Origin of the sequence: Candidatus Thiodiazotropha endolucinida, from assembly GCF_001715975.1 — a bacterium.
GTDB classification, from domain to species: domain Bacteria; phylum Pseudomonadota; class Gammaproteobacteria; order Chromatiales; family Chromatiaceae; genus Thiodiazotropha; species Thiodiazotropha endolucinida.
Window position 1 is genome coordinate 1 of record NZ_MARB01000028.1, and the last position, 52063, is coordinate 52063.

The following is a 52063-nucleotide window of genomic DNA, read 5'->3' on the forward strand; positions in this document are numbered from 1 at the left end:
GTGTTGCCGTTGTCGTTGATCGTGACGTTGATCGTATCGGCGTCATTGCCTGCGGTATTGGTCGTACCGTGCAGATAGGTGATGTTGCTCGCGGTATTGAAGTAGTTGTTCAGATCGCTCAGCGTGCCGGTCAACGTTCTGGCTGTGCTCGTCCCGCCGATCGTGATACCGGTCCCCGCGGCCGCACTCAGGTCGCCACCGGTGCTGGTGGTCAGGGTGACCGTCAGTGTGCCTGAAGCGGCATCGACGTCAGCAAAGTCAATGGCCGACAGATCGATGTTGCTGGATACATCCTCGGTGACCGAGATATCGCTCGGCAACGAGCCGGCGTTGGTCGGGTTATCATTGACCGCACCGACACTGATCGTCGCCGTCTCACCGATATCGCTGCTGGTATCACTGCCGCCGCCGTTGTCGGTCACCGTGTTCAAGGTGATGGTACGGGCCGTGGTCGAGGGATTATCCGCAGCCGGATCGATGCCGTAGGTAATACTCTCCAGCACCAGTTCAGCAGCGGCGGCATTGGTGCCACCGGCAAAGGTGATCGTGACCACGCCGGTGGCCTGGGTGTAGCTGTAACTGTGCCCACCGCTGATGGCACCACTGCTGTCGCTGCCCAGGCCGCTGATCGCAGTCCCGTTGATGGTCAGGGTATCCGAGTTATCGATACCGCCGCCGAGGGCCAGCTGGGCCGAGGCGATGTCATCACCGGCCTCGATCGGATCGATTGTGACCGTGGCGAAGACCGCACCGGAGGTGGTGTCGGTATTCTCGGTCAGGGTGTCATTGGCGGCTGTGGCAGCCAAGGTCGGGGTATCGTTGACCGCGGTGATTGTCACCGTCGTGCTGCCCACGGCCTGCAATGCGCCGCCGGATCCCTGGGCACCGGCATTACCGTCGTTGAAGGTCCAATCGATTTGCACGCTGGCCGGCGGCACGTCGTTGCTGTTCGCGTAGGTGATCTGGCGCAGGATGTTGTTGACATCGGCCGAGGTGGGTGTCTGACCGTTGGCGTTGGTGAAGGTGATGACCAATTCGCCTGCCGTGGTCGTGGTGTCGAACGATGCAACGATCTGACTGCTCTTGATCAGATTGCTGCCCGATAGCGTGATGCCGTTGCCGTCGTTGAAACTGAAAACGTCTTCGCTGTTCGCGGCGCCGTTGCGCACTAAGGTCACACTCGCGCCGTCGTAGTCGCCGTTGCCGCCGTTCAAGGCATCGAGTTCCGGGTCGCTAATATCGACATCTGCATCCAATACGACGGCCGGTCCATCTTCGGTAAAGGCCGGAGTGCCGTCCAATGTCGTGGTCGACACATTCTCGTACCAGGCAATCTCATCGGCGGAGTTTGCCGCGGACAGCACATCGAGGTCGCCATCGCTGGTCACGTCCGCCACGGCAACCGATGTGGCAAAGCCGGCGGTATTGGAAATGATGTGCTCGGAAAAGTTCTCGCTGCCGTCGTTCTCATACCAGGCGATCGTGGCATCCGTCGACGACGCCGACAGTACGTCCAGATCGCCGTCCCCGTCCATGTCCCCCGCGGTTACCGATCGAGCACCGTTAGCCGATGTGGTGATTGTATGGGCGGTAAAGTTTTGGCTGCCGTCGTTTTCGTACCAGGCAATCTTGTCGTCGTTACCGGACGCCGACAGCACGTCCAGATCGCCGTCTCCATCGACATCGGCGGCGTCGACGGCGCGTGCACCGTCGGCGCTGGTGGTGACTGTCTGCTCAGTGAAGTTTCCGTTACCGTCATTCTCGTACCAGCCGATCGTATCCTCACCGAACGAGGCCGACAGGATGTCGAAGTCCCCATCGCCGTCGACGTCTGCCGTGGTTACAGAACGATTTGTCGATGTCGTGTTCGCAATCGCATGGCGGGTGAAGTTCTGACTGCCGTCGTTCTCATACCAGGCTATCGTATTGTCATTGCTAGACGACGACAGTACGTCGAGATCGCCATCGCCGTCCACGTCTGCCGTTGTTACATCATTCGCGAAAATGGCCGTATTAGTAATTACGTGCTTGGTAAAATTTCCACTGCCGTCATTCTCATGCCAGGCGACGGTGTTGTCAGCTGACGAAGTCGACAGCACATCGATATCGCCATCGCCATCCACATCGGCGGAATGCACCGTATTTGCGCCGTCCGCCGCGGCGTCGATGATCTGCTCGCCGAAGCTGGGAACACCGTCGAAACTCGGCGCCTCATTGACCGCGCTGATGTCCACATTCACAGTGCCAAGATCGATATCGGTGCCGCCACCGGCACCGGTGTTGCCGTTGTCGTTGATCGTGACGTAGATCGTGTCGGCGTCGTTGCCGGCTGTATGTGCCGTACCGTGCAGGTAGGTGATATTGCTGGCGGTATCAAAATAGTTGTTCAGATCCGTCAGCGTGCCGGTGAGGGTCAAGACCTTCGATGTGCCAGCGATCGTGATGCCGGTGCCGGCCGCCGCACTCAAGTTGCCGCCGATGCTGGTGGTCAGGGTGACCGTCAGCGTACCGCCGCCGGCGTCGACATCCGCGAAGTTGATGGCCGACAGATCGACGTTGCTCGAGACATCCTCGGTCACACTGATATCGCTCGGCAAGGAGCCGGCGTTGGTCGGATCGTCGTTGACCGTGCTCACAGTAACCGTGGTGTCGTAGTCGACACTGGTACCGCCATCGCCGTCAGTGAGTACAAAGCGTACGGTGCGTGCGCCCGTGGTCGGGTTTTCGGTGTCGGTGTTTTCGTAGGTGATGTTGCGAACGAGCGCGGTGACCGCAGTGGCATCGGCGTCGGCATCGAGCGTGATGACCAGATTGGTGCCGCCGCTGCCGCCGGTGAAGGTACCGATTTGGGTACCGCCGTAGCTGACGGCACTGCCCGATACCGTGATATTCGTTGGGCCGGCGCCCTGATCACGGATCGCGAGCACGTCTTCAGCATTGTCGCTGCCGGCCTGGAACGAAACGGTCAGCGTGCCGGTATCGAAATCGCTGCTGTCGACATCGGCCACGATCGATGCGGTGCCTTGATCGATGACCTGGGCGCCGTCGTCTTCGTTGTAGGCCAGGCTGTCACCACCCAGATTAGCGATGGTCGGGACTTCGTTGTCCGGCGTGATATCGACATTGACCGTGCCGAGGTTGATGTTCGTACCGCCACCGGTGCCGGTGTTGCCGTTGTCGTTGATCGTGATGTTGATCGTGTCGGCATCGTCACCGTTGGTGTCTGGTGTACCGTGCAGGTAGGTGATATTGCTCGCGGTATTGAAGTAGTTGTTCAGGTCGGTCAGCGTGCCGGTCAGGGTCCGGGCAGTGCTCGTTCCACCGATCGTAATGCCGGTGCCGGCGGCGGCGCTCAGGTTGCCGCCGGTGCTGGTGGTCAGGGTCACGGTCAGGGTGCCGACACCGGCATCGACATCACTGAAGTCAACCGCCGACAGATCGACATTGGAGGAAACATTCTCTGCGACGGTGATGTCGGTCGGCAAGGAGCCGGCGTTGGTCGGATCGTCGTTGACCGCGGTGATGGTGACGGTCGTGCTGCCCACTGCCTGTAACGCGCCACCGCTTCCTTGACTACCGGTATTGCCGTCATCAAAGGTCCAATCGATCTGCACACTGGCCGGCGGTGCGTCATTGCTGTTCGAATAGGTGATCTGGCGCAGGATATTGTCGACGTCGGCCGAGGTCGGTGTTTGACCGTTGGCATTGGTAAAGGTGATCACCAGTTCACCGGCCGTGCTAGTGGTGTCGAACGACGCGATGATCTGGCTGCTTTTGATCAGGTTGCTACCCGACAGCGTGATGCCGTTACCGTCGTTAAAACTGAAGACGTCGTCGCTGTTCGCGGCGCCATTACGTACCAGCGTTAGGCTTGCGCCGTTGTAGTCGCCCTGACCGCTGCTGAGCGCATCGAGCTCTGCGTCGCTCACATTGACATCGGCATCCAGCACCACCGCCGCGCCGTCTTCGACGAAGGTCGGCGCACCATCGAGCGTCGTTACGCTCATCACGTTCTCGTACCATGTGACAGTGTCGGCGGCATCGTCGGTCGCCAGCACATCCACATCCCCATCGCCGTCCATATCGGCGACTGCAACCGAAAACGCCTCACCGGTCACACTGGCGATGGTATTGGCGGTGAAGTTCTCACTGCCGTCATTCTCGAACCAAACGACGTTGTCATCGGTGTACGATGCCGATATCACATCCAGATCGCCATCGCCGTCGATATCTGCTGCCGCAACCGCGCTGACGGGACCGGCAGCGGCAGTGATGGTATGCAGGGTGAAGTTTTCAAAACCGTCGTTTTCGTACCAGGCGAGCTTATCGGAACTTCGCGATGCCGATAGCAGATCCAGATCGCCATCGCCATCCACGTCGACCGCGACGACCTGTCGAGCCTCGTTGGCCGAGGTTGTGACCGTGCGCGTGGTGAAGTTCTCATTACCGTCGTTCTCGTACCAGGCGACTCTGCCGTCGTATGCCGATGTCGAAAGTACGTCGAGGTCGCCGTCTTCATCCAGATCCACTGTGCCGACGAACGATGCGCCGGAGGCGCTGAACGTGATCGTACGGGTGGTGAAGTTCTCGTTGCCATCGTTCTCGTACCAGACGACGCGGTCGTCTCCCACCGACGCCGACAGCACGTCGATATCGCCGTCGCCGTCGACGTCGGCGGTCGTGACCGCGAATGCGGTGTTGGCCGACGTGGTGATGGTGTGGGCGGTGAAATTCTGGCTGCCGTCGTTTTCGTACCATGCGATCTTGTTGTCGTTTTGCGAAGCTGAGACAACATCGAGGTCGCCGTCACCGTCTATGTCCACCGTGGACACCCCCGCGGCGCCGTTGGCAGATGACGTAATCGTGTGGGCGGTGAACGACGGCGGCCCGGCGGCATCGAATGTCGGTGCGGTGTTACTCAGGAGTTCCGCAATATCCGACGTGGACAGCGCACGATCATAGACGCGCACATCGTCCTGTAACCCGTTGAAGAAGGCGATATAACCCCCCGCGTCACGTACATTCCCGATCGCCATCGAGTCCAAGGAAGTTACAGAAGAGAAGAAACTCGATGTCGAACTGTTGCCATCTCGATAAAAGAGCCCGGCCAAGGAAACTTCTACACCGTCGATATAGATGCTGTTGCCGGAGCCATCGACTGTTACTGCAACATGATGCCAACTGCCGTCGGCGTAGCTGGCGTTTGTTTCAACGGAAAGGCTATAGAAGCTGTTGTTGACGACGTCGAAGAAGATCCGGCCATTGTCCATTCCGAACACAACGACACTGCTGGAGTCCGCGGTATCGGTGATCGAGAACATCGCTTGGGCGCCGCTATAAGAAGTGTTGATCCAGGCAGCAATCGTTCCCTCTGACAGGCCGCTAAAGGCACTCACATGAGTGTTGAGCTGGACGAAGTCGTTAAAGCCGTCAAGATTCAGGTTACCGTCGCCGATCGGATTGGACGATCCAGGATTGTCAATAGAGGCACCGTTCGTGAGTGTTCCATCATGGGAATTTCCCGAGCTGTCGGTCGCATCTGAATCGAGCGTCCAGTGACCGAGCAGGCCCGTGGTGATATCCAACCGGTTCAGCCATGCTTGCTGGCCGTCAATGCCGACAGCGACGTCAGTTTCAATTGAACCTTCAACGACCTCAAGATCCCAGTCGCCATCGAGTGTTTCATGACCTGTCACATCGTTGGAAGCGGCGACATCGGCGCCGGTCAGGGCGGCGAATTGCTCAATAAAACGTTCGCCGGTAGCGGTGGAGGCGATATCGCAGCCATAGATCAACCAGTCACCCCCGGGATTCAGGGCCTCACCCCAGGCACTGATCTGTTCTGCCGACTGCTGTAGTCCATCCTGGTTAAGCGTGGCATTACCCAGCCGTATCTCACCCTCTCCGCCGTGGCTGATCAGGTGGATAGCGTTAAGCCCCTGGTATTGCGCGAGAGTTTCGTTAAGCTGTTCGATGCCGTTAGCGGAACTGTCGAGCAGTACGATCTCGAAGCTGCGCCCGTCTCCATCACGGCTGATCAAATCATCGACCAAGGACTGATAATCCGGTGTCGCGGGATCGATGATCACCAGTTCCCGGGTCGATATATCGGATTCGTCAGTCTGGTTTGACAGGACGGATTGTAACCCGGCTTCAATGGTCTGTAGCTCTGTTTCATCAACCTGCTGCTCGACATCGTTCGATGCCGGATCGACAGCAACTCCCACCAGGTCGGCGGAGAGCAGGATTCGGGGCTCCAGCTCTTCGCAGATCAGGGTATTGGACCGTTTTTTGGATCGCCTGCGTCTCATCGCTCGACGATCCTGGTCTCGATTCCCAAGTCCGTGAGCTGCTGCCGATAATTATCGACCACCCTGCGGTTTTTGAAATATCCCAGGGAGATATGCCCTTTCAACGATCCCTTGGCGATGACCCAGGTATCCTCCACACCCTTTTGCCTGAGAGTCTCCGCCTTGCGCTTAGCCTTCTTCAGCGGCAGCAGTGAATCCTGGGTTACCAGCAGGTAGTGCGGCTTTCGTGCAGTTTTTTGACCAGCGCCATCGGTGGTGCTCACCGCTTCGGTCTTCGATCCGACTGTTGCTTTCTCGACAGGTTCTTCAAACTCTTTTGTGGGTTGGGCATGTGCGACCGCATCAGCCTGGTTCAACTTCACAGGCTTAGGCTGCCTGTCAGCCATCTTATCGAGAAATCGCACCTGGCAACGCAACCCGCTGGTCAGGCGATAGTCGTCATTGGGGATCTCCAGACGGATGCGGAATGTGCCGCTGGCCGCGTCGAGTATCGGATCGACGATCTTCACCACTGCCCGATGATTGCCGCCCACCGGCAACTCCGGCCTGACCATCGCCAACTGCCCGGTCTTGACCTTACCCAACATCGAGACCGGTGCGACGACTTCGACGCGCAACGGATTGATCTGGGCGATTTTTACGATGGGACGCTCCTCCACGGACTCGCCCGGATTGAGGTAGCGCTCAACTACGATACCTCCGACAGGACTACGAATCGTATGGCGGTTATAGAGCGCTTCGGCCTGCTTCAGGTCGAGTTCCGCGAGAAACTTGTTCTCTTTCGCCTGGGCCAGTTTATAACGGGTCAGGCGGGTCTCGGTCTCGACCTTGTCGAAATCCTGAAAGGAGGAGAGGTTTTTTTCGTGCAGCTCCTTGACCCGGTTCAGCTGACGCCGACCGTAGGCGAGACTGACCTCCTGCAGACGCACGTCGCTGTTGATCGATGCCTTGGCGCGAGCATATTCCAGGGCTGCCTGTTCAACCTCGGATTCAAGCTTGGCGATGACCTGGTTCCGGTCAATGCTGTCCCCCACGTCCACGGAGACGGCCTCGAGAATACCATCGATACGGGAGCTGAGCTCCACGGTCATGAAGGGTTCAATTACACCGTCAAGTGATTCGGTTCCATCCGCAATAAGTGTTGATGAAAAGAGGCAGATCATGCCTCCTATCGTTAGATACCATTTGCTCATGTCGTTTATTTACTTTTTTCACACGCTTGCCAACACAGGTTACAAAGACCGAGGATCCGTTATTGCAAATGATTCTTATTCCCTTTCGATATCAAGGCTTTGCATTCAACTAATCGGCTGAAAAGTTGCTACCTTGACCAACAGAACGTGACTTTTTAAACAAAATTAACACTTTATGACCCGAATTCCCAAAGCACTCTACCTAATTATGGTTACTTCCCCATCGAAGCCTTTGGCGGTTCAAGCCCTAAACCGCTTGAGAAACATCTGCCTTATTGAACGGTACCATTGCCAGCCCAATGGCAGTGGACGGTGCTCGAAACGGACAATGATGCGCTCACCCAAACGGGTAATCCGCTGATCCAGCTGAAGTCGGATCTCAAACACGGCCTCCAGGGGCCGCGTGCCGTCCTCATCTTCGGGATGAAGCACGATCATACCGCCCCCCAGGCGACCCAACGCGGGGCTGGGAAGGCGCTGTCGTGATTCGGGGATATGTCGCTGCAGGCTTACCGGCAGGTCGTCGGCAGGTCTGTCGGCGTAGACCGCTTTTATCTTGCGGGAAAACTGCCGCACCAGGCCGATATCCTGCTGTGATACAACCACCCTGATCTCCGGCTGACGGTTATCCAGCACATAGCCGATCAACTCACCCTGGGTTAAAAACCGGCCGGGCAGATCACCGGGTTGCTGTACTAGGAATGTGCCTTCTAGGGGACTGCGGAGGGTAAGCCGCGATGCCTGTTCCCGCTTTTGTGACACCTCTGTTTCAATCAGGCGGATCTCTTCCAGCACGATTTCCGCTTTGACGGTTTCGTCTTCACTGACCAGGGTCTCATACTTCACTTGCAATGCGCTCAGCCGTCCGGCCAGGCGTTTCAACTCAGTCTGTAGAAAAGGGTCCTCCATCGCTACGAGGGGCTGGTTTCGCGTAACAGAGCTGTCAGATGTTGCCAACAGCTCGACAATCTCACCTTCGGCACCTGCACGCACTTCCGCACCGTCCGGCGGAAGAATCACGCCCTCGGCATGGGTTGCATGGGGAACGGGGATGACGAACAGGATCAACAGCAGTGACAGAGCGATCGAGGCAGTCACCAGCAGGGCGCGCCTGCGCCGGTTGACGAGCTGCCGGCTGGTGAAGAGATAGTTCAACTGCTTGGCGAGGGGCAGTATCACCATCCCGATCAGGGCCCAGACTGCGATTGCCTTACCCACCAGCGGATAGCTTTCAGCCACGAACAGCATGATCGTAATGAGGATAAAGAACCGGTAAAAGAATGCGGCGATCCCGTAGAAGATGAACCAGCCCCGTTCCCAGTCGGTCTGGGCGGGTGAGTCTGCATGCTCCACACCGAACAAATAATGTTGCAGCAGATAGCCGAGGTAGCGGTTGGCGCGAATGGATAGGTTGGGTATGTCGATCAAATCGGCAAAGACATAGTAACCATCGAATTTCAGCAGCGGATTGCCATTCACCAACAGGGTCGAGAGCCCACCGATCAACATCATGTTGTAGGCCGCGGCGTTGACCCACCCGGGTCCGGTGGCCAGCCACAGCCAAAGTCCCAGGCTGGCAAGCAGCAGTTCCGCCATGATGCCGGCCGCACCGACTACAATCCGCGCCCTCCGCTCGCTGAATCCGCTGGCGGCGGATGCATCCACGTAGGGCATGGGTATGAGGGCCAGCAGCAATACCCCGACCTGATGAATTTCACCCCCCCAATACTTGGTGGCGAATCCGTGTGCTGCCTCGTGGAATAGCTTCATCAGTAGGTAGACCGCACCTATCAGCAACAGATTATCCGCCGACAGAAGCTGGCTGGTGACGTTACCCGTGATCTCCTGCCAGTGCAGCGCCGCCTGCAGCAACCCGCTCAGCACGATCAGCAGCCACAATCCCATGCCGACTCGACCGAACAGCGGCTGTACCGCCGGCATCAATCTGTTCAGCACTCTATCCGGATCCCATAAAGGGAGGCGCAGTGAAAGTGGGTTGCGCAGCTGTCGCAGCCATTGAGGTGGCTGTTTGCGGCGCTCGAGAATCTTCAACACTTCGCTTTCCGGGCTATCCATGAGCGCCCCACCCCCTTTCAGCTGCATCAGCAGGCGTATAAAAGCCTCTTGATCCAGTGGATGACTCTGGGGTTGTTGCACCTCTTGCCAGATCATTTCAAGGGTGCGATTGCCGTCAAAACGGCTGATCAGCTTATAGGCCCCAGCTGAAAGGCGAAAATGACGTTCGCTGATCGGGTCCTGAAGCAGATACCAGGTCTCTCCCTGATAGCGCTGCCGGCGGATCACAACCTGCGGATTGAGGCGGGGACGGGCGTCGGCGATCTGCTGCCAAATAGCGTCCATCAACCCCACCAGCGCCAGAGCTGCAAACGCAGCCAGTCGATCAAACGGTGGCTGACGAGCCACAGCAGGCTGCGCTTGCCGGCATCGATCTTCGCCACGCCCTGCAACCCAGGTCTCAGATGTTCTTCCGCATCCTCCAGTTCCGCTTCCAGGGTAAACAGGTAGCTGCCTTCGCTGGCCGTGGACAGGGGTAGGATGCGCTTCACGCTGAAGCCATAGTCGAGATCGGGATACCCCGCCAGGCGCAAATGACCGAACTGTCCGATCTGCACATCGGCAATATCCAACTCATCCACCTGCAGCATGACACGGTAGCTATCGAGAGGGGCAATCTTGAACAGCTCTTCTCCCCGCTTCAGAGGGGCGCCAAGGGATTGAGTGAGATCCCCACTGACGATGACACCATCCAGGGGCGCCTTGATAAGACTCCTTACAAGTTTCATCTCCACCAGGTCGAGTTCCGCCTGCACCTGCCGGCGTTGCGCCTGCAGCACCGAGACCCGGCTGCGCTCATGGGTCGCCAGCGCCTCGCGCTGCTCCCGCTTCAACTTCGCCAGCTCGGTCCGCCATTTGGCCTGCTCGAGCTTCAGGTCCTTGTCATCCAGCTGACACAGCAAGACCCCCTCAGCCACGATATCGCCCGCTTTGGCGGACACCTCTTGCAGATAGCCATCAAACGGAGAGGTGATGACACGCTGGATTCGCCCCTCCAGATTGGCGCGGGCATCGATATGGTAGTCAACCTCGATCAACCCCGACACTACGAGGATCGAGATAAGAGCGAGCAGACTCAGCTTCACTCCCAAGCCTTGCGGACCCAGCCAGCTTTTAAATCGCTGTTGCAGGCGATCGTGGACCAAGCGATGGAGGGATTGCTCACTGCGCTGCCGGTGATGCAGCAACAGCCCGATCAAACCGGCCGCCTGCTGACACTCCGTCTGTTCTTGCGGCGTGAACGGCTGCAGTCGATGACGCTCCAACAGCAACGCCCCGACCGGTATGTCGCCCGTCTTCAACGGAATCGTACAGAGCGTCGCCTGCCCCACTACCCCGGCCAGGGCCTGTTGGCTGTTCAGCAGCAGATCGCTCTGTGATGTCGCGGGCGGATAGTGCAGCAATGCCTGTTGATCGATGGCCTCGAACATCGCTTCCTTGAAGGCGCGCACCAATCCGGTTTCCCGCTTGATCTCGACGGGGGGGTATGTGGCCGAGATCTCGAGACGGCGCGCATCCCCCAGCGCCAGGGTTACCCGGTCGCAATGGAACTGTTTGGCAAGGAGTTTGACAATCGCCGCCGACGAGAGCGGCCTCTCGGTCATGCGTTCTACCCAGTGGGCCCCTGTCGCTTGGCTTCTGTTCGCTTGTTTCAACAACAGCTTCAACCAGCGCAGGCTCCACTGCAGCGCCTGTATTGCCGCCTGCTGTTTCCGTACCGACCGGGGACTCATACGGAGTGCAACAACCCACTTCGGCTGACCGCGGGAAACCAGCGGCACTGCCATGAAATCTGAACCCTGAACAGATCGGGAGGCGGGAACGATCAACTGCCTGCGGGTCTCAAAAGCCTTGAGCGCAACCTTCAGCAAGGCCTTTTCCGGTTGCTCGTCCTCCGGCCAGCGTACAACGCTGATCTCCCCACTCTCCGTGGAGCCTTTTTCAACGACAATAGCCGACTGAATGCCGCTGACCAAACGGCACAGCTGTTCCAGCCATTGCTGTATCACTACCTGGGAGGATGAAGGCATGCTCCGCAAAACTCCTATGATTCCTAATCACTGTTTTCGGTAGTGAAAAGGATATCTTTACGTGCCGCCCTGTGAGTCAGTTTCGATCTGCTGCGCAGGTCAATTGATACTGCCTTGATAAATCTCACTAAAACCGGCTTCGGAAAAGCCGTTCAACCGGCGCTTGCCAATCAGAATGATCGGTACGCCCTTGCCCCCCATCCTTTTAAAATCGCGTTTGCCTTTCCGGCTGGTCTCGACATCGTACTCCACATAGGGAATCGCGTTGCGCTTAAAATATGCTCGTGCCTTTTTACAGTAACCGCACCTTTTGGTGCTGTACATGACCACCTTTTCACGTCTATACCCGGCACCGGCTTTTCCTTCGATCGGCGGCGCATGATAGACATTGGGTTTTACTGTGACAGGCGTTGACTCCCCTGACACAGGCGGTTTATCGCCAAAATGGATTTTTCCGTTCTCATCGCGCCACTTGTATATGGCATCTGCATTGACAATACCGCCGGCAATAGCCACTAACAGGCATCCAAAAGCCAATTGAATCAGTCTCATCGCCCTTCCGCTCTAAATTGACTACTCCGGTATTGAATCTAATTTGTTTCGCACTCAGCATAGTTGAAAAACAAAGACTGTTCAGTGTTGTAACTCACGAAGTTTCTCTGCTACCTGTCCCGACTCAAACAGCTCCATCGCCAATCGAATACCTTTTCCGATGTCATCAGTCTTGTTGCCGAGACAGATCCTGACTCCCGCATTGTAGAGAATGGCATCGAGATGTCTGTCGCTTTTTCCGGTCAGGGCCTCTTCTACGAGTCGCGCAGTCACATCCACGGATTCACAGGGGTGGTGGGTTTTGTGACTGAAACTGTAATCGGCGGGATCGAGGGTGTACTTCGATAGAGTGCCGTTATTGAAATCGGCAACGGCCACCGGTTCCAGCGGCAACTCGTCACAACCATCCAACCCCTGCACTGCGATCACCCGCCGCTGTCCCCGTTCACCCGCAGCGGTGGCAAAACGCTCCAGGAAACTCTTGTGCGCAGCTCCAATCAATGAATAAACTGCACCTGCAGGATTGAGCATAACCTCGCAGGCGTGCAGAAACGAACGATAGAAGAGCGTCTGACGTATCGGCTTCAACCGCTCCACTCCATGCAGGTAACTTGCAGCATGCAGATGACCGAATCCCTTTTCTTCAATATCCCTCGACACCCGATCCGGTTCCCGATAGGCCGGAATACCCAATGCTTCAAGCAGACGAGCGGTTGTAACACCGTCTTTGGGCGGAAGCCCGGTACTCGAGTGCATCACCACCGGTACACCCGCCGCGGCGGTGACTATGGCTGCCGCGAGGCTTAGATGAAGTGCGTTTTTGCGTCCATCATAGGGTCCGTTGCAATTAAGCAGACCGTCAACCTTCGGGGCCATCAAGGCGGCACTCCCTTCCATGGCATCGAGAAATCCCTTCATCTCCTCTACCCGCGCACCCTTGAAGCGCATTGCGGTGAGGAATGCCCCGACCTGGGCAGGTTGCGCCTCGGCGGACATCAGGAATGTCAACGCCTCGCAGGCCTCTTCGCGGGACATATCCTTGGCTCCGCGGGGGCCCTTGGCAGTGGCGATCAGGCGCTTGCGAAATACCTCAGCCGCCTGGCTCTTCTGTTGTTGCATTGCTTACTCCTGATCGACAGACGATACATAGTTACGCCGTAGGGTGCGGCTTGCCGCACCGAATTTTTTTAGGAAGCGCTATTACGTTCAATTACAACTGGGGCCGTTAACGAACACAAAGGGAACACGCTGACAAGCCTTGAAATCAGCCGCATCCACCACGGTAGTGTTGGCCACGTCCTGACGTGCCGCAATCAGCGCCTTCTCAATGCGCCGATCGCTGATATGGTAGCGGGGATCGAGCCCAATGCCGTCTATGTCTTTGCAGGGTTCATGGAACAACAGCCGATAGAGATCACTCATCATGTTATAGCGGCTCGACATCAGTATATTGGTTGCCTGTTTGATCTGTTGCAGGGACTCCTTTTCATGACCGAACAGGCTGGTCGCCAACATTACCGAGATGGCATGCAGCACATCGTATTGCACATGGGCGATGAAAACGATCAGATGGCGCTGAGTCAATACAACATTCTCACGCCAGGCCCATCGGATCATACCTCCCAGCAACAGGCTGAAAAATTCCGGGACACCCCATTCCATACCCAAACCCACCGATGCCAGGGATTCCACCAGACTGAACGTTGGATGACCGGCCAGCAGACGCTGGGTGAGGACATTGTCCGCCACCCCGTGAAGCATCGGTACATCCTGCTCTTCAAATGGAATACCGAGACCATCAAAGAGTTGGCGGTACATGACGATATGGGTGGTTGAATTAAGCAGGCCGGACAGATCCGGGTAACTGTCGATGCTATGTGTACCCACGCCATACTCGTCGGCCAACAGCTGCGCCAGAATGATCTGCGCCAGTTCAGACACCCGCTCGTTGAGACTGCCATAGGGGAGGTCGATGAAACCTGAAAAGCGTCCCTGCGCCAGGGCTACACACTGGCGGGTGTTTTTGACCTGATTGAAATAGTTGGTGGCAAATACACTCAGTTGCGCGGCATCGAATTCACCCTTGAAGATGCGTACGAAACAGGGGTGGCTCCAGACCGGGTGCGACATGACATGCTCATGGAGTTCGAGAAACATCTCCTGCAGTGCGCCGGGCCTGAACAGGTCCAGTTCACTGAACTTGTTGGCAGGATCTCGGTCAGCGATGATTCGCATATCCTCAAACAACCGGTGCAGTGGATTGTCTGCTGACGCCAGTTCGTCTATCACACGGGTAAAGTCTTCCAGCTGACTCTGCCTGAATTCAGCCAACACCTGTTCCGTATCCAGCGATAAAAGATTGGGGAGCGGATGCACGCCAGGCAGCAGTGTTGCGGTTCCATCACTATTCACCTGCAATAGATCAGAGAAACGCCATGGACTATCGCCGGGTATCGCGGTCGTCATATCAATCATACTCCTGGTGATACTACTCAGTCCTGACTGCTCTCAGAGTTTCCTGACTGTATTCGGTAACTGAGATCGGATAACGTCAGCCAAGACCTCGATCGCCTTTTTACGGGGAAAGGTCTTTCTGAAGACAAATTGCACCCGCCGATAGGCATCTTTAAGATGCAGTTTTCGAGCTATGATCCCGGAATCTGTAGTCCAGCTCCCCTGCACAGCCAAGGCGGGCACCAGTGTACAGCCAAATCCTGCACCCACCAGTTGCAGCAGGGTCTCCAGGCTAGCGGCCCGGAGATCGGCCATCTCATTATCGATGATACCCTCCTTGATCCGGCACACATCCATCACCTGATTGGTGAGGCAATGTCCATCCGCCAGCAACAGCAGATTGATACGACTCAGATCGCGACGGCTGATCTCGTCCTTGTTGTAAAGTTCATGATTTCTCGGATGGGCCAACCAGAAGGGCTCCTCAAACAGCGGCATCACCTCCAGCTCGGGCTCTTTCACTGCCGTAGCCAGGATCGCCACATCGATCTGGTGATCCAACAAACGCTGGGTCAGCATATCGGTGATCTCTTCAGAGAGTATCAGCCGCATCTGCGGATATTGCACCTTTAGCGGCATAAGAATCAGCGGTATCAGATAGGGGCTGACAGTTGGGATGGCGCCCACGCGTAACGCACCTGCCAAAGGATCACGCTGCGCTTGGGCCAGCTGCTTGATCACATCGGCCTGTTCCAGGATCAGTTTGGCATGTTTGACGATCTCCAACCCGATCGGTGTGGTGGAGACCGAACGATTGGTACGTTCGAAAATGGTAACGCCAAGCTCTTGTTCCAGTTTCTTGATTTGCCCACTGAGGGTGGGCTGACTGATATAGCACTGTGCAGCTGCATGGCCAAAATGCTCAGTCTCAGCAACGGCGGTAAGGTATTTCAAGTCTCGCAAATTCATGGGAGCAATCGGTTCTATCAATCACAATCCCGATATTAACCTATTCTGTTCTATCGATGCCAATGACAGATCTCAACCCATACCGGGTTGCAGAAAGAGGATCGGAAAAAGTGATTCTGACTTGGCTGAGATCGATACCAGGCAGCCTGAACAAAGCGCAAGGGTTTTTGACACTACCGAATAGTGAAAGCATACTCATACCCTTTTCAAGCCCCCAGTGGCGATGCCAGGCAGATGTCGATCCCCAATCAATATCAAACACCGCCCCTGAGCCATGAAGAAACCATTAATACTGCTACTCGACAACGGCTCCATACAACCCCAGGCCACACGTAACCTGAGGAAGCTGGCTGCCGAGCTTAGCCGCCTTAGCCAATACAGGGTATACCCCGTCTCCCTGCAGCAGGCCGACAGAATAGCGCCTGGTGAGCTCGACGGCATCCCGGCACAGCTGCTGGAATCTTTTCTCTCTGCTCAGCTTGAACGAGGTATCAGGGATTACCTGGCCATACCGCTTTTTTTCGGTGTCAGCAGAGCTCTTACCTCGTTCATCCCCAATCTTGTTGAATCCCTCCAATCAATACACGGCCCCTTTCGCTTGCACATTGCCGATGTGCTCTATCCCCTACCCAGAGGTGAACCCAGATTGATAAAGATCCTGAAAGATCAGATTGATCCACTCATTTCAGGATCCACTCAACCACGGGTCATTCTGGTTGACCATGGCTCGCCGCTACCGGAAGTGACAGAAGTACGGTTACGGATCGCAAGAGAGCTAAGCAGTCTCTTACCACCTGATGCTCAATTAAGTGAGGCCGTAATGGAACGCCGTAAAGGGAGTGAATATGATTTCAATGGTGAACGGCTTGATCAAGTGTTGCAGAGGGAGGCACAGAGAACTCTCCAAACACCGATTGCACTCTCCCTTTTGTTTCTTTCCCCTGGCAGGCACGCCGGAGAGGGTGGTGATATTGCAACCATATGCGGTGATATTGAACGGCTGCACCCGGGGCTGGACATCCGCATTAGCCCCCTGGTTGGCGAACACCCTCACCTGATCGAGGTCCTGCTGGACAGATTACGATCAGGGCTGAGGGCATTGGATTGAGTTTAAACCTATACTCGGACTATGCACAAAGTGATAACGTATCAAATCCAGGGAAATTCCACATGACAACCCAGGCCTGTCAACACTAATCCAATACAACTTTCGAAACTGCACCATGTCAACAGCGGCTCAAAAATCATATGCCATCGTCTTTGCCGATATAGTAGACAGCACCCGCATGTATGAAAATCTGGGTGACAACCGCGCCAAACAATTGATCACCGACCTTGAGGATATCATTGCAGAGGTCGTGGCGGAGACCGGTGGATATGTTGTAGAAGTAGTCGGCGATGAGGTGATGAGTCGCTATAGCCATGTCTCTGACGCCGCGACAGGAGCCTGCCTCATGCAGGAGCGTGTGGACGCCTATGCAAAACGGTCCGGTATGAAACTGTCGGCAAGAATCGGTCTCCATTTCGGTCCCGCCATTGTAGAAGGCGGCCGAATGTACGGCGATTCAATAAATATTGCAGCACGCATGGCAGCGATCGCTCAATCACAGCAGATCATTACAACCGAGCAGGTCGTACAAAATCTATCCGATGAGCAAAAAAAAATCGTACGTCAATTCGATAAAGTCAAGGTAAAAGGCAAACAGGAGCGAATGGTTATTTATGATCTCCTATGGCGAAAGGATGATGTCACTTTCATACACACTTCTCCGCTGACACAAAGCACAGTAACAAGGATACTGACCCTCCAATATGGCAACCGGCGTTTCAACTTTCTACCGCAGCAGGGTAGCATGCATATCGGCCGCGACTCGAGCAATGAGCTCGTGGTTACGGCCGCCGCAGCCTCCAGAACCCATGCTGTGCTCGAGTACAGCCGGGGCAAGTATGTTCTTTCGGATATCAGCACCAACGGCACATACCTGACAACTCAAAACCAGCAATCACTCTATCTAAGACGTGAGACCGTACCTCTGCTGGGCAGTGGGAAGATCGGGCTGGGAGAACCTGTATCGGATAAGAATCAACATGTTATCCGTTACTATTTTCAGGAAGTCTGAAACAACGTCAGCCTGGCGGCAGAGAACTGTACTGGCCATCATGCGGACGAAATTGAGATAAAGTGTATTTGTTACATATATTGAAGCATATCACCCTGTTGAATAGCGAGATTGCACAAATATAAGCAACGATAAATGTGATCAGCCACAAGCTTTAGGACAGGTAAAGAAACCTTTTAACCATCTAACACACTAATGCCACTTCGGATTACGAATACATTTCCATGTCCTACTCTTTACCTATTCGCCGGCAACCGCTGACAGGGCTGTTAATAACACTCCTCTGCCTCTCCCATACGCTGATTGCCTGGGCCGAGTCACCTTCCCTGCCGCTAGAACAGAGTCAGCCGCTCACCCGGCAACAGCTGGAGCTTGCCCGCACCAACATCGGTCAAGAGACCGCTTTGGATGCAACACAAAAGGCTAAGATTCATGAGTTCCTCGAGCAGGCAGACAACTGGTTAGGCCAGGCTGACATGGTAAGGGGCGAGATCTCACGCCTTCAAAAACAGATCCGGGATGCACCGCAAGTAATCCAGGACCTGCGAGCGAACCTGGATCATGACTCAGATGCTGACAAAGCCCTCGAGGATTTCATTCAATCTTCTGACCTTGCCGCATTGGAAATACGCATCAGCAAGGAGGAGCTGAACCTGGCCCAGACCCGTGATAACCAAAAGACGCAACTGGAAGAGCTTTCGACACTGCTGGCCGGCAGCAAACAGATCACTCGTGAAATTGCCATCCGAACGGATTCTCTGGCTCAGATCCAGTCCGATATTGAGGTGTTGCCGCAGAATGAACTGAAGCAGATCAGGCAGGCCAGATTGATGTCGCTGCAGGCAAGAAAAGCCATACGCGAAGCTGAGTTCGATTTGCTCACGCTACGCCTGGGAAATCTTAGCCTGCTGACCAATCTGAGCCAGGCCCAACGGGATGCGACAATTGCCCATGTCAGCCAGTTGCAGTCGAGTTTAAAACGCCTGAATCAAGCGGCTGCCGAGATAAGGGAAGACCAGGCCAAACAGGCCCGGCAGGCAGCCGAACTGTTGGAGCAGGAAACAACCAACCTGCCGCTGCCGCTTCAGAACATCGCCCAGGAAAACGCGAAAACCCGCTCAGAACTCGAGCAGTTGGTTTATTGGGAAAAGCGTGTCTTACAGCAGTTGACAACGGCAAAGGGGAATTTGGAGCAACTACAATCAGATTTCGAACACAGTAAACAGCGCGTAGAGGTTGTGGGCCGAAGTGAGGCGATAGGAAAAATGTTATCCCGTCGCCACGCCGCACTGCCATCACTGAGAAGCTACAGGCGTTCTTCCGCCAAGCGCAAGTATGAAATCAACAAGGCCACAGACCGCCAGATAGAGATCGAAGAGCTGCTCCTTGAACGCGGTAGCCTCTCTGACCACGTTGAAACGGTCACTCGGTCGATTCTGGAAGATCTATCAGGGCAAGAGAAACAACACCCGCAGAAGCAGGCATTTTCTCTGGCAGAGGCCAGGCGTGAGACGCTGAATGAACTGCAAAAAGCATATGGCCGCTATATCGGCCAACTCACATCCCTTGACCTGGCTGAACGACAGTTACTGAATATTTCAGAATCCTACATCGATTTTATCAATGACCAGTTGTTATGGGTCTCCAGCAGTAGTGTGAGCCAAGTCTTCAGCCCATCCCGACTGGCATCCGGCATCGGCTGGCTTGTCTCGCCAGCGCATTGGCAGGAAGTGGGCGCCGATTTGATAACCACCAGCCGGCACAAAGTGCACTTTGCTTTCATGCTGCTTTTTATCTTCTTGTTCGTAGTCTGGAAGCAACCCTTTGCACGACTGCAAATACCAAATCTTGCCAGAGCCACACGCAAGATCAGTACAGACTCTATCCGCCTCACACTCAAGGCACTGTTTTATACACTGGTAAAGGTCATGGCTTTGCCGGTGGTGATGATAGGGACAGGCCTGCTATTGAGGTCACAGCCAACCGCTGCGCCATTTACTTTGGCCATGGCCACATCCCTGATCACCGTCGGTATAACGCTGACTGCAGCCCTGATGCTTTACCAGTTGTGCCTGCCCGAGGGGGTCGGTACACGCCACCTGCGCTGGAACAACAAGGTCTGCAGATCATTGGCACAGGAGCTGCGCTGGGCCATTCCTGTCGGTGCGCCATTTCGGTTCCTGATTGCCCTTGGCGCGGGTGACAGCCTCCCTGTCGATGCCCTTGTCATCAGCAGTACGGCAACTATCGTGCTGATGATCGTATTCATCGTTTTTACCTACCGGCTGTTGCGCAAACAAGGATCACTGATGATCTCCTGGAACAGCATCAATCCGAACGCTTTGCTGCTGCAATTGCATTTTCTATGGTTTCCTTTTTTGATCCTTATCGGAGTCGGCCTGATTTTCTCCCCAGGGTTAGGTTACATGACCCTTACTCTGAGTCTACTCGATCATGTTGAATCGACAATCTGGTTTTTTATCGGGCTGTTCACCTTGAGAGAACTGCTATTGCGCTATCTTTATATCGCTGAGCGCAGATTACGCTATCAAAACGCACTGCAAAGACGAGATGAACTGCGCGCTCAAAGGGAGCAAGAACATCAGCAGATTGAAGATGAAAGCAGTGTCATAACAACCGAAATCCCCGAACTGAATTTCGATGCCTTGAGCGAACAGGCCAAACGGCTCGTGCGCTTCGGTTATCTACTCGGTTCGGTAATCGGTGCCTGGTTGATATGGTCGGATCTTCTCCCGGCACTGGATTTTCTTGATAACATTCAACTACCGATAAATACCAGTGAAATGGTTGACGGGATAGTAACGGAGACACCGCTGACATTAAGGGACATCATCATCGGTATAGTTATCCTGATCGTCACCTTTCTTGCTGCAAAGAATCTTCCCGGCGTACTTGAGATCACCCTGTTGCAGCGTCTCCCCCTCGAATCCGGTGCGCGCTATGCGTTGACTACACTGTTACAGTATTTCATCGCCGGTATCGGGCTGATCATAGCCTTCAGCCTGATTGGCTTTCAATGGTCGAATATTCAGTGGTTGGTAGCTGCGCTGGGCGTGGGACTCGGCTTCGGTTTACAGGAGATCGTCGCCAACTTTGTCAGCGGCATCATACTGTTGTTTGAACGGCCCATACGTGTCGGTGATGTGGTAACACTCGACTCCACAACAGGCGTTGTCTCCCGCATCCGCATCCGCGCCACTACAATCACCAATTACGATAAACAGGAATTACTGATACCCAACAAGGAGTTCATTACCGGCAGGGTCATCAACTGGACCCTGACCGACAAGGTCAACCGAATCATCATCAACGTCGGAGTTGCCTACGGCACCGATGTGAATAAAGCTATGGAACTGATGATCGCGGCAGCGCATGAGAACGATAACGTACTACAGGATCCGAAACCTGTCGCCACCTTTGAGGCGTTCGGTGACAGCGCTTTGACACTGCTGCTTCGTGCCTACCTCGGATCTATGGATAACCGACTGGCGACGATAACCGCATTGCATACAGCAATCAACGACAAATTCTCCAAGGCCGGCATTGAAATTCCTTTTCCACAACGCGATCTTCATGTGATCAACTCAAGTCCGCCTGACATCACAATCAATACTCCCACGGACCCCCGTTAGCGTACTTCAATGGAATAGTCAGCTGATCGAATGAACGTTAGGTGGCAGGCAATTATACCGCAGCTCAGGCACGAAAATCAGCGCTTACCGGTCAAGGTAACACCGACCCCATCACTGTCATCCTGATGCTGCAGCATACCGACCAGTTGTTTCGCCGGCAACGGCTTACTGAAAAAGTAACCCTGAGCCATTTCACATCCCTGTTGCTGCAAAAACTGCAATTGACTTTCCGTTTCAACGCCTTCAGCGACCACACCAAGCCCCAGACTTTGCGCCAATGCAATTATTGCGGATGTGATCGTTACATCATCCTCATTATCCGGGATATCTTTGACAAAGGCCCGGTCGACCTTCAAGTTATCCAAAGGAAGCCGTTTGAGATAATTCAGTGACGAGTATCCGGTACCGAAATCATCTACAGAGATACTGATACCCATATCCTTGAAATCTTTCAAGGTAGTTATGGTTTCGTTCACATTACGCATGATTACACTTTCGGTTATCTCCAATTCCAGATATTTAGGATTTAACCGTGAATTTTTAAGCGCCTGAGCAACCTTCATACTCAAGTCACGCTGGATGAACTGCATACTGCTCAGATTTACTCCGATCCGAATTGGCTTGTAACCGGCATTCTGCCATTCCTTGTTTTGTCTGCAGGCCTCATTCAACACCCACTCACCAAGTTCCATTATCATACCGGTCTCCTCGGCGATCGGTATGAACTCAACTGGAGAGACCATCCCCAACTCCGGCTCGTGCCATCGAAGCAGCGCTTCTGCAAAGACTATTTCTCCACTGGCAAGATCGATTTGCGGTTGATAGAAGAGCTCCATCTCATTGCAGGCGAGAGCCTTACGCAACTTACCCTCTAACTTCAACCTGGTTGTCGCCAGTATATTCATCTGCTCCGAATAGAACTGGAAATTATTCTTGCCCACCGCCTTAGCATGGTACATTGCGGTATCCGCATTCTTCAGCAGCTCCTCAACGTCCCGACCATCCCTGGGAAATATTGCTATCCCGATACTGGGTGTAACGTATACCTCATGCCCGTTCAGGTTATACGAGCGCGCAATCGCATCCTGCACCCGTTTTGCCACCAAGGCCGCCACTTCCGGTTTCTGAATATCCTCAAGCAGCACGGTGAATTCATCGCCGCCAAGCCTCGCGATATTGCAATTCTCTATCTCACATTCGCAGTTGCGCTCCACTAAATCCGTATCCCTGAGTTGCCCCTCCAGGCGGCTGGTTACATTTTTGAGCAGCATGTCTCCAATGTCATGACCCAATGTGTCATTGATACGCTTGAATTCATCAAGGTCAAGATATAATACTGCACCGATACGCTGGTGCCGCCTGGCAACATTGATGGCGCGGGAGACCTGTTCCTTGAATGCCTGGCGGTTAGGCAGCTTGGTCAGTGAATCGCTATATGCCAGCATGCGGATCTTTTCATCCCACTGCTTACGCTCGGTAATATCCCTGGCAAACACGCTTAGTGTGAATACTTCCCCGATTCTTGAGCAGGAGATAGCGAGGTCGAGGGGGAATTTTCGGCTATTTCTGTCCCTACCTTCAACCTCCAATCTGACACCGGTTGGATGTTCCTCAGACCCCTTGAACATGGGTTTGAGAGCATCCGTCGCTTCCACCAATGAATTATGGGTAAGGATGAGTTGAAGCAGATGCAAACCGAGCACATCCTCTTCATTATAGCCGAACACCTCAACCGCCTGCTGGTTCCAACTTAGAATCATACAGTTGGCGTCAGCCGTTATCACAGCATCAAATGCTGTATCTATTACATGAGAAAACCTCTCATCTTCCGCAGCGATCGCAGCATTTGCTTCATCTTCCTTGAGTTGAGCGATTCGCATGTTTCTATATACCGCTATAGCCAAAAAAAGAATCAATAGTGACAACAACCATATCGCCAGCACATTCTTCCAATCAATTACGTCAGCCCTTATTCTTTGGTTCACCAGTAATTCAAAAACTACGCCGTAGACTTCGATCTTCTGCCGGTATTCGAAGGTACTCAGGTCCACCGCAATTTTGGCTATGTTTGACTTGCTGAAACCAGCCATTATTCCGCCATGTGTCATCTGATCCCCATCAGTAACCGGCAGCAACGATAGATCGTATGGCATGCCTGCTTCTATGATCCCATCTACAAACCGTTCAAGTTCAATACAGAGAACAGCCATACCGTTGAACATATCCACCCGCTCCTGCATCTTTTCCGGTGGATAACGCCCAAGATAGACGGGCTTCAGAACAAAGTACTGGGATTTACCCGAACTGTTTATAACAACAGGTCCGAAGGAAACTATTTCACCGCCTTTTATGGATTGCTGCAGCGCATTAAATACACCCGGTTGTCGAGTCAGGTCGTAACCCAGTAAATTAGCGGAGCGTGGATCCATAGGCTCGATAAAACTGACCGGCAGATAGTAACCGCCAGTTCCGATATGATCACCACCTAACTGACTATCATTCTTTAATCTGAAACTGACAAAACCCTGTTCCCGCATTTGCGCCTCGAATTCATCCCGTCTCTCATTGGGGATCCTCGTCATGTGCATGATTGCGCTGATAAACGGATAGGCCTTGAGCATCTCCTGGGAAAACGATGTCTGTTCTGCAATACCGAGGAAGTCGCTCGAGTGGTAGAGCCCCACCAGGGAGGTTAAGACTGTCTCCAGATTGGAGATCCGCTGACCGAGTGTTCGATGTATCTCCCCGGCGCGATCGTTAAACTCATTATCAACCGTGTGCAGTTCCACCCATACCGAAAATATAAGTGAAACCCACGAGAAGATCACAATCGACAGCCAGAGAACAACAGCCCGATAGCCTTTAAAGATCTTTTCCCTGGAGTTGAAATACATCATGAACTGACTTTTTTCGCCTTTCTCAGCAATGACTCCGGAAGTCTGATCCCGCTCTGCTCCAGGATTGCGTGGTTAATCCAGATATCCCATTTGCGATTGGAGACAATAGGGATTTCACTGGGTTTTGTTCCATCAAGTATTGCCAATGCCACCAATGCGGCCCACTCCCCATGCTCTTCAGGTATTTTTGTCAGGCCAAGCAGTGTATATGGCATCATCCAGCCATGATTGGTCAAGGTCAGGGTTTTCGTGGATTCAACAACAAATTCCGAAACAGATTTTGTGTTCCAGTCATTGATACCCGAATTACTGCCAATCACTACAAAATCGAATTCCTGTGCTTCCTTGTATGCACTCATCCACTCCTTGGTGGTGTTTACCAGATGATCCTCCAAAACGATGCCATGCTTGTCAGCCGCACGCTTGAATCGCTTCAGATTTTTCCTTTCAGTCAAAGTCGATGCACCGATATAGATTGCCCGGTGTGCACCTCCCTGTATATGTCTTGCGTTGTCGAACAGGACATCAATAGGCGCCACTTCTACCATTCCCGTGGTGTTGCTGTAGGGAAATCCATACTCATCAACATTCCAGTTGATACCGCAAAACACAAATGGAACCTGGTGATCCTTAAAAAAGGGTTTAATGACATACTTGGCGGCATTATCATCTGCGGTGATCACAACATCGGGTCTCCAACGCTCGATCAACTCCCTCGCTTTCCTTGCCGCCTCCTTTTTAGACACTTCGTCCTTATGCCTTTTTGTATCCATATCAAACTGTTTTAATTCACATTTACCGCCTAAGGTTTCACGTAAACCGCTCTCTACCCCGTCTGACCAGGCATATCCTGTATGGTAGGAGGAGATAAACAGACATTTACTGGCGACCGCCTGGCTGGATAGCAATGCTGAAAACAAAAGAACCAGAGCGATTAATATATTTTTATGTGTTGTTATTACCACCATATTCAACTTGTTCCATGTCTAAATAGGAGGAATTAAATCGGACAGGACTTTCAAAATATATCGGCAGATAATTCAAAACTTTACAAATCTGTCACTATTTGAGAATCCAAAGCATATCATTCCTGTTTTACTGTATCTTATTGTTTTACAGAAAAAACTCAGTCACAGAAGAGATTCTTCAGGCAAAAATCACCTATTCCCCGCCTCCCTTTTCAGAACTATATTCCTGATAAGGTTCGATGCATGCTCTAACTGCCTGACAGGTTTCCATAGCCGTTCAGGGCGTGTTTCATGGATGGCAAGCAGATCATCAGCAGTGACCCAGCTGAGGTCGCGTCGCTTATTGAATCTACCCACCGAATCATCCCGCCACTTACGATTCAACAACTCGACATCCCGGCAAGGAAATTCCATACAGAAGAGACCTATGGTAAACCATAGTTCATGGCCTGAAATTTTGTATGATTTTCAGGTAAAGGAGCGGGCCCTAAGGTCGGCTGAAGATCTTCTTCAATCCTGATCAGACTCAGACATGAGATAATCTTTGGATCGAATCAAGCCTGTTATCAGACGACGCAGTCACCTGATAACGGATGGACAATGGAAAGGCTGAAAAGTGGTGAATATATCAGGGCAGAGACTTTAACCGGATCCCACTGCCCAAACGACACAGTCCATGTAGTTAACCACCAAATGTTTAATGCTTTAACATAGACTTCCTGCGGCCCACAATTGCCAACAAGCCTGTCATCATCAGGAGTAATACACTTGGCTCAGGAACATTCACATTCGGTTGTTGTTCAGTTTCCGTCAGCACATCGCCATCTCTCACGGCCCAGATCCGCTGTTCATCCCAAATCGAATTGATTTCCTGAGAACCAAAGTGAAAATGGAGATACCATGCCTGATCAGAAAAATCGCTCAGAGTGCCGGACCAATACCCACGGTAAGCCAGATTGATGAAAGGATTATTGTTGGAAGATTCAGGTACAGGGTCAAACCTGTTATGTGAATAGTTGGGTGCGTAACCAAGATTGATATAGTACATATAAGCCAGTTCACTGCTCAATCCCGCTGTATCATATCCGAGTGAAGCTGGATCATTGATTGTCGTCGGTAAACGCCAATCATCCCAGACAACACCGCGGACACTGTCTTCGTACTGCAAACCATCTACCCAGCTGACAGCATCCAGCCAGCTCATTCTCGCATAAGGGGCTACACCGGAAGTCATTGCATAGGAAGCATCCTGCAGCCAGGTCACATCCAATACATCATCGTAGATTAACCCAGCTCCTCTATCGATCAGGGTTGCATTGACGCTCCCGGAAAAGGGCAGAAGCAAGAGGAGCATACAGAGGATATTCGTTTTTTTCATAGTCTGTGAAATCCGGCATTACCTAAAAATTCCATCTATATATACAAAATTTATGCCATTAATATATTGTCTTTCAATAACAATCACTTAAATATTTGTGAAATTGATTCCCGAGACAATTGTAAAGAAGCTCGACAGATAGATGCCGAGTTGCATCGCATGATCTTTGAGTATTTGGCGCCAACCCGCTTGCCCAGGTCTCTCATCTGCTGTCGTCGTTCAAAGCTATCCAATCCAACCCGGAACGACTGCAGCACCTGCTGATGTTCCTGCACTTTATTCATTGCCATCAAGTACCGCATCGGGCCGGAGTTGAATCGGGATTATCTTAACTTTGCCAATGAATTTAAAGTCGCTTTTTAACCAATAAGTCAACAACTGTTACTTGCCGAATTAACCGTCACTATCCAAACTCATCATATATGTACATTGAAACATACAGCCGCCGCCTACTCTCACCCTTTCACGGATTGCAACAGGTCATCACCGTGGAGGGCGGTATTGCCGAAAGCATGAATGGCTGGGACTGGAAACTCTATGTGGCCGATGAAAGCATTGTCAGCCATACGGGTCTTTCGGAAATCGTTTACGGCAGTTGGAATCCCGCCCGGGGACTCAGTCGCTCCCGGATCCGCGGCGCCATGCCATCCTGTCTGATCGAACAGATTGGCGATCAATTGCTTAATGCGGTCGAAGATCTTGCTGAAGAGATACCCTTCCCGAGCATGGATACTTATGAACTCTGGTTGCTTGACGAGCAGAGAGGTCAGCCTCTTGCCCTACTCGATAGCGCACTCGCCGACGATACCCGCACACCCTATGACAATCCCGCCTGGTACCCCGGAGGCCAGGCCGGAAGAAAATTCAATTCTGATTCAGGCGATGCTGAAGCACTCGCCTGCCTGATCAAAAATACAGCCGGTAAACAATCCACCGCCATATGGATCAAGCGAAAATGTGACGGCTCAGGCAAAGATCACATTGGCAACCACTATCCCGACACACTCTTTCCCGCACTATTACTCCGTGATTACTGGGAAGACTCAAACCACCAACAACTGGTCTCTGATTTTCTGAAATGGCAGGCGCCACGGCTATTGCAACTGCCACTCTGTGCGGAGACTCGAACACAATTGGAGACAGCGGCCTGGGATCGCCCCCTGGAAACCAGTCGTGTCTATCGGCTTTTTCCTGAAATAATCGATGAACAGGGCTTGACTACCACGCGCGTCAAAGCCCGTATTATGCGGGACAAGCCTGAGGCACAGGATCTCAACGAGCCGTTTTATCCGTTCGTCAATGAATAGAAACGACACCCAGGATTTGTCTTTCTTAAGTTAGATGACCCGGGGCCTGTTAACACCAATCCAATCGTCTCTGCCGGTACTGTTTTTCGTCCGTCAAGACAGTATGAGCGGAAGATAACACCGCAGACGAAAATTACCCCGCCATCCGCGTTGCGCCCCGAAGGAAGCGCCCTTGGGGTACGCCTGAACATGCGCCAAACAGCCCAATCAGTCAGTTGTTGAAAAGCTGTTCCAAAGCCGGACGCATACGCCGAATCTCTTTTAGGCCTTCATCAATAGCCATTTCGGCCTCATCAAATTCCATCAGTCCCAATCTCGATAAACGAGGAGTGAGAATGACATCTGGTGGATCGCCTGCCATGCGACTTCGGGTTATTCTGTCCTGCATAATATTGATTGAGCTTGCCAGCACTTCGTAAAGCCCGGGAACATTCCTGTTTTTACCCAATAGATGACTCATTAATTCCTGCTTCCGTGCATACAGGCTATTCATCATCTGGCCTGTGATTCGTCCCCAAAGATCGTCCTCTCTGACTTCGGCCGGTTTATCGTCGTTCATGTCGTTTTGGCGCAGGTGTTTGCCGAGTATGTCACCATTCAGATTGACAGCGATCACTATGTCCGCACCCATTGCCCGGCAGAGTGAAACAGGTACCGGATTCGCCAGTCCGCCATCCACCAACCAACGCCCCTCGTGCCGCAAGGGTGTAAACAGACCGGGCAGACTTATGGATGCCCTTACCGCCTCCATCACAGGGCCTTCACGAAACCAGATCTCACGACCTGTCTCAAGGTCCGTCGCAACTACCCCAAGCTGTCGTTTCAAGCTTTCGAACTCCAGATTCTTGACATACTCACTGATGAAGTCGGTCAGCCTGTCCCCTTGAATCAACCCTCCGCCCAACAGGGTGGGATCGAGAAATCGAATGATCTCTTTCCAAGTCAACGAACAGGCCCAGGCCTGAAGAAGATCCACTTTATCTGCGGCATAGGCAGCCCCCACCAACGCGCCGATGGAGCTTCCACTAACAATATCGGGTTCTATACCCATTTCAGCGAGACCGTTGATGATCCCGATATGCGCCCAGCCGCGTGCCGCACCGCTACCAAGGACTAAACCGATTTTCATTTCCATTCGACAGCCATCCCGCACTATTTACGCACTACACCCCCTCGCACCACGATAAAACTGAGTATACAGCAGACCACGGAGTTTATAGTACGGTTACCCAATCAGCTCGCAATCCGTGACAGTGTGAGTATCCACGACACACCAGCCGCTGCACATATCCGAACAAACAACTAAGCAGATTCAGGATAGATCCAAAGCATGTAGAATACGTTGCTTCAGTTCATGCGGCTGGCGCGATATCAATGCTGCTGGAACACCGATTTTCTTTGTCAGACGTCGATAGCTTTCAAATCCGAAAGAGACCATAAAGGGGTGAATCCCGGTACCGACAGCAGCCATATAGTCGCACTTTTCATCGCCTGTGGCGTAAGCACGGGCAGGATTCACCTTCAAACTCTCACGAATGGTCTGGAAGGCTGTGAGTTTCTGCTTTCTCAATGGCAGGTGAATGAGAAAATCGAGACCCGAATCATCAATTCCATTACGCCGATAGAGCTTGCGCAGTGTCTTCTCTGGCTCATTGGTGATATTGCGGGTTATCATTCCCACCCTGAGATCAGGTTGCATGATTAACCTGTTGATCAACCACCCCATGCCGTCAAACAACCGAGCCTGTTCTCGATAGATTTCGGTAAGGGTATTGATCAATGCACTCCGCTGTTTTTCCTTCAGCTGTTTACGTAGATTTATCGGCATCTCCTTCAGACCACCGATATACTTAAAAATCTTGCGGCGATCCTGAAAGCGCTCGATGTCACCAATATTCATATTGTGTACTTTAAACGCCATATTGATCGCCTTAAAGGCATCAACCGTGGTGCCATCCGCATCGAGTATAATGAGCCGGTGGGAATCAAACATGAGTGGGTTGAGTCACTGCTTTTAACTGACAGATGTGAATTTGGAGCACCTATTTAACCCTCCAATGTGACCGATTTATGACATCGGCTCAGACTTAGCAGAAAACCACCTCTGCATGCGTCCCTAAACGACCGATCCGGTTTGCCTTCAGGCAACGACACTCTGTCCAAGCATCGATGATATTCCTCTCCGCTCTTCGGTGGGTATCATCCATGAGAATGACACAGTCCTCGGAGAGGTGTTCCAGCATCGTCGGAAGCAGGCCGTAACGCCCACCGGGATTGCTGCTCGGCGGTCCGTCACAAATCACCAAGGAAATCTGATCCGTCACCAGGTTATGCGGAATCCGATACCAACGGTATCCCTCATAATCGACCAACGGCGCATGGAGCAGCGTAACATGGGAAAACTCGAGATGATCGAGGATCTTGCGCAGGTAGTCATACCAGGTTTTATTGTGCTCCAAGACGATAAACTGGCGTTCGGCCTTTCCGGTCAGCGCACCTATCAGTAAAGTTGTGGCACCGGAACCGCACTCGAGAATGACCCCCTCGGATCGAACGGCATATCCCCCTACATGCCGCAAATAAGATAATCCTGCGGCATATCCGAGGTTTCCCCATGACAGTACGAGTAGCAGGACATCGAAGACACATGGTGGCTTATTTAGTGGTTTATCGCGAAACCTGTTACAGACCTTTGACAGCAGTGCGCCCCTAATGGGCAGTAATCTCTCTCTCAACCAGTTCATTTTATTGAAATAACCACAAAACTTATTCTGTAAAAAGATCTTAACCGAATGTTGTTACATTAATATTGCATAAATGCACCTTAGGATTGCCCACCGATGCTTGCTCGAACCTGATAACGGGCCCTAATCCAACGATGCGACACCCATGAGGAAGGAGACAACATGATCGATTGGGAACATCTAGACAGGCAAGAACAGCTCAAGCTCCGCGAGGCCTTCGGCCATCACCTTGATACACTGCCTCCCAGCTGCTCACTTGATATGAAGATTGCCAGATTTCAGGAGTGGTTGAGCCTGAAGGACATACAATACAAAGATCATGAAAAAGATATTAACCGCTGATGACGCCAATTGACGCATCGATATGGCTAGGGAACGTCAGTGACTAGGGCCTAGTACTTCTCTCGCAGCAGCCGAACCAGGCCGTTTCCATAGTCGACAACGATACCGTCTCTGTCGATCGTGTGCAGTCGATAGCCTTTAGCATCAAGGGTATCGCCCTCACCGTAGCGTCGCATGTTTATGATGACAAAACGTTCCGACGGTATCTCATGGTAGACATGAATCGTAGTCCTGAGCTGCTCCAACTCTTCCCGTAAACCCTGATCCAATTCCCAAATCAATGGGATCTGTTGTTGATCAGTCTGCGCAGCATCCGCTGCATCGTTTACTGTCGATTCAACCGAAGCGATTCGACCCTCATCCACCTCAGGCATTGTTGCAACCTGTTCCGACTGTTCAGCATAAGTAACTTCTTCGGCTATGGGCGCAGGTAGAGGGGCAGGTATTTTTCGCTCGACGACAGGCGGGATCGGCAATTGTCCGGACGCCTGTTCCTCTGGCACAGATTCAGACATCTTCGGTATCATCCGCTGCTGCTTTTCGCTCACAATTGCCTCAGAAATCAAGGGTCGCTGATTCGGTCGGCTGCTGCTGCGGATCCGCTCGGCCGTCAGTTCATCCTTCGGCACTGTCGGCTTGTTTTGTCTCGCTGTTTCTGTACCACCATCGCGCTCTGCTGGAGGGGTTGCTTGGGGTCGTATCACCGGGTTTGTCATCGGTTCGGCATTGGCAGGCGTCTCAGGTTTGCTCGCTCCGTCATCAAACAGAAACCAGAATGCGGCAAAGATCGATATCAGCAATACAACCAGCAACAGCAACCTGCGGAAAAAGGTTTTATTCTCATCGAAAACCGGCATCGACTCCGGCAGGATGTCGGTTTTGCCCGGCATCCTCTCCTGCGAAGCCCTTTCCAATGCATCAAGAATGGAAGACATGTCAGCCCCCCGTCCGGCGCAACACAGGCTTGGTGGAATCAACCACGCTACCGTTCAATTGAATCAATGTCTGCTTACCGACAATACCGTCCGCCAATAACCCCTGGGAGCGCTGAAAACGCATCACCCGCTGCTGTGTCTGCAAGTCGAACTTGGCATTCAATGGATCAAAACCGGTCTCGATCCCCTCGATACGGTCAAGCATGGATTTCAACCACGCCACATCCTTACCGATATGTCCAATAGTCAAGCTCTCGCTACTGAGTTTGGGTGGCCGCCATAAAATAATGTAGCTGCCGGTCCAGAGCTGATCGATCTCTTCGCGTGAGAAATTGAAACGGCGGCCGTTGAGATCGAGGGTAACATCGTCATCCGTCAGTGCGGTAGCAACCACATTGTAACGTTGCCCGTCTGCCATGATCAGCTCCAGCACCGCAGGCCGATTGTAGTAGGCCAGATTCTCCCACGAGCCACGACCATAGATACAGCTCAACCCAACCTCTTGCGCCTTGTCGCAGGATGAGCGCGACTCACCCTCAGTGGGATAGACGCTCTGCCAATAACCAAACAGCGTGACAAAAGCGCTGTTTTCATTGCCCAACATAGCACCCAATCCAGTCTGATCATCATCCACCCTCGCCACTTCCTTATCGGCGACTCCCGTCGAAGCCACCTCTTCCAGCGAGCCTGAAGCAGCATTTGTATCGGTCAGAACCACATACGGCTGGGGCGCTTTCGCCGTTTCCGATGGTGAGGCCGTATCCAAAGAAGTCAGCGTGGGGCTTTCGGCCGCCACCGCTGAATTAACCGGCTGCTGCTGAGCGGTCGTCATAGCTGGCTGCTCGGGCAGGTTTCTCTCCACCGGCGGGTTGCCGGTCTGAGCCTCGGTTGACGAGAGGGATGGGATTAGGCGAGACAGTTGCTCATCATTCCACACAAGCAGCACTGCCAGGGTAAATCCAAGCAACGCAACTAAACCCCAGGACCAAGCGAGCTGGCGACGCGAACTCTCGCCCTGGCCGCTTAATTCCTGGTACACCCGTTTTATCATCCCCCCCGTCACCTGCTTGGCATGATTGCCATAGGCCATCAACATACCCCGATGACAGAGGATATTGATAACCCTGGGAACACCCCCGCTATAGCGATAGATGTATCGCAATGCGCCGGCGTTGAACAGGGGATGCTGTGCACCAGCCACCTTGAGGCGATGCAGGACATAGGCACCGGTCTCGGATTTGGAGAGTGGTGTGAGGTGATAACGTGCCGTCACCCGTTGAGCCAGCTGACGCAGCCTCTCCTGTTGCAACAAGCTCCTCAGTTCGGGCTGACCCACAAGAATGATCTGCAGCAGTTTATGCTTCTGCGTCTCGAGATTGGTAAGCAACCGAATCTGCTCGAGGGACTCGTAGCTGAGGTTCTGCGCCTCATCGATGATAACCACCGTCCTACGGCCTTGACTGTGACTCTCCAGCAGAAATGCATTCAGAAAATCGACGATCTCCTTGATGCTGTTACAGCCGATGGGGTAGAGGATATGAAGCTCATCGCAGATTGCCGCCACCAGTTCCAGCGGTGTCAGGCGAGGATTGAAGATAAACGCCACATCGACCGCACGGGGCAGTTCAGCCAACAGTTTGCGGCAGAGCAGGGTCTTTCCTGTACCGACGCCGCCGGTAAGTTGCAGAAAACCGCCACCCTCGGTAACGCCGTACAATAGATGGGCGAAACCATTGCGATGCCTCTCGCTCAGAAAGAGATACTTCGGATCCGGGGTAATGGAAAAGGGATCCTCAGTTAGTCCGAAATAGTTCTGATACATAATGGCAGGTAGATTCTCTTGCTACTTCCCTGGAGTTTAGTCACACCCAATCAACCTTGCATGCCCCGGATGGCGGCGGATATCCAGCGTTCATCGGAGCTATACCTAAACACTTCCATAGGGTTTTCGGCAAGCGAAATGAGAGTTGAATCTCAATTTGAGAAATTAGTGATTATTTTTTCCATTTTTGTAGAAAGAAGATAAAGAAAAATCAATTAACGGCTGTCAGTAAGAATAAATAATCTCAGGAAATTGCCGACTAAATATTTGAGTTGAAAGGTTTACTGCACATTTTTAGATATCCGCCCTGATACCGTTCGAGGCGTGCATATGAGGCATGAAAATCTACCTTCGGGAGCAAAATAGTTAATTTATCACAAATAATATAGGTAATTTATCACACATTTTAACTAATTATCTTCAAGATTGACTTGTAATATATTGATATTTTGCTAATTTCTTTATGTACAAATGACCCATTGAGTTTACGACCATGACCGGCTTATACAAGACTCGCACCTGCAGAGAATGCCCCCATCAAATCATCAACGGGATCGCCTGCGATTGGCAACCCCATGAATGTCCGATCCAGATTGAGAAGAGACAGAATAGAAAGGCCTCCAAGACCAAGGCCTTCTTCTTGACCAATCTGCTGATCGCGGATGATTTTGACGCGGTCCGTAGCAGCAACTAGGCCATATAGCGGTTGAACATCAAACGGGTCATCGCTGCCCGATACGGATTCAGTGCAAACAAAAAAGGGATGTCGTGGCGCGCCTCCTGTTGCGTGGCCGCATGGAACCTGCCATATAAAATCACTGTTGAGCCGGGAATAACAGGGCCTGGCAACACTTATCCGTTTGCCACTGTTGTGACTGGTGTCCGGCAAAACCGACCTCAACGATCGAAGGTATAGAAAAAATCACCCGACTGGGTACGACCTGTTTCCGCTTCCAGCTGCCAGCGGTCCGTCAGATCATAACGCATACGAACCTTTGTCTCGCCAGTCGCCAATTCGTTGACATACTGCACATAGAGTCGAGGCGACAGATAGGTGCCTGCCACCAGGGCGGCCTCCTCCAGGGAGCTACCCGTCTCCACGCGCAACTCTTCCAGGCCCAATTGCCGTCCCAATTCCGAGGCGATATTACTGGCGCCGCTTGCCTGCATCATCGCAAGCATACCTGCGGTCTTACCCGATGACTCGCCGGCCGGCCGACCGGTGACGATGTAGGAAAGGATGTCGGTTTCCGACATGGAGGGGGTTGAGTAGAGCTTGAGATGGGGCTTTTTCAAGGTACCGGTAATGCGCATCCCCGCTGTGATCTCATCGACCTCCCTGGCGGCACGCACGTCGAGACCGGGATTATCCACAGGGGAATCGGCAAACAGGGCGTATCCCCGCTCGATATTCAAATCCTGTCCGTAGGCTTGGTAGACACCCTCGGAAATACCCAGGCGCCCGCGGCCGATCACCGGACGTCCCGGCTCATCGATGATCATCAGGCCGCCGGTAAGCTTGCCCCGAAGCCCGAGCCCGTCGAAACTGACCCGCTTACCAAGACTCAGCCGCACCTTTGCGTGCAACGGGGTATCCGGTTGCGCCTGTTGCGCCTCGTCACCACCGACAACCACCAGGTCGGAACTTTCGGAGACCGCCGTCTCCGGCAGTGCACGCGGTCTGATCCTGGCGTAGGGCAGGTGGACCTTGCCTTCCAGTACACTTTTTTGGGCATTGTGCTCAAAGCTTAGATTGGGTGATAGCCTGACTTCAGCCTCAGGGATATTCACCACCAACCAATCCTTTCCTTCAATCTTGTATTTCGAGGGATAACCGTTGTCGGCATCCATTCGCGTGGAGCCTTCAAGCGCTAAACGCCCCTTGCCCGAACGTACACTGCCCGCCAGGGAGATTGTCTCCAGGTCGGGTGTCTGCATACTCATCTCCATATCACGCAACTCAATGCCCAACACGGGAATATCGATAGCGCCCTGGGTCAGCTTTGCATCGCCGTCTATCCGAGGTTCGCTCAAACTGCCACCCAATGTCATATCGACCGATAACTCACCTCGACTGTTTTGCAACTGGGGTGAGAAGGCAGTGAGCATGGCCAGATTCTGGACGCCACCTTTGATCCTGCCTTGCAGGGATTGTTGATCCGGTTTCAGGTCGGTCAGATCTATCCCCGGCAACTGCAGACTCATGGCAAACCCACCCAATTGCTGCAGCGGCAGATTGATGTCGGCGTCAAGCCCCTTCCGGTCAATGACCGCCTTTGCCCCACTATCGGAAAAATCCACCTCCTCCCGGGTGGCGCCGAGGGCGAAATCAAGCTTGCCCGCGGGAATTTGCAGCTCGGCCGCTCCGGTCATACGCCCACTTGCTTCGGTGCTGAGTTCTGCCTGCAGGGCAGCCTTCCCCACTATCCGTGTCTCAACCGGCAAAAGGGGTTGCAGCAGTCTCAAAGGTAGTTGTTTGGCCTGCAGCTTTGTCTTCCAGCCGCCGGCTTGTTGATTGAAGCTGGCACAAAGCCTCGCTTCGCCTGACACCAGGCAGAAGGGTTCCACATCCTGCTCGGAGGCCGCCAGTCGATAGGCCAAGGCCGATTCCAGTTCCCACTCACCCACTTCAGGCGATGACAGTCGGAGCCTTTGCAGGCTACCCTGCAATCTCTGCTCCTCATGCAATCCTGACACGCCCTCAAGCGACAGCTGAGGCACCTGCTCACCTACCAGGTCGATCTGCAGACGATGTTTCGGAATATGCCCTTGCAGAGCGATATCGAGTGATTTCCACTGTCTGCCGAACGCACTCAATTCTTGCGAATGCAGTGATAAGGCCACACGCTGTTCACCCGCCATCTCAAGCGCCACTTCACCATTCATTTGCCCGACCCGGTATGCCTCCAGGCTTAGCTCACCAGCCTCGATATCTGCCTTCAAACTGGGTGCCTGCAGGGTACCGCCCAGATCACCCTTCGCCCGCAGCGCACCTGACAGCCCGGGCCAAAGGGAGGCCAACTCCGGGGCGTCCACCGACCAATTCAGGGCAAGCCGGTCTGCCAGGCTACCGTCGACAGCTATCCGATTGCTGCCCGAGAGCAACTCCAGCGCATGTACTGTCAGAGCATCCTGCTTGAGTGTCAGGCGCCCCTTCCCATTCAAGGAATAATCCCGCAGTAACCCCGAGAGGCTGTTGAGATTTAATTCCGCATCGGCTCCGCCCTCCTCCATCGACCCTTGGGTATCGAGATCGAACGCCAGATTACCGGGAAACATGGGGTGGACCAGTGCGGGGTCGACACCGTCTCCCGTCAGACCCAACTGCCAGGAAAGCGTGGGACTCCAGATCAGCTTGCCGCTACCTTCGATCTTACCTTGCTGCAATTCAATCGACAGCTTGTCGAGATCAACCTGTTCCAGCGTCCCGCTCCCGATCGCATCGAACTGCAGCGTTCCCACCTCCGGCCTGGATGCCTGCATCGCCAATTGATACACATAGGCATCGAGCCCCCCCTGTAGTTGCAGAGTGCCGCTATCGCTGCCGATATCCACCTTCTCCCCAATCAGGGGCCAGCGCAACCCCCGCCACTGCAGATCGGCAGAGAGTTCGCCACCCTGCGGATGGTATTCCCCCTTTGCCGTGAGATCCAAACCTTGCCCATTGCTGATGCGCAGATCCCCGATACGGATGGCACCCTGATTGTAATCCGCATGGAGTTCAGTAACGATCTCTCCGATCCGGGATTCCACAAGCTCCAGATCGGCATCGAGATCGATCGCTTCGAAACTCCCCTGGGCGCTCAACTGCCCTTTTAATGACGCCGGAAAGTCCGGGATAAACCCACCCAGTTCACCCTGTTTCAATTTCAACACGGCGTTCCACTCGGGCCTACCCTGCAGATCCGACAGCAGTGCCTGCAACTCTCCTTCAAAGGGTGGCGCCAGTCGCTGTGTGATTTCGATCCGCTGCAGATCCCCGCTCACCCGCCCTTCGCCAGCCAACCTGGGACCCTCTTCCAGGGTATGGGCCCATGAGAGGTCGATGGTCATCGGCAGCGGTGCATCCAATCCCAGGGATCCCTGCAGCGAGAGCCGGGATGAAAATGCCTCGGCATCGAATTGAGTGATTGCCAGGCGATCTGCTTCTGTGGCAGCGGAGAGGTTGAGTTTATCGATCCGGACGGGATCGCCACGCTCTCCCTGAACAAGTTCGAATCCTTCGGACGAGAAACGGGAGAGTGTTACGGCAAGGGGCAGCTTCACACCTTGAAAGGATCCGTCACCGGCTTTATCGTCAGGCTTTTCACTTGCGGGAAGCCGCAGACGGGTTTCCACCAAAGACAACTCGGAAACCTCCAGCCGCAAACCCAGTAGCTGTGAGGGGCGCCAATCCAGGTAGAGCCGTTCACACCGAAACGCCAAACCGTCCGCCTGCTGATAGCTCAAGCCGGTCAACTCCAGGGGCCCTGCCAGACGACCGTGCAAGATATCGACCTGGAGATCGCCCGGTACCAGCCGCTGGGCCAGATAGAAGCTGCGCCTGCTCCCGTCATGGGTGAATACGAAATAATAGACAATCGCCGATAACAGCAACAGGATCAGCAGAATGGAGAGGGTGACGTAGGTGGCAACCCGTTTCATCGTCTCACCGGTCATAGCTCCGGCCCCACGACGATATGCAGGCGCCATTGCCGATCATCATCGACCCTGCCGTGGGCGATGTCGATCCTGACCGGGCCGACCGGCGAGTGCCAGCGGGCACCGAAGCCGAGGCCATAGGCCGCATCCGAATCATAATCGGGATCAAAGGCGTTTCCCGCATCCAAAAACAGCGCCCCGCTCCACTTGCCGCTGATGCGACGCTCCAGCTCGACACTGCCGACGGCAAAGTAGCGCCCACCGATAACCTCATCATTCTGATCCCTCGGTCCCAGGTCCTGATAACCGAATCCGCGTACTGTATTATCGCCCCCGGCGAAGAAGCGCTTACTGGGCGGCAGCTCCGTCAGCTCATCGGCCCAGGTCGCCCCCAGCTCCAGTCGATTCAGCACCCGCCAGTCACCCTCACCGAAACCACGGATAAACTTCACCGCGCTATAGAGCTGAAAAAAATCGGTGGTTGAAAGTAGCGATTCCGACGCCCCTTCAAGACGAAACTCCAATCTGTTGCCGCGTTGGATATAAGCCTTGCCGTCGCTCTTTATTCGCAGCCAGGTGATGCTGGGCACCAATAGACGCGAGCTGTCTTCCTGCTCGCCCACCTCGAAATCCTCGTAGCTGTACTCCAATCCCAGACTGCGACGCCAGCCCCGGCCCAGGCTCACCGAATGAACGGCACTGAGCAGCGCCCGGTTGCCACTATTGGTATCCGAATCGAAGTGCTCCAGAGAGGCGCCGAAGCTGATAAAATCCACCGTCGGACGCTGCAGCGGCACGATATATTCTGTGCTGATTGTGCTGAGCGGTTTCGAGATCTGCAGTTCACTCCGCATCCGATGGCCGTTGCGTCCCCGTCGGCGATTCTTCCAGTCCAGGGTCAACCGCGGCCCCATATCGGTGGAATAGCCCAAACCGATACGGTAACGGTTACGTTTGTTGGGTTTCAGATTGATATCGATCGGAACCCTGTCGCCTTCTCGCTGATCACGCCGGGTCACCACCTCAACCTGCTTGAAATACTCGCTATCGATAAGGTCGCTCTGCAGCTTCAGCAGCGTCTCCTGACTGAAGGGATCCCCTGCATTGAAAGGGACAAAGCGGGCGAGGTAATCGGGATTCAAGATATCCTGGTGCATCCTCACATCCCCAAATCGCAGCCGCTTCCCACTATCCAGATGGAGTTGTATCGATGCGCTATAACTCTGCAGATCCACTTGCAGCTGATGTTGTATGTAGCGCGCATCCAGGTAACCGCTCTCGATGATCTCGGCCAACATCCGCTGCTTGGACTGCTCGTAACGAGTTTGATCCAACACCTCGCCAACCGACATGGGAAAGGTCTTCGTCAATTGAGGATCATCAGCACCATCACCGATTAATTGAAAATTCACATCGCCCAATTTGACCGGTGGCCCCGGCTCTACATGATATGACAACGTGAATCCCTGTTCGTCGCCAACCATGGATGCTGTAACAGTCGGTTTAAAGTAACCGAAAGGGCGTAATGCAGCCTCTATCTCCGCCTCGGCCTTGTCATGCAGCAGACGTAACCGCGCAGCGTTCAGGGATTCACGCTGTCGCTCCCGTTCCACGGAGAGATAAGCGAGCACATTCTCCTTCAGTTTTGTCTCCAATCCATCGACTTTGATCGCCACGTCAAGGGCGTAGAGAGGTATTGGGCACAACACCCAGACTAAAATGATAATTAACTGCCGCATATAACCGCTGACACATGTCCTGTGGATCGCCCGATCGAAGCCATTGGGGTAAAAGCCTGTGTAAATAGATTATTCCGGATCGCAATCATTCCTTTTATACAATACACGACCCGCTTGCGAATACTGCCAAGACTCTTGTTAGAAACCAATCAGATTCAGAAAGTTACTATAGAATCAAAACATTTGTGACTGTTTTTCGACAAAAGTTACCCACCCTGCCGATAGCCGCAACCGCGGAAACGGGGTATGGAGGATCACTCACTGCTCAAGATTCGAGATGGTTGCAGTAGGCTGGGATGCAGGGGCAAGCGATCATCCGCGCGATCAGGTTCATTACCCAACCTGCTCAACCGGTAATTGCCGGGATGTCATGAGCAGGTAGGTCATCTTATCCACAGTCAGCGGGTGACAAAAGTAGTAGCCTTGCGCTTCACTGCATCCCTCGCCAATGAGAAACCTCTTCTGTTCCTCACTCTCGACCCCCTCTGCCAGAACCTGAAGATTGAGGCTGTTACCCAGGGCTATGATTGCGCGGGTGATGGCGACATCCTCCTGATCATGCGGTACATCCCTGATAAATGACTGATCGATTTTCAATCGCGTCAGAGGAAAACGTTTCAGGTAGGTCAATGACGAGTAGCCGGTGCCGAAATCATCGATTGCGAGTTCGATCCCCAAATCCCTGACCTGCTGCAGGATTGAGACCGCCTTCTCCGGGTCTTTCATCAGAAATCCCTCAGTCACCTCAAACTCCAGCCACTCGGGTCGACAACCTGTCTCGGCAAGTATGGATTGCAACGATGTCAGCAGTTCCCTGCTACTCACCTGTTTTCCCGATAGATTGATCGCTATTCGTCCCGGGCGAATCCCCTGCCGATCCCACTCCGCCATCTGCTTGCAGGCAATTCGCATCACCTGCTCACCCAGGGGTATGATCAGGCCCGTATCCTCGGCCAAAGAAATAAAACGGGAGGGTAGAACAGTGCCCATCTCCGGATGCAGCCAGCGCACCAGCACCTCGACACCGATAATATTCCCGCTCCGGGTATCGACCTGGGGTTGATAGCAGACGGCCAATTCGTTCTGACCCAGGGCACGACGCAGACTGGCTTCGAGAAAGATCCGCTCGAAGGCCTGTTCCGTCATATCTTCGGTATAGTACTGGAAGGTATTCTTGCCCTCGTCCTTGGCCTTGTACATAGCGGCATCCGCATTTCTCAGCATGGTTTCGGCACTTTTGCCATCCTGCGGATAGACGCTGATACCGATACTCGTGGTGAGATACAGCTGATGATGATCCACCTCGATCGGCAACTCGAGTGAATGAATGATCTGCTGTGCCATCTTTGCCGCATGTTGCGGCCTGTTCAATCCCTCGAGGATGAAAGTAAACTCGTCCCCGCCGAGACGGGCAATGGTATCGTCTTCACGCACGCTCTGTTTGAAACGCTCGGATACGAGTTTCAGCACCCTATCGCCAAACGCATGCCCAAGACTGTCATTGATCTCCTTGAATCTGTCCAGATCGACAAACAGTACAGCCATCTGCAGCCCTGTACGCTTCGCTTTACTGATCGCCTGTTTGAGGCGCAACAGAAATAGTGACCGATTGGGCAGGTTGGTGAGGGAATCGTGATGAGCGATATGCTGCAGATCGTCCTTTTGTTGTTTGACCTCTTCAAGCAGATCCAGGTGTTCGGTGATATCCCTGGCCACTTCAATGACGGCACGCAGACTGCCGTCGGGGTTTAGCAGGGGTGATGCGACCACTTCGACCTTACTGACGGACGCCGGATCCATCGATTGAGGCCGTGTCAAGATCGCTGTAGCCTGCTTGCCCGTCTGTAACACCTGGTGGACGGGACAATCCTGTATCAGGTTACCCTCCGATGGCGCCGATACAAAGGGAAGGTCGAAATAGTGGGTCATCTTGCCGGGATCAGCTTGAAACTCCTTGAGATGCGATTTCACACTCTGATTCATCAACTGAATCCGCAACTCCCGGTCGATCACCATAACCGAGTCACCGATATTATCGATGACCCTCTGCAGGAATTCCCGCTCCTCCATGATCTGTTGCTCCATCTGCAGACGATCGGTCACGTCATGCGTCAATCCCAGATGCTCAACCACTTTTCCATCCGCATCCGTTATCGGGACAGCATGGGTTTCCAACCACGCCTTGCGGCCCTTGAGCCCTGTAATACTGAATGTCAGGACACCCCTTTGGCCACTGAATACCTGACTGTTCAACCTTTTGAACGCCTCACGATAGGGTGCGTCCACCACCTCATTGAGCGTCGCCTCGGAAAGCTGTGACAAACCCTCGGCCTCGAGCATCTCCAACCCTGCCGGATTGATACTGAGCAATTCGGCACGCTTATCGAGGGTACTGACGCAGGCCGGCTCCGCATCGATGAGACGACGAAGGTTCTGCTCACTGCTACGCAATTCCGCCTCCATGCGCTTTCGCTCGGTTATATCTTCCACGAAGGCGATCGCGGCCTTCACAGTGCCGTCCTTGCCCCGCAGGGTCACTGCACTGAAATGGGTCGGAATGTTATGCCCGTCCTTGTGCCGCAGCTCTATGTCATAGCTGCGGCGCTCGGTGGTACCGATCTTGGATGTCTGCTCGATAAAGACTTCTCTATTCATCGCATCGACGAACTCAAGTGGCGTCTTACCCAACATCTCATTCTTGCTATACCCCAACAGGGCCATCAGACGCTTGTTGACATCCACGGTTTTACGCGAGGGGTCGATCAGCCACATCCCCTCCGGCGCGGCATCGAAAACCGTCCGGTAGTGATGAGAGCTCTCGATCAACGCACCGGTTCTGATCCGAACCAATCGCCGCATATGCGCTATTACCGCCAACAGGGACAACACCATGACACCGATCACACAGAACAGGAGCAGCATGAAGTGCCTGTTCAGCCACACCAGCCAACCGGGCAGGCGTCGATAATCCTCATACAGCATGCCGTCGATCTGGCTATTGGGTCCAATAAACCCCAGTCCCACAAAGATCGACTTGATGTGCTCCCATCGTTCCGGATTCATATAGCCGAGTTCCACAAACAATGGTTGAATCAGCTCTTGTGACATCGTTGCTTCAAAAAGCAGATGCTCTCGGGTCATCTTCTGGGTGTTGTACTTCCGCAGTATCAGATCAACCATCTCCTCAACATGATTCAGGGCATAAGACCATCCCTTCAGCGTGGCAAGCCGGAACGCCTCGACGTGATCAGGCCAGGCTTCCAGCTCCGACTCAGTGGTCACCAGAACATCACCGTAAAAATCGATGCCGTAGTCCTTCGGCATGATGTAGTGAGGCTCGACACCCGCCTGTCGCAACAGAAAGCCCTGGTCAGTCACGTAGGCGTTGAAGGCGTCCGTCTCACCCCGTATAAGAGACTTGGCATCGAAGTTGGTGTCGAGTCGATAAAACTCAGTTGCCTCCAGGCCACCCTGCTCCAGCATCGCATGCAAGGCGGCATCCTGCACACCCTCACCCAGCATGATGCGTTTACCCTCAAGCTCGGAGACACTATTTATACCGGAGTCGGCCCTCACCAAGAGAGCATAGGGGCTATGTTGATAGATCGCCGCCAGGGCGACGATGGGATATCCCTGGGCACGCTTGATCAACGCATTCGCACTGGACACGACAAACTGGGCGTCACCCTCCAGCATGACATCGATGGGTGAACGGTCGCCGCTGTGCTCGCGTATCTGGACATCGAGTCCCGCCTCTCGATAGAAGCCCTTTTCGAGGGCCGCATAGTAACCGGCAAATTGGAACTGGTGCTTCCATTTCAGCTGCAATACCACCGGCTCTAGTTGTTCACTGACTTTTATTCCTTCCGCGCCAGCGCCCGTATTAAGCAACAGGAGCACAAGGGGCAGCACCCAGCAACAGATCCTCAACCTTGCCTCAATCACACTGACAGATGATTTGCACATAGACCACACAACAAACAGACGACCCTTCCCGCAGCCTTAACAACAGCCAATCAAGCACTATCTAAATGTAACTGGCAGCTAATTTAATGGAGCTGAAAATCAGGACAACTCGAATTGACATGTACAATGCGATATCGGCAGATAACCAACGGGCTTTAACAAACAAACGTCAGTGAACAGACCACCAGGGCCTGTCAACACTCACCCTGTCGTCACTGCTCCGCATGACTGCCCACCCATCAAGACAGATCCAATCGCAGGGCGTTTTGAATCTGTCTGCGCATCGGCACCGGAACACCCGCCTGTTCGGCGAATCGGCTCCAGTTTGAAACGGTACTGAGCACTTCCGCGACAATCGCCTCCGCACGGCCCCGCTTCATCGAGGCCGATTTGGCACAGGCCCTGAAATCATCCAACACAAAACTGTCCCGCTTGCCATTTAGGGTCATCTGATGAGTCGCTGTCCATAGTCCGTCAGGATTGAAACTGTAGGTCATGTCGAAGGCCGGCGATAGCGTCCAGCCACCCGATTTATCCATCAAAAAGGCGATGTTCTTCACATGGTCGTCCTGATTGCGGCCGATGATATTGAAGGCCATGCGGCGAAACTGCTCTTCCACCGCCTGCATCGGCAGGCCCAGCTGGCGTATCACCATCAATGCCTGTTCATAAACTGTAGGCGCCGGCGGTATTGAAATCGTAATGGGCGATGGCGCACAACGACTGCATGTGCAGTTTTTCGCCCCCATCCAGGCGGTCAAACCGCTTGGTCATGAAGTGGCGTCGCCCCCCCTCTTCAAACAGCCTGGATTCGTTGATATCGATACCGCACGCCCCTGCCATCAAGTAGTAGGCATACTCGACGGCACCGTAGCCTTGGGGATCCTCCAGCTCCTTATCCCGGTTGCCGCTGACACCGTCGAATTTCAATAACCAGTATTCGAATCCCTCACCGGCAGTCACCTGACCGGAGCGGACCTCATTCGTCTCCCGATTCCAGGCGATCACCGCCTTTGCCCGCGCCCCACCGGCAGAGGTGCCGACACGCAGGATATCGCTGAGAGCCTCCTGTTTGTCGGCATCCGCAAGCGAGTGTTGCAACGCCTGCCGCTGGCCGAGTACCAGCGACGCCAACTCAACCAATCTGTCAATCTCTATTTGGCTGGCATGGCGGGCCCCGGGACCGATCGCCGGTACATACTCAAGCGCCCCCATGCCGCGTCGGCCGGTGTAACAGAGACGCTCCACCGCATTGAAGCTGTGGCTTGGCCTGCCCTGGGAGACCAGCCAGGCGTCGATCAGCAGATTGCCGAACCTGTCCGGCAGTGAATCCGCCAGCAGACCCGGCAGGCCGTGAAATGTCTCCCGGGGGAGTTGCGGAAAGCTGTAGAGACGCTTGGACAAAGGCATCATCATCGGCGCGACTTCGATGCCGCTGCGGGCGAAGGCCGGATCGTATTCAAACAGCGCTGTCGACTCGCCATCCGCCAACGAAACCGCGCCTATGGTACGTCCCCATAGGCGAACCTCGGCAACCGTGGCCATCACTCATCACCCCAACGCCAAGGCTTCTCCTTGTCGGCCTTTTCGCGGGGGGTGGAAGCCCGTCTGCGTACCTTGCCCTTTCGCTTCAGGAGATCCATCGGCCGCTGCGCCTGCTCCGGAAACAGCAGCTCCAGCCCGGGCAGCAACCCCAATACCCGCAACAGGCTGATCATGCTCGACATCTGCGCCGAGGCGCCCGCCTCAATCCGCTCCACGGTCCGCTTGGCGACACCCGCCTGCTCGGCCAGTACCGCCTGGGTCATCTGCAACGCGAGACGGCGTTGCAGGATACGCTGACCTATCTCTGTCAGGATCGCCTCATCTGATACTAAATCTGATATCTTCATATTCGCCATTAATTACGAAATAAATGATCAATAGTCATATATATCGTAAATTATAGCGATAACCCAACCTTTTTATTGACTCTTGATCTGCAAATATGGCGAATTATTGTAAATAATTAATTTAATTCGCAATATATGGCGATTTATGACTCCAATATATTACCTTGTACTGAAATCCATTGACTGAACTCCGGCCCGGGACCTTTGAACAATCCGCTCAGCCAACGAAACCTCGTCAATAACTGACTCGCAGGGTAGGCTTGAGTAATGCGAACGATCGATATACACACCCATCTGCTCAACCCGGAGGTTGCCTTCGATCGGCCTTTCGACAGAGTCGCCGTACATCTCTTTGCCCGCAGACTGGGCGTCGAGCCACGCGCCTTGAAACAGCAACCCTACCAGACCTATATCGAAGCCATGGCCAAGGCGGTCGGTGAATCCGACTCCGTGGAAAAGACCTGTCTGTTTGGTGTCGACGCCCGGTTCGATGAAAAGGGCAGAGAGGTCGATCGGGACAAAACCGTGTGCGCCATGAGCGAGGATGTGTTGGCCGTTGCCGCTGAATATCCGGACTGCTTCATCCCTTTTCTGTCGGTCAACCCAATGCGGCCGGGCGCCCTCGATCTGCTCGACGAATATGCGGAGAAAGGCTGCCGCGGCGCCAAGTTTCTGCAGAACTACTGGGGTATCGATCTGAACAGTGAACGCCTGATCCCCTACTACGAAAAACTGAAGCAGCATAAACTGCCGTTGATCGTCCATATCGGCAGCGAATACACCATCCAATCCCACCCAGGCTATGAACGCATCGAGATGCTTGATCTCCCGCTGGCTTGCGGAGTGACCGTGATCGCCGCCCATATGGGGTTGGGCCGAGTCGAACACAGAGTTTGCGCCTGGCGTAACCTGAGCAAAGCGCCACGTCACTTCGACCGCGACTATTTCAAACTGTTGGCGATGCTGACCCAGTATCAGAATCTCTACGCCGATATCTCCGCAATCCTGGTTCCACTCCGCGCCAGGGCCTTGCGTCACCTCTCCGAACAGAAACAGGTGCATGAAAAGATTCTGTTCGGTACCGATTATCCGGTCCCGTTTACCGTACGGCACAACAGTTTTGACCTGGATGGCCCAACCCGCCGGCGGATTGCACAGATTGCGAACCCCTTCGACCGCTACGCCGCCGTAATCCTCGAATACTTCCCGGACGGGAGCCCCATCTACCGTAACCATCAAAAGCTATTGCCTGCAGAACAATGAGCGGACCGGCCTACTGAACACGATAGCCCAGTGAGTAAGCCTAGAGTGTTGCAACAAAGTCTCTGATACCGTCCAGCAACATCTGGGTGGCGAGAATAACCAGGATCATCCCCATCAATCGCTCCAGGGCCAATGAACCGCGGGTACCGATGACATCCAGCAACTTTGACGAGCCAAGCAACAGTATCGTCGTGCCCAGCCAGGCCAGGAAGAGCGCGACGACCCACTCCAGGATACGGCCGGGTTGACTCGAACTGAGCAGCAACAGCACTGCGATCGTCGAGGGACCGGCGATCAACGGTACCGCGAGAGGTACGATGAACGGCTCCTCATCCATTGCCTCGTCGCCATGATCCGGCCTGCTCGGAAAGATCATCCGTAGCGAAATGATAAACAACAAAACGCCACCCGCGATATGGAGCGATGGCTGTGTAAGCCCCAGGAACGCCAGCAGGATATCACCGACAAACAGGGTACCGAGCAGCACGAAAAAAGCGATGATCAACTCACGTGCCACCACTTTTGTGCGGCGTGACCGGTCGAGTTTGGATAGCACCGCATTGAAGACGGGTACGTTACCCAGCGGATCCATAATCAGGAACAGGGTGACTGCCACAGATGCTATGTCGTACCAGTTCATTCCTAGCCTAGCTGTTGACTACTTAGGGCCTGTTAACACTAATCCAATCGGCTCTGTTGCGTCTGAAAAAGCGCCAATCAAGGCGCGAGGAGAGAGGTTTGGTTGTTCCAAATGAACGACGAGTAACGCCGAGTGGCGCTTTTTCAGGCGCACCCCAAGGACACTTCCTTCGGGGCGCAACCCGAAGGGCTGGGACTGTTTTTCCGCCCAGCGGTGTTATCATTCGCTCATTTAGCACGGCTAAACCTCGCTCATTCTGCCTTGCTGGGCAAAAAAACAGCCCCAGCAGAGCCGATTGGATTAGTGTTAACAGGCCCTAATTGTTTCTTACTACCCACATTACTTGATCAGTGAATCAGCTTCCATGATAGGCAGTTGCACAGTTTTATCTACAGTCTCATCGATAGATAAGCGCCATGCCCGGCAAACACATCTCCACAAGTCATGCGGACCTTTATTACGGAAAATAACCGAATCGTATTACCGGAATCTCTTTCGCAATGACAAACAATCAAAATTCTGGGCTCGCCGCAAATAACCGGCAGGTTGAGGAGCGCAGCGATGAAATCCGCTCGAGTTAATTTGCCTTAATACGCGCCGATCTACCCTTGACCACTCTCTGCATGACAGTAGAGCAATCTCCCTTAATTTGGCGTGACGTCGTACTTGCCATTCGTGCGTATGTAAATGACGCTCTCCTCTCCGACGTTAGACGAGACTTGATGGGTCGACGTTCCCTTCGAACTAAAATAACTGCCCGGCTCCAAGGCCTTAACTTCTGTTTCACTCACTTGGTACCGTGGTTGACCTTTGATTACTACAGCACGGAAGGTTGAGCCGTCGCTTTCTATTATTCCAACAAATCCAGCCGGCAGCCTGAGAAAGGTTCCGTTAGACTCACCTTCCTGACGGTTACCCCAAAGATAGGCTACCTTTGGTCCGTTGTAAGCGGCCGGCATTCCGGGAGGATCGACCCAAACAATATTCGATGCGTCCACGTTGATCGGTCTTTCTCCACTATCAAACGCCTTCTCTGTAGGCAGGACGAGATAGGGTCCTTTATCAATTTCGACGAGCGCCACATTGGTACTACCCTTGGCTGCGGTAATGTGCACTTCTCCTTTCGGCTGGGTCCAAAAAGATCCGGCGGGCATCCACATCGCAGATGCAGTAGGGTCATCGTTGTGAATACCGCCACTTATGACGACTGCGCGGTAAGTGATATTGTGAATATGAGGTGGGGACGAGAAGCCATCCACAAACTTGACGAGGAAGCCTGTCGGCACAGCGCTTTTGCGATCGCCCCAAAGCGTACCAGCCTTCGGGCTCTTGTCGCCGCGAGCGGGGTTTAACTGCTCCCACTTGACTTCGGACGCCAAGATAACCTCGTTGACTGGTTCGGCTGCGACCTGCATGCTAGAGCAGACAGCGATTACGGTACATGCAAGTGTGAGTGATGGAAACGTTCTCATACTCCTTATACTCCTCATCTTTACTCTCTGATTATTTGTAACCGCTACAGAGTTAAACTTTAAAAACATAACGTCGTGAAAAATTGGAAAACAATAGAGGTCAGCCTTTTGTGGGTCCGATTTGAATAACCTTGTTTCACGATGATTACTGGAGTCAAATCACTCGAATGGTGAATAGGATAGTTCGATATTTTTGATCCATACCTTTCCACGACCCTCTACTGCAAGATTGAGCTTAATGAGATCAGGCTGTTGCCCGCGCTTTAGATAGAAAGAGACTTCGTATGATGCCCAATCGTTCGTCCCTTTCAGTGCTTTCTGTAATCCTTTAGAAAAGAATTCTCCCCTGCCCGGTATTCGACACCACATCTCCAGGAAGCTTTGACCGTGAACTTCTTTCGATTTCAAGTCTGCTCGATAAGTCAACATACAATTTTCAATATCTGAAATCTCTATTTCAAACAGGCTAATCGATTGAGATTCGCCGACATCGACCAACCATCCTCCTTCGCTTGAAACAACCACCTCCTGTGTAATGGTCTTTTCTGACCCATCAAAGCGTTTGATAACCTTGGGCGGTCCGGCGGGTTTGGGTGAACTTAATATGTTCTTTATCCACTTTAACATTTGACTGTTCTCCTTTTTCGTATAAACAATCAATTTTTGGTCAGGTTGAAGCCAAGGCCCCAGTCCCGAAGTGGCGAAAATAACGCCTTATTATGCGTTAAAGATACTATTTCTTGTAATCACCAAAAAACCACATCAACGCTTCCAATACACCAGATATAGATGCTGCTACAAATACAAATGTACTGAAATATTAAGGAGGCGCGTGAAATAACACCATCCAAAAACCCCAAAGCAATCCAGCTACTAAACCAACAGATACTGCTAAAAATATACCGTAAGCAATTCTATTTAGAAGAGTCGCTCTATCTTGATTTGAACGCTGCTTATGCATAACGTTGCGAGAACGGGCTGCCGGAGCGTAACTTAGGCTGTCCCAGTGAACGATAGCGAACGAGATTGACCGCCTTGTTATACCCAACTATAGTACCAAATATTGGTACCTGCTTGGAGCTAGGCACATGAGCAAGAATACTAGTATTACTCTCGGCGAGCATTTTGATACTTTTATTACTAACCAATTGAATTCAGGACGCTTTTCTTCTGCAAGTGAAGTGGTACGCGCTGGATTGCGCTTGCTTGAGGAAGAGGAAACAAAGCTCGTAACACTGCGCAATATGCTGCATGAAGGGGAATCGAGTGAATTTGTAAAATACTCCCTTGAAGGTTTGATATCTGAAATTGATAACGAATCTCGTTGATGTCCACCTTCAAATTTAAGGCTAAAGCCAAGGATGATTTGAAGGCTATTGCTATTTTTACCCAAAAGCGCTGGGGAAGAGACCAACGCAATAAGTACCTGAAGCAATTTGATGATTCTTTTACTCAACTTGCCGATAACCCTCAACTTGGGCAAGCTTGCGAATATATTCGACCAGGATATAGGAAGTTTCCGATAATTAGCCACGTAATCTATTACCGAATCACCAATAAAGATTGTATTGAGGTAATTCGCATTCTTCATAAACACATGGATGTGTCAGTAGATCATTTAAAGGCATAACGACCGAGTTTTGGGGCGGTCGGCGTTAGCCGGACGTCCGAGCCCCGAAGGGGTGAAAAAAACGATTTGTTAAACATGGACTCTCCTTGACATAAAATAACTAGATTCAGAATGATGCCATTCATAAAATGCAGTATGTGTTTTCCAACAATATCCGAGTGTGTCGTAACAAGCAGCTAAGCATTCGTCTAGGATATAAGACATTTGAAATTTCTGCTCATCCCAATCAGGATTTTCTGACATAACATAAACACGGCCACCCATTCCGAGTTTTTTGTACTGCTTTACCAAATTTTCAGCTGTTCTTTCACCACCACTGAACTCAGCAATAAATCGTTCATCAAATATGCCAGGATCATTGATGGCATCAATTACTTTGCTTCGTTTTCCTGACTCTATGAACCCAATCAGCCTTTTTCTTTTTGCTTTATTTACGAAGAGATTGATTATCTCGAGTTCTATTTCTTTAGTCATAATCTATTTTAATGCTTAACGCCAAGCATATGGGGCGACTCGCCGCACAGCGGTGAGACGTCCCAGTAAGCTGAAGACGAACGACATGATGCTTGTTAGGCATTCAGCCACTCCGCTTGTGACGACTCGAACTGTTCTGCCATTTCCCCAAGATACTTTGCTACTTTTTTTGAATCATTTGGCTGAAATTTTTGATTTACTTGTAGTTTTGTGAACAATCTAGCTCTTTGAATATTGTTTTTCACAGCCCACGGGACCGGCGTATAGTCAGTTCCTTCGACTGGGATGAATACTTCGACTAATGGCGCAGAGCCTACTTCAAAAGATATTGAAACCGTATCTGCGTTCCTTTCGTACTCAAAAAACACCTCTCTGCCGTAGTCCTTTCGTACTGGCTTTCCAAAGCCATACTTCGTCTCAAGGAAACCAAAAGCCTTTTCGATGTTCCGTGCCAACTCTTCGCGTTCCATTTCTGTGCCTAACGCCCCGGCTCACAGGAGAGCGAGCGAATGGACTTCTGGACTTCCCCCGAAATAATGGATACCACATTTTTCAAGCCTGCATAGCCTCGAATTCAACAGGCGACCTATATCCT

Annotated in this window: 37 protein-coding genes; 9 read left to right on the forward strand and 28 right to left on the reverse strand. The window is 53.0% G+C overall.

What is annotated here, in order from left to right; translation table 11 throughout:
• The 8 genes from CODIS_RS17880 to CODIS_RS17915 form a co-directional block, all read right to left on the reverse strand.
• Window positions 1-6311 (reverse strand): FG-GAP-like repeat-containing protein (locus CODIS_RS17880; RefSeq protein ID WP_069127709.1); only part of this gene is annotated, 6311 nt, incomplete at its 3' end.
• A complete protein-coding gene (locus tag CODIS_RS17885; protein WP_069127713.1) occupies window positions 6308-7474 on the reverse strand; it encodes an efflux RND transporter periplasmic adaptor subunit in 1167 nt (388 codons plus the stop codon). The genes CODIS_RS17880 and CODIS_RS17885, both read right to left, overlap by 4 nt.
• A 270-nt stretch (window positions 7475-7744) precedes the next feature.
• Window positions 7745-9928: a zinc metalloprotease gene (locus tag CODIS_RS17890; RefSeq protein ID WP_154723194.1), complete on the reverse strand. Its 2184-nt coding sequence runs from the start codon at window positions 9926-9928 to the stop codon at window positions 7745-7747.
• A complete protein-coding gene (locus CODIS_RS17895) occupies window positions 9865-11610 on the reverse strand; it encodes an efflux RND transporter periplasmic adaptor subunit (protein ID WP_069127720.1) in 1746 nt (581 codons plus the stop codon). Before CODIS_RS17895 ends, CODIS_RS17890 begins: the two co-directional genes overlap by 64 nt.
• 99 nt (window positions 11611-11709) lie before the next feature.
• On the reverse strand, window positions 11710-12162 hold the full coding sequence (locus CODIS_RS17900) for a glutaredoxin domain-containing protein (RefSeq protein ID WP_069127723.1): 453 nt from the start codon (window positions 12160-12162) through the stop codon (window positions 11710-11712).
• 81 nt (window positions 12163-12243) lie between these two features.
• Window positions 12244-13281, reverse strand: a complete 1038-nt coding sequence (locus CODIS_RS17905; protein ID WP_069127725.1) for an anthranilate phosphoribosyltransferase — start codon at window positions 13279-13281, stop codon at window positions 12244-12246.
• Between the two features lie 87 nt (window positions 13282-13368).
• Window positions 13369-14628 carry a heme oxygenase-like domain-containing protein gene (locus tag CODIS_RS17910; RefSeq protein ID WP_154723195.1) on the reverse strand — a complete coding sequence of 420 codons (1260 nt, stop codon included), beginning with the start codon at window positions 14626-14628 and terminating at the stop codon, window positions 13369-13371.
• A 42-nt stretch (window positions 14629-14670) separates the two neighbouring features.
• Entirely contained in the window at window positions 14671-15585 is a 915-nt protein-coding gene (locus CODIS_RS17915; RefSeq protein WP_069127731.1) for a LysR substrate-binding domain-containing protein, read from the reverse strand.
• Window positions 15586-15859: 274 nt separating this feature from the next.
• Here CODIS_RS17915 and CODIS_RS17925 point away from each other — a divergent pair, with 274 nt between their 5' ends.
• From CODIS_RS17925 to CODIS_RS17935, 3 genes are all read left to right on the forward strand, one after another.
• Window positions 15860-16693 (forward strand): sirohydrochlorin chelatase, encoded by an 834-nt coding sequence (locus CODIS_RS17925; RefSeq protein WP_069127737.1) that lies wholly within the window; start codon window positions 15860-15862, stop codon window positions 16691-16693.
• Window positions 16694-16808: 115 nt separating this feature from the next.
• A complete protein-coding gene (locus CODIS_RS17930; protein WP_069127740.1) occupies window positions 16809-17705 on the forward strand; it encodes an adenylate/guanylate cyclase domain-containing protein in 897 nt (298 codons plus the stop codon).
• 224 nt (window positions 17706-17929) lie between these two features.
• Complete coding sequence (locus CODIS_RS17935; RefSeq protein ID WP_083220884.1) at window positions 17930-21358, forward strand: mechanosensitive ion channel domain-containing protein; 3429 nt, start codon at window positions 17930-17932, stop codon at window positions 21356-21358.
• Window positions 21359-21435: 77 nt separating this feature from the next.
• On the opposite strand, the gene CODIS_RS17940 is transcribed toward CODIS_RS17935, so the two are convergent.
• The 4 genes from CODIS_RS17940 to CODIS_RS17955 form a co-directional block, all read right to left on the reverse strand.
• Complete coding sequence (locus tag CODIS_RS17940) at window positions 21436-24255, reverse strand: bifunctional diguanylate cyclase/phosphodiesterase (protein WP_083220885.1); 2820 nt, start codon at window positions 24253-24255, stop codon at window positions 21436-21438.
• On the reverse strand, window positions 24252-25223 hold the full coding sequence (locus CODIS_RS17945; RefSeq protein WP_069127745.1) for an ABC transporter substrate-binding protein: 972 nt from the start codon (window positions 25221-25223) through the stop codon (window positions 24252-24254). The genes CODIS_RS17940 and CODIS_RS17945 overlap by 4 nt, the downstream gene beginning before the upstream one ends.
• Window positions 25224-25412: 189 nt before the next feature.
• Window positions 25413-25637, reverse strand: a complete 225-nt coding sequence (locus CODIS_RS17950; protein WP_069127748.1) for a hypothetical protein — start codon at window positions 25635-25637, stop codon at window positions 25413-25415.
• A 283-nt stretch (window positions 25638-25920) separates the two neighbouring features.
• Window positions 25921-26601, reverse strand: a complete 681-nt coding sequence (locus CODIS_RS17955; RefSeq protein ID WP_069127751.1) for an Lcl domain-containing protein — start codon at window positions 26599-26601, stop codon at window positions 25921-25923.
• A gap of 422 nt (window positions 26602-27023) precedes the next feature.
• On the opposite strand from CODIS_RS17955, the gene CODIS_RS17960 reads away from it, so the two are divergent.
• Window positions 27024-27908, forward strand: coding sequence for a hypothetical protein (locus tag CODIS_RS17960; protein WP_069127754.1), 885 nt, complete (start codon window positions 27024-27026; stop codon window positions 27906-27908).
• 211 nt (window positions 27909-28119) lie between these two features.
• Here the strand turns inward: CODIS_RS17960 and rssA are convergent, their stop codons facing one another.
• The 3 genes from rssA to CODIS_RS17975 all read right to left on the reverse strand — a co-directional run bounded on the left by rssA (window position 28120) and on the right by CODIS_RS17975 (window position 30487).
• The gene (gene rssA, locus CODIS_RS17965; RefSeq protein ID WP_069127757.1) at window positions 28120-29043 is read right to left on the reverse strand and encodes a patatin-like phospholipase RssA; all 924 of its coding nucleotides are present in this window, start codon (window positions 29041-29043) and stop codon (window positions 28120-28122) included.
• Between the two features lie 177 nt (window positions 29044-29220).
• Window positions 29221-29901 carry an HAD family hydrolase gene (locus CODIS_RS17970; protein ID WP_069127760.1) on the reverse strand — a complete coding sequence of 227 codons (681 nt, stop codon included), beginning with the start codon at window positions 29899-29901 and terminating at the stop codon, window positions 29221-29223.
• A 94-nt stretch (window positions 29902-29995) separates the two neighbouring features.
• The gene (locus tag CODIS_RS17975; RefSeq protein ID WP_162420280.1) at window positions 29996-30487 is read right to left on the reverse strand and encodes a class I SAM-dependent methyltransferase; all 492 of its coding nucleotides are present in this window, start codon (window positions 30485-30487) and stop codon (window positions 29996-29998) included.
• A 327-nt stretch (window positions 30488-30814) separates the two neighbouring features.
• Between CODIS_RS17975 and CODIS_RS17980 the strand changes: the two genes are divergently transcribed.
• Complete coding sequence (locus CODIS_RS17980; protein WP_069127768.1) at window positions 30815-30994, forward strand: hypothetical protein; 180 nt, start codon at window positions 30815-30817, stop codon at window positions 30992-30994.
• 50 nt (window positions 30995-31044) lie between these two features.
• Here the strand turns inward: CODIS_RS17980 and CODIS_RS17985 are convergent, their stop codons facing one another.
• Together CODIS_RS17985 and CODIS_RS17990 are read right to left on the reverse strand one after the other, a co-directional pair.
• Window positions 31045-31929, reverse strand: coding sequence for a general secretion pathway protein GspB (locus CODIS_RS17985; RefSeq protein ID WP_083220886.1), 885 nt, complete (start codon window positions 31927-31929; stop codon window positions 31045-31047).
• Between the two features lies 1 nt (window position 31930).
• A complete protein-coding gene (locus tag CODIS_RS17990) occupies window positions 31931-33751 on the reverse strand; it encodes an ExeA family protein (RefSeq protein WP_069127774.1) in 1821 nt (606 codons plus the stop codon).
• Between the two features lie 493 nt (window positions 33752-34244).
• Between CODIS_RS17990 and CODIS_RS17995 the strand changes: the two genes are divergently transcribed.
• Window positions 34245-34445 carry a hypothetical protein gene (locus tag CODIS_RS17995; RefSeq protein WP_069127781.1) on the forward strand — a complete coding sequence of 67 codons (201 nt, stop codon included), beginning with the start codon at window positions 34245-34247 and terminating at the stop codon, window positions 34443-34445.
• Between the two features lie 203 nt (window positions 34446-34648).
• Here the strand turns inward: CODIS_RS17995 and CODIS_RS18000 are convergent, their stop codons facing one another.
• The 6 genes from CODIS_RS18000 to CODIS_RS18020 form a co-directional block, all read right to left on the reverse strand.
• A complete protein-coding gene (locus CODIS_RS18000; protein ID WP_069127784.1) occupies window positions 34649-38410 on the reverse strand; it encodes a translocation/assembly module TamB domain-containing protein in 3762 nt (1253 codons plus the stop codon).
• The gene (locus CODIS_RS18005) at window positions 38407-40131 is read right to left on the reverse strand and encodes an autotransporter assembly complex protein TamA (protein ID WP_069127788.1); all 1725 of its coding nucleotides are present in this window, start codon (window positions 40129-40131) and stop codon (window positions 38407-38409) included. The genes CODIS_RS18000 and CODIS_RS18005 overlap by 4 nt, the downstream gene beginning before the upstream one ends.
• A gap of 333 nt (window positions 40132-40464) precedes the next feature.
• Window positions 40465-44043, reverse strand: a complete 3579-nt coding sequence (locus tag CODIS_RS18010; RefSeq protein ID WP_069127791.1) for an EAL domain-containing protein — start codon at window positions 44041-44043, stop codon at window positions 40465-40467.
• Between the two features lie 293 nt (window positions 44044-44336).
• The gene (locus CODIS_RS21635) at window positions 44337-44753 is read right to left on the reverse strand and encodes a type II toxin-antitoxin system HipA family toxin (RefSeq protein ID WP_305782126.1); all 417 of its coding nucleotides are present in this window, start codon (window positions 44751-44753) and stop codon (window positions 44337-44339) included.
• Window positions 44754-44763: 10 nt separating this feature from the next.
• Complete coding sequence (locus CODIS_RS18015; RefSeq protein ID WP_305782127.1) at window positions 44764-45642, reverse strand: type II toxin-antitoxin system HipA family toxin; 879 nt, start codon at window positions 45640-45642, stop codon at window positions 44764-44766.
• Window positions 45642-45989, reverse strand: coding sequence for a helix-turn-helix domain-containing protein (locus tag CODIS_RS18020; protein WP_069127795.1), 348 nt, complete (start codon window positions 45987-45989; stop codon window positions 45642-45644). The genes CODIS_RS18015 and CODIS_RS18020 overlap by 1 nt, the downstream gene beginning before the upstream one ends.
• Window positions 45990-46256: 267 nt before the next feature.
• Here CODIS_RS18020 and CODIS_RS18025 point away from each other — a divergent pair, with 267 nt between their 5' ends.
• Window positions 46257-47252: an amidohydrolase family protein gene (locus CODIS_RS18025; protein ID WP_069127797.1), complete on the forward strand. Its 996-nt coding sequence runs from the start codon at window positions 46257-46259 to the stop codon at window positions 47250-47252.
• A gap of 40 nt (window positions 47253-47292) precedes the next feature.
• On the opposite strand, the gene CODIS_RS18030 is transcribed toward CODIS_RS18025, so the two are convergent.
• The 3 genes from CODIS_RS18030 to CODIS_RS18040 all read right to left on the reverse strand — a co-directional run bounded on the left by CODIS_RS18030 (window position 47293) and on the right by CODIS_RS18040 (window position 49991).
• The gene (locus CODIS_RS18030; RefSeq protein ID WP_069127801.1) at window positions 47293-47892 is read right to left on the reverse strand and encodes a MarC family protein; all 600 of its coding nucleotides are present in this window, start codon (window positions 47890-47892) and stop codon (window positions 47293-47295) included.
• A gap of 644 nt (window positions 47893-48536) precedes the next feature.
• Window positions 48537-49364: a DUF4437 domain-containing protein gene (locus CODIS_RS18035; protein WP_235615274.1), complete on the reverse strand. Its 828-nt coding sequence runs from the start codon at window positions 49362-49364 to the stop codon at window positions 48537-48539.
• Window positions 49365-49523: 159 nt separating this feature from the next.
• The gene (locus tag CODIS_RS18040) at window positions 49524-49991 is read right to left on the reverse strand and encodes a hypothetical protein (RefSeq protein WP_069127808.1); all 468 of its coding nucleotides are present in this window, start codon (window positions 49989-49991) and stop codon (window positions 49524-49526) included.
• A gap of 461 nt (window positions 49992-50452) precedes the next feature.
• Between CODIS_RS18040 and CODIS_RS18045 the strand changes: the two genes are divergently transcribed.
• Entirely contained in the window at window positions 50453-50692 is a 240-nt protein-coding gene (locus CODIS_RS18045; RefSeq protein WP_069127812.1) for a type II toxin-antitoxin system ParD family antitoxin, read from the forward strand.
• A complete protein-coding gene (locus tag CODIS_RS18050) occupies window positions 50692-50994 on the forward strand; it encodes a type II toxin-antitoxin system RelE/ParE family toxin (protein ID WP_069127814.1) in 303 nt (100 codons plus the stop codon). The genes CODIS_RS18045 and CODIS_RS18050 overlap by 1 nt, the downstream gene beginning before the upstream one ends.
• Before the next feature lie 69 nt (window positions 50995-51063).
• Here CODIS_RS18050 and CODIS_RS18055 read toward each other — a convergent pair whose 3' ends face one another.
• Together CODIS_RS18055 and CODIS_RS18060 are read right to left on the reverse strand one after the other, a co-directional pair.
• On the reverse strand, window positions 51064-51468 hold the full coding sequence (locus tag CODIS_RS18055; protein ID WP_069127817.1) for a hypothetical protein: 405 nt from the start codon (window positions 51466-51468) through the stop codon (window positions 51064-51066).
• Between the two features lie 95 nt (window positions 51469-51563).
• Entirely contained in the window at window positions 51564-51938 is a 375-nt protein-coding gene (locus CODIS_RS18060) for a hypothetical protein (protein WP_069127819.1), read from the reverse strand.
• Between the last annotated feature and the right edge of the window lie 125 nt (window positions 51939-52063).

Bases quoted from the DNA above. Each gene is read 5' to 3' on its own strand.
- CODIS_RS17885 (WP_069127713.1), bottom strand. From the start codon at position 7,474: ATGATCTGCCTCTTTTCATCAACACTTATTGCGGATGGAACCGAATCA.
- CODIS_RS17895 (WP_069127720.1), bottom strand. From the start codon at position 11,610: ATGCCTTCATCCTCCCAGGTAGTGATACAGCAATGGCTGGAACAGCTG.
- CODIS_RS17900 (WP_069127723.1), bottom strand. From the start codon at position 12,162: ATGAGACTGATTCAATTGGCTTTTGGATGCCTGTTAGTGGCTATTGCC.
- CODIS_RS17905 (WP_069127725.1), bottom strand. From the start codon at position 13,281: ATGCAACAACAGAAGAGCCAGGCGGCTGAGGTATTTCGCAAGCGCCTG.
- CODIS_RS17910 (WP_154723195.1), bottom strand. From the start codon at position 14,628: ATGACGACCGCGATACCCGGCGATAGTCCATGGCGTTTCTCTGATCTA.
- CODIS_RS17915 (WP_069127731.1), bottom strand. From the start codon at position 15,585: ATGAATTTGCGAGACTTGAAATACCTTACCGCCGTTGCTGAGACTGAG.
- CODIS_RS17925 (WP_069127737.1), top strand. From the start codon at position 15,860: ATGAAGAAACCATTAATACTGCTACTCGACAACGGCTCCATACAACCC.
- CODIS_RS17930 (WP_069127740.1), top strand. From the start codon at position 16,809: ATGTCAACAGCGGCTCAAAAATCATATGCCATCGTCTTTGCCGATATA.
- CODIS_RS17935 (WP_083220884.1), top strand. From the start codon at position 17,930: ATGTCCTACTCTTTACCTATTCGCCGGCAACCGCTGACAGGGCTGTTA.
- CODIS_RS17940 (WP_083220885.1), bottom strand. From the start codon at position 24,255: ATGATGTATTTCAACTCCAGGGAAAAGATCTTTAAAGGCTATCGGGCT.
- CODIS_RS17945 (WP_069127745.1), bottom strand. From the start codon at position 25,223: ATGGTGGTAATAACAACACATAAAAATATATTAATCGCTCTGGTTCTT.
- CODIS_RS17950 (WP_069127748.1), bottom strand. From the start codon at position 25,637: ATGGAATTTCCTTGCCGGGATGTCGAGTTGTTGAATCGTAAGTGGCGG.
- CODIS_RS17955 (WP_069127751.1), bottom strand. From the start codon at position 26,601: ATGAAAAAAACGAATATCCTCTGTATGCTCCTCTTGCTTCTGCCCTTT.
- CODIS_RS17960 (WP_069127754.1), top strand. From the start codon at position 27,024: ATGTACATTGAAACATACAGCCGCCGCCTACTCTCACCCTTTCACGGA.
- rssA (WP_069127757.1), bottom strand. From the start codon at position 29,043: ATGGAAATGAAAATCGGTTTAGTCCTTGGTAGCGGTGCGGCACGCGGC.
- CODIS_RS17970 (WP_069127760.1), bottom strand. From the start codon at position 29,901: ATGTTTGATTCCCACCGGCTCATTATACTCGATGCGGATGGCACCACG.
- CODIS_RS17980 (WP_069127768.1), top strand. From the start codon at position 30,815: ATGATCGATTGGGAACATCTAGACAGGCAAGAACAGCTCAAGCTCCGC.
- CODIS_RS17985 (WP_083220886.1), bottom strand. From the start codon at position 31,929: ATGTCTTCCATTCTTGATGCATTGGAAAGGGCTTCGCAGGAGAGGATG.
- CODIS_RS17990 (WP_069127774.1), bottom strand. From the start codon at position 33,751: ATGTATCAGAACTATTTCGGACTAACTGAGGATCCCTTTTCCATTACC.
- CODIS_RS17995 (WP_069127781.1), top strand. From the start codon at position 34,245: ATGACCGGCTTATACAAGACTCGCACCTGCAGAGAATGCCCCCATCAA.
- CODIS_RS18000 (WP_069127784.1), bottom strand. From the start codon at position 38,410: ATGACCGGTGAGACGATGAAACGGGTTGCCACCTACGTCACCCTCTCC.
- CODIS_RS18005 (WP_069127788.1), bottom strand. From the start codon at position 40,131: ATGCGGCAGTTAATTATCATTTTAGTCTGGGTGTTGTGCCCAATACCT.
- CODIS_RS21635 (WP_305782126.1), bottom strand. From the start codon at position 44,753: ATGGTGATACGCCAGCTGGGCCTGCCGATGCAGGCGGTGGAAGAGCAG.
- CODIS_RS18015 (WP_305782127.1), bottom strand. From the start codon at position 45,642: ATGGCCACGGTTGCCGAGGTTCGCCTATGGGGACGTACCATAGGCGCG.
- CODIS_RS18020 (WP_069127795.1), bottom strand. From the start codon at position 45,989: ATGAAGATATCAGATTTAGTATCAGATGAGGCGATCCTGACAGAGATA.
- CODIS_RS18025 (WP_069127797.1), top strand. From the start codon at position 46,257: ATGCGAACGATCGATATACACACCCATCTGCTCAACCCGGAGGTTGCC.
- CODIS_RS18030 (WP_069127801.1), bottom strand. From the start codon at position 47,892: ATGAACTGGTACGACATAGCATCTGTGGCAGTCACCCTGTTCCTGATT.
- CODIS_RS18035 (WP_235615274.1), bottom strand. From the start codon at position 49,364: ATGAGAACGTTTCCATCACTCACACTTGCATGTACCGTAATCGCTGTC.
- CODIS_RS18040 (WP_069127808.1), bottom strand. From the start codon at position 49,991: ATGTTAAAGTGGATAAAGAACATATTAAGTTCACCCAAACCCGCCGGA.
- CODIS_RS18045 (WP_069127812.1), top strand. From the start codon at position 50,453: ATGAGCAAGAATACTAGTATTACTCTCGGCGAGCATTTTGATACTTTT.
- CODIS_RS18050 (WP_069127814.1), top strand. From the start codon at position 50,692: ATGTCCACCTTCAAATTTAAGGCTAAAGCCAAGGATGATTTGAAGGCT.
- CODIS_RS18055 (WP_069127817.1), bottom strand. From the start codon at position 51,468: ATGACTAAAGAAATAGAACTCGAGATAATCAATCTCTTCGTAAATAAA.
- CODIS_RS18060 (WP_069127819.1), bottom strand. From the start codon at position 51,938: ATGGAACGCGAAGAGTTGGCACGGAACATCGAAAAGGCTTTTGGTTTC.